Origin of the sequence: Williamsia sp. MIQD14 (genome assembly GCF_051025635.1) — a bacterium.
Lineage (GTDB): Bacteria > Actinomycetota > Actinomycetes > Mycobacteriales > Mycobacteriaceae > Williamsia_A.
Window position 1 is genome coordinate 1 of record NZ_JBPFDG010000005.1, and the last position, 57,671, is coordinate 57,671.

Consider the following 57,671-nt stretch of genomic DNA (forward strand, 5'->3'; position numbering starts at 1 on the left):
CAGAAAACCCCTGTGACCGCTGGTCACAGGGGTTTTCTTCTGTCTGGAGCTCAGCTGAGGTGGTGCACTTCCTGGAGCTTGTAGACAGGGGTCGGGATGTCCTCGTACCGCGCCTTCAACTGCAGCGCGAGGTACAGCGAGTAGTGCCGTGACTGGTGCAGGTTGCCGCCGTGGAACCACAGATTCTGCTGCTGGGTGGGCTTCCACATGTTGCGCTGTTCGCCCTCCCACGGGCCCGGATCCTTCGTGGTGTCCGAACCGAGACCCCACACCTTCCCGACCTTGTCGGCCACGTCCTGCCCGATGAGATCCGCAGCCCACCCGTTCATGGATCCGTATCCGGTGGCGTAGACGACGACATCAGCCGGCAGCTCGGTTCCGTCCGAGAGCACCACGCTGTGCTCCGTCAGGTGGTCGACGTTGCCGTGCGCGAGCTCGATCGTCCCGTCGGCGACGAGTTCCGCGGCACCGACGTCTATGTAGTACCCCGAGCCGCGGCGCAGGTACTTCATGAACAGGCCGGACCCGTCGTCACCCCAGTCATGGTCGAAGCCGGCAGCCTCGAGACGGTCGTAGAAGTCCTTGTCGCGTTCACGGATCGCGTCGTACACCGGGATCTGGAACTCGTGCATGATCCGGTACGGCAACGACGCGAAGGTGAGGTCGGCCTTCTCGGTCGTCATCCCCGACGCCACGGCGCGTTCGGAGTAGAGGTCCCCGAGGCCCAGATCCATCAACGACTCCGACTTCACGATGTGAGTCGAGGAGCGCTGGACCATCGTCACGTCCACGCCGTTCTCGACGAGCGCCTTGCAGATGTCGTGGGCGGAGTTGTTCGACCCGATGACGACAGCCTTCTTGCCGACGTAGGCGTCGGGGCCCGGATGTGCGCTCGAGTGATGCTGGTCGCCGGCGAACACGTCCTGACCCGGGAAATCCGGCACGTTCGGCTTCCCGGACATGCCGGTGGCCAGAACGAGGTGCGTGGGGTGCACCGTCACCTTCTCGCCGTCGCGATCGAGCTCGACGGTCCACCGGCCCTCACCCTCGTCGAATTCCGCTGAGAGGCAGGTGGTCGAGTTCCAGTAGGGGACCTCCATGACACGCGTGTAGAACTCGAGCCACTCGCCGATCTTGTCCTTCGGTGCGAAGACCGGCCAGTTCTCGGGGAACGGCAGGTAGGGGAGGTGGTCGTACCAGACCGGATCGTGCAGGCACAGCGACTTGTAGCGGTTGCGCCACTGGTCACCCGGGCGCTCGTGCTTGTCGACGACGATCGAGGGCACGCCCATCTGACGCATGCGTGCCCCGAGGGCGATACCACCCTGACCGCCGCCGATGATGAGTGTGTACGGCTGCACCGTGTACCCGAGCTGGCGCTCTTCGTCCGCACGACGCTCCGCCCATGAGCGGGTGTCCTCGGACTGTCCGTGGACAGCGCCCTTCACTCTGCGGGTGCCCTGGGGCTCCTCGAATCCCTTCAGCTCACGCAGCGTGGTGAGCAACGTCCAGCCCCGGTCGACGCCGTCGTCACCGCGGCGCAGGCGCAGATGGCCCTTCCCGCGACCCGTCGCGGTCTCGAACTCGATGAACGCCGAGACGACGTCGCCATCGGCGGTGGCCGGCTCCACGGTGACGAAACCGCTGGGGTCGGCCTCCGGCAACCGCGCCTCGAGCATGTCCGCGAGCTGGTCGTGGCCCTCCATCGTCGTCAGGTTCCACGTCATCGCGACCAGGTCCCGCCAGAAGCAGTCGGTCACGAACCCCGACACGACGCGTGCGACATCGCGCACCGCCAGTGCGGCCTCGAACTCGGCCAGCCATCGGTCCATCCGCTGCTGGGCATCGTCGATCCCGGGTCCGTCGGGGTCAGCGCTCGGTTCCGCGAGGTCGGTGGGTTCGATGGTCTGCGTCATGGGACTCCCTGTCGTCGATCGCCGGGTCTTCCTCATCGAAGACTCCGTGCTGTGACCCACAACACACGCTGCGAGGTCGCCGCGCCAGGGTTGCAGCGCGTTGCAACCCTGGCGGCCGTCATCCCCGGTCACATAGACAGGTCTGCATCGGTGGGCGACGAGGCCACGCCGGGACGAAAGCAGCCAGACATGCGAGCAGCCATCTACCACGGGCCGAACAAGGTCGCGATCGACGACGTATCGGTGCCCGATCCCGGGCCGGGCCAGGTCACCATCGCGGTGGCCTACAACGGCATCTGCGGCACCGACCTGCACGAGTACTACGCCGGTCCGATCTTCATCCCGACGTCACCGCATCCCCTGACCGGCGCCGAGCTGCCTCTGATCCTCGGCCACGAGTTCGCGGGCACCATCTCCGCGGTCGGTGCGGGTGTCACCGGCTACGCCGAGGGCGACCGGGTCGCCATCGAGCCGCTGTACCGCTGCGGCCACTGCGGACCGTGTTCGGCCGGCACCTACAACATCTGCGCGCAGATCGGGTTCCACGGGCTGATGTCCGACGGCGGCATGGCCGAGTACACCGTGGTCCCGACCGACATGCTGCATCGACTGCCCGACTCGGTGTCGTTCGAACTGGGAGCGCTCGTCGAACCGATGGCCGTGGCGTATCACGCCGCCACCCTCGGCGAGGTGGGCGACGGGGACACGGCGATGATCTACGGGGCCGGCCCCATCGGCATCGGTTTGTGGTTCGCGTTGCGGGGCAAAGGCGTCGAGGACATCCGCGTGGTCGAGCCGTCGGCCACACGACGTGCCGCGATCGAGGCGCTCGGCGCGACGACGCTCGACCCCACCGCGGTCGACGTCCCCGAACTCGTCGCCGACGCGACCGACGGGCGCGGTGTCGACGCCGTCTACGACGCCGCCGGGGTGGCGCCCGCGATCGAATCGGCGTTGGCGTGTGTCGGAGCCCGCAAGCCGATGGTGAGTGTCGCGATCTACGAGAAGCCGCTGACCACCCCGTTGATCGACCTGGTCATGAAGGAGGCCCGCATCCAGGGATCGCTCTGCTATACCGGCGCCGACTTCGAGGCCGTCATCGCGCTGATGGCGTCGGGTGGTTACGACACCACCGGGTGGGTCAGCTCCATCTCCATCGAGGACGTGGTCGATCAGGGCTTCGAGGCGCTGCATGCGGGGACGAAGATGAAGGTCCTCGTCGACCCGACGCGGTGACCACGTCGTTGCCGACCGGTGTGACGCGGGGCACACTGGTCACATCATGACCCGTTCCGACGTCCCGGAGCCCGCGCTCTACGCGGGCGACGACCCCCGCCGCTACGCGGAGCTCCTCACCGAGGTCTACGACGCGACGATGTCGGGGGACAAGGCGCCCGCACGGCCCCGCGAGGTCATCGACGACTCGTGGAACCGGCTCTTGTCCCAGGGCGCCGACCCCGACCGGATGAACCGGACGAGCCCGTCGGTGACGGTGGGGGATCTCGAACTGCGCAGGCAGGAGTCGGGCCTGGCCGACGTGGTCGACGACCTCTCCCGCGGTCTCGAGTCGGTGATCGCCGACGGCGACAACATCCTCGTCATCGCCGATCGCGGCGGGCGGGTGCTATGGCGCAGTGGCTCGAACCGCGTCCTGACCAATGCCGACCGACTGGGTTTCGTCGAGGGCGCAGATTGGGCCGAGGACTCGGTGGGTACGAACGCCATCGGCACCGCCCTCGCGTCGGGGCGAGCGCTGCAGGTGTTCTCCGCCGAACACTTCGTCCGGAGCCATCACACGTGGACGTGCGCCGGCGCACCGATACGCGACGCCCGCACGAACGAGGTGATCGGCGTCGTCGACGTGAGCGGTCCGGCGGCGACGATCCATCCGACGACCGTCGCCCTGGTCGACGCGGTCGCCCGACTGGCCGAGTCGCATCTGCGGGAACTCCACCGCCGCACGCTCGACCGGCTGCGGTCGGTCGCGGCCCCGATGTTGGCCCGCCTCGCCGGACGTGCGCTGGCGGTCGACGCCCACGGATGGGTGGCGGCGGTGGAGTCGGTGGCCGACCGGAACCGCATCCTGCTGCCCGACGACCTCCGGCCGGGACGCGTGTGGCTGCCGTCGCTGGGATCGTGCGACATGGAGCCGCTACCCGGCGGATGGCTCGTGCGCGTGGGAGCGGACACCGACACGGCCTCCGACGTCCCCACGACGGTGGTCGTCGACCTCCGCGACGGGAGCGCACCGTCGGTGCGTGTCGACACCGCCGTGGGCGGGTGGACGAACGCCCCCACACCGCGGCATGCCGAGATCCTCTACGTCCTCGCACGACACCGGGCCGGCCGCACCGCGGCGCAGATGGCGCAGGACCTGTTCGGCGACGAGTCGCGGGTGATCACCGTGCGTGCCGAGATGTCACGCCTGCGCCGACAGCTCGCCGGCGTCGTCGTCGGGAACCCCTACCGCTTCCTCGACGGCGCCGACGTGCAGCTGATGCTCCCCCTCGACACCGCGCGACTGCTACCGCACTCGGTCGCGCCCGCGGTCTGTCGCGCCCGGGTCGTCTGACGCCGGATCCCCGGACAGCGGGGCACGGCGCAGTGACCGGTGATTCCGGGTCGCGACGACGGCCGCCAACACCCAGATGAGCGCCACGACGATCCCGAGCCCCAGACCGTAGGGACGATCCAGGATGGTCGCGTTGACCGGCGTCTTGTCGTCCGGACGCGGGGCCAGGACCGGTAGCGACAGGAGCACCAGGATCAGGGTCGCCGCGCCCGCGACGAGCACCGGCGCCCAGACCGTCGACGGCAGCAGACGCCGGCCGGCGTGGCCGAACATCGTGTAGATCGGGGCGAGGATCGCGTCGTGCGCGATGAGCCCGGCAGCGAGCCAGATGAGCAGGGAGATCTGGTCGGCGGTCTGCACGTCCCACAGCAGCGAGATCCCGTAGGCGGCCATGCCGACGCCGGCGAGGACGAGGATCAGTCGGATCGCGGTGATCACAGGACCTCGATCCGCGACAGCCACTTCGTCTGCAGCACCCCGGGACGGTTCGGCGCGATGAGCCGGCACGGATACCCGTGGTCGAGACTCAGGACCTCGCCGTTGAGCTCGAGGGCGACGAGGGTGTCGTCGTCGTCCACGAAATTGGCGGGCAGTGCGGTCACCCCGTACAGACCACGGTCGAACGACACCATTCGGGCGTCGCGTCCGCGTCGGTCGTCGACCGTCGCGAGCAGGTCCCGCAGGCGCACGCCCCGCCAGGTCCCCGATGCACTCCAGCCCTCCACACACGCGATGGGCAGGTCGCGGGTTGTCTGCGGCATCGACCGCAACGCCTCGAGGGAGATCGGGGTCTCGCGACCGTCGACGGCCAGCACGAGCCGGTAGTCGGCGCCGCGGACGCGGTCGGTGATGCCCGCGGCGCTGGCGGTGCGGTTGATCGGCACGCCCTGCGGACCCTCGCCCGAGCGCGGCGCGAGGAACGCGGCCCAACGCAGGAACGGGACGGACTGTCCCGCGTAGGCCAGAGCGGTCAGGCCGGCGATCGCCCACGTGCCGCGCAACACGGTCCTGCGGGTGAGGGCGCCTTTGTGGCTGGGCGCGGTCGCGTCCGGCGGGGTGTCGGGTTCGGCGTCGAGGGGTTCGCCGAGTGCGGCTCGGATGATCGGCAGCTTCACCGCGATGTGCACGGCCAACGCGCCGATGGCCACCCACGCCATCGCGTAGTGGGTGGTGGTGAAGAAGAACTTCCACGGATACCACTGCGCGGTGTTCATCAGGCCGGTGAACAGCTGGAAGATCCCCGCCGCCACCAGGACCGCGATCGACAAGCGTTCGAGAAGACGCACCGGTGACCCGATGCGTGGGCGCGCGAACAACTTCGGGTACACCACCCCGAGTTTCACCAGCAGCAACGGGATCGCCACGACACCGCTGATCACGTGCAGCCCCTGCGTGACCCGGTACAGCCACGGCGGGTTGGCCGGCCAGTAGAACCACCCGGGCGGGTGCTGGATCCAGTGGCTGATGAGACCGGTGACGAAGCAGACGGTGAACGCGATGCCGAGAAGCAGACCGACACGCGCGGTCAGCCCGCGTCCGCGAACCGGCTTGTCGGTCCGGTCGTCGAGTCCGACAGCGGCGAGGGCGTCGTCGATGTGGTCGTCGACCGGGCGACCGCGGAACGTCGGCGTCGGGAACCTCACGGGCTGACCTGGCCGGCGTACCGGTCCCTGTGCCGAACGGGGTGCATGGGCAAGACGATATGCTCCCCAGACAAACTTCACAGCGTGGATCCGAAGGACAACAATGACCGATCGTGAACAGCGGGGCTCTCGAGCCACCGACCATCGTCGCCGTGACGACGGCCCACGCCGTGGCACCGGATCCGCGAACCGCCCGCCCGAGCCGTCGATCCCCGACGACGTGGTGCCGCAGGATCTCGACGGCGAGGTCCGCCGCGACCTGCTGACCCTCGATCGCACCAACGCCGACGCCGTCGCGCGCCACCTGGTGATGACCTCTCGTCTGCTCGACGAGGATCCCGCACTTGCTCTGGAACACGCACGTGCCGCGCGACGACGGGCCGGACGCATCGCGGTGGTCCGTGAGACCGCCGGCATCGCGGCCTACAACGCCAACGAGTGGACCGAGGCGCTCTCGGAGCTGCGCGCGGCGCGGCGGATGTCGGGCGGGACCACCCTGCTGCCGTTGATGGCCGATTGCGAACGGGGACTGGGTCGTCCGGACCGCGCCATCGACATCGCTCGCAGTGACGAGGGCCGTGCGTTGACCGGCGACGAGGCGACCGAGATGAAGATCGTCGAGTCCGGCGCCCGCATCGACCTCGGCGACTTCGACAAGGCCGTGGTCACGTTGCAGACCGCGGGTCTCGACCCGTCGCAGACCGGCACCGGACCGGCACGGCTGTTCTACGCCTACGCCACGGCGCTGCACGCCGCGGGACGCACCGACGACGCCGTGACGTGGTTCATGAACGCTGCGGCCGCCGACGTCGACGACGTCACCGACGCCGAGCTGCGCCTGATGGAGCTCACCGATCCCGAGGGGTACGCCGAGCACTTCGACGACGACCTGGACGAAGTGGACGGCGACGAGCTCTCGGAGCCCCTGGTCGTTCCCGAACCCGTCGCCCCGTCGCCCGCGACGACCGAACCGGTGGTCGCCGAGCTGGTGGTCACCGAGCCCGTCATCACCGAGCCCGTCGTGACAGAGCCCGTCGTGGCGGAGCCCGAGGCGACCCCGGCGGCGGCCATCGCTCCCGAGGTGACCGACACCGCGACCGCCGAGCCCGACCCCGTCCCGGTCGCCGCGCCGACACCCGTCGAGGAGCCCGACGTGACCGATGAACCCGCACGCGACACCCTCGCCCGCGGATACGACGCGATCCTCTGCGATCTCGACGGCACGCTGTTCGCCGGTGGCGAGGCGATCGACGGTGCGCAGGAGGCGTTGGCGCAGGTGACCGCGCCCGCGTACTTCGTGACCAACAACGCCAGCCGTCGTGCGCCCGAGGTCGCCGAACACCTGACATCGCTGGGGTTCACCGCGACCGCCGACGAGGTCGTCACCAGCGCGCAGAGCGCCGCGGCGCTCCTCGCCGAGCACCTCGAACCCGGATCGCGGGCACTGGTCGTCGGCACCGACGGGCTCGCCCAGGAGATTCGGGAGGTGGGCATCGGCGTGACGCGTAGTGCCGCCGACCGGCCGCAGGCCGTGGTCCAGGGGCACTCGCCCGACACCGGCTGGGCGCAACTCTCGGAGGCCGTGCTCGCCATCGCCGACGGCGCCCTGTGGATCGCCTGCAACGTCGACCCGACCCTGCCGTCGGAGCGGGGCTTCATGATCGGCAACGGTTCGATGGTGGCCGCGGTCGCCCATGCGACCGGCGCGACACCGCTCGTCGCCGGGAAGCCCGCCGAACCGTTGATGCGTGACGCGATCGCCCGCAGCGGGGCGAAGCACCCGCTGGTCGTCGGTGACCGCCTCGACACCGACATCGCCGGTGCCGTGGTCGTCGGTGCCGACAGCCTCCTCGTCCTCACCGGCGTCGCATCGCTGCGTGACGCCGTCTGCGCCGCTCCCGATGAGCGCCCCACCCACATCGGTGCCGATCTGTCCGCGTTGACGCGCCCGGCCGCGGCGAGTGCCGTGGGTCCCGTGGACGGATGGACCGTCACCGTCGACGGCTCGACGATTCGCGTCGCCGGCACCGACGGCGACCCCGACGCACTGCCGGCCGCGATCCTGCATGCGGCCTACGCCGCAACCACGCTCCCGGAGTCCCCGAAGGAGGTGTCGTTCGCGGCCGACGACGACACGGCGGCCGCGGCGCTGCGCCGGTGCGGCGTCGACTCCGATAGCGTCTCGAAGCGATGAGTCATCCGTCGCCCGCCCAGATGCCCGGTCGCTTCGGTGCCACCGCGGCGTCGGCCGAGGGTCCCGGTGTCGATCCCGACGTCGTCGTGCGCGAGGTGGGCGACCTCCTCGACCGTGTCGACGAGGTGCGTCGGTCGGCGGCGGATCACGACGCGCACGACGGCCCGGTCGACCTCACGCCGCTGTCCGCGCAAGCCGACCTCCTCGAACAGGCCCACGACGTGCTCACCACGGCGCTCGAGCAACTCGACCGTGTGTGATCGCTGATGGCGCCGCGGGCACGCCTCGACGCCGAACTGGTGCGGCGGGGACTGGCCCGTTCGCGCGAGGAGGCGCGTGACCTCATCGTCGCGGGTCACGTCGCGGTCAACGGTGTCGCGGCGGGCAAGCCTGCCACCAATGTCGGTCGTGACACACCGATCGTGGTGTCGGAGAACGACACCGAGAAGTGGGCGTCGCGTGGGGCACACAAACTGATCGGCGCGCTCGACGCGTTCGCCGCGGGCGGTCTCGTCGTCGAGGGTCGTCGCGCGCTCGACGCCGGCGCCTCCACGGGCGGGTTCACCGACGTCCTGTTGCGTCGCGGTGCGCGCGAGGTGGTCGCGGCCGACGTCGGCTACGGCCAACTCGTGTGGCGGTTGCAGACCGACGACCGTGTCGATGTGCGTGATCGGGTGAACGTCCGCCATCTCGACGCGGCGGCGGTCGGCGGGCCGGTCGACCTCGTGGTGGCCGATCTGTCGTTCATCTCCCTGCGGTTGGTGCTGCCGGCGTTCGCGGCCTGTGTGGCGCCGGGCGGCGATGTGGTCCCGATGGTCAAGCCGCAGTTCGAGGTGGGGCGTGAACGAGTGGGATCCGGTGGTGTGGTTCGGGATCCGGAGCTGCGTCGCGACGCGGTGTGCGGGGTCGCGGCCCGCGCGCTCGGACTCGGCCTGCGTACGGTGGGCGCGGTGGCCAGCCCGCTGCCGGGGCCGTCGGGAAATGTTGAATACTTCTTGTGGTTGCGGCGGGATGGAACCAACGACCCGGTCCCAGACGTCGATATGGCAGACGTCGATGTAGCGCACGGTGAGATCGATGACGACACATTCGCCGCCATCACGGCGGCGATCGAGGAAGGACCCCGGTGACACAGGTGGGGGCGCGAACCGTGGGGACCGATCGTGAGTTCCTCGTCGTCGCGCACACGGGCCGCGCGGTCGTGACCGAGACCATGGCCGCCATCGCCCGTCACTGCGCCGACGCCGGTGTCGGGATGCGCGTGGTCGAGCACGACATCAAGGGGATGCACCGGGGCGCGGAATCCATGTCGCGGTCGGTCCACCCGGTCGACCCGGTGGAGTTGCGCAGCTTCGGCGCCGACGTGGAGGTGACCCGCGGTGACGAGGAGTCGGCCGCGGGCTGCGAGATCGTCATCGTCCTCGGCGGCGACGGCACGTTCCTGCGCGCGGCGGAGCTGGCGTACCCGTCCTCGGTCCCGGTGCTGGGAATCAACCTCGGGCGCATAGGCTTCCTGGCGGAGGCCGAGGCCAACCGCGTCGACGCGGTGATGGACCAACTGATCCGCGGCGACTACCGGGTCGAACAGCGCATGACCCTCGACGTCTCGGTCACCAGCGAGGACGACGAGGTGATCGCCCGCACCTGGGCGCTCAACGAGGCCAGCATCCAGAACCCCGGCAACCAGGGTGTCCTCGAGGTGGTCACCGAGGTCGACGGCCGCCCCGTCGCCTCCTACGGCGCCGACGGCATCCTCGTCTCCACACCCACCGGCTCCACCGCGTACGCGTTCTCCGCGGGTGGTCCGGTCATGTGGCCCGATCTCGAGGCCATCCTCGTGGTCCCCAGCAACGCCCACGCACTGTTCACCCGGCCCCTGGTCACCAGCCCCAACTCGGTGATCGCCATCGAGGTCGAACGGTCGGGGCAGCATGCGATCGTGTCGTGCGACGGCCGCCGTGCCATCGACGTCCCCCCGGGGGCACGCATCGAGGTGGTGCGCGGCGCGCGGCCGTTGCAGTGGGTGCGGATCGACTCCGATCCGTTCGCCGACCGACTGGTCACCAAATTCGATCTTCCCGTCACCGGCTGGCGGGGCAGGCAGGTGTGACGTGCTCGAAGAACTAGCGATCAGCGGGCTCGGTGTCATCGCCGACGCCGCCGCGGAATTCCACGACGGCTTCACCGTCCTCACCGGCGAGACCGGTGCCGGCAAGACGATGGTCGTCACCAGCCTGCACCTGCTGTCCGGTGTGCGCGGCGACGGCGACCGGGTCCGCACCGGCACCGACCGGGCCACCGTCGAGGGCCGGTTCCGGGTCGACCCGTCGCTGACCGGTATCGACGAGATCCTCGAGTCCGCCGGCGCCGAACGCGACGAGGACGACACCGTCATCGCCGCGCGGTCGGTGAGCGCCGACGGCCGCTCCCGGGCGCACCTGGGCGGACGGTCGGTCCCCGTCGGGACCCTCGGAGCGTTCACCACCAGCCTGCTGACCATCCACGGACAGAACGACCAACTCCGGCTGCTCAAACCCGACCACCAGCGCGATGCCCTCGACCGGTTCGGCGGCAAGCCGGTCGCCAAGGCGCTGGCCGCCTATCGCTCGGCGCGTCAGACATGGATCGACGCCGTCGACCAGCTCGAGATGCGTCGTCGCAACTCCCGCGAGCTGGCCCAGGAGGCCGACCGGCTGCGCTACGCCCTCGACGAGATCGACGCCGTGGAGCCGACACCCGGCGAGGACCTCGAACTCGCCGCCCTGGTGACTCGTCTCGGCGATCTCGAGGAGGTCCGCTCGGTCGCCGCCGGCGCCCACGCCGCGGTGACCGGTCAGACCGATCTCGCGGGCGATGCCGCCGACGCCGACGCGGCCGCCGTCATCGACCTGCTCGGCCAGGTCCGCACCCAGCTCGGGTCGACGTCCGAACCCACCCTCCGTGAGCTGCTCCCGCGAGTGGAGGAGGCGCTGTCGGTGGTCGGCGACATCGGTGAGGAACTCGCCGGGTTCCTGCACGGGCTCCCCGCCGACGCCTCCGAACTCGAGAAGGTCCTCGTCCGGCAGTCGGAACTGAAGAACCTCATCCGCAAGTACGCCCCCGACATCGACGGCGTGCTGGCATGGCGTGATTCCGCGCGCAGCCGCCTCGCCGAGATCGACGACTCGTCGGTGTCGATCGAGGCGTTGGAGACCGCGGCGCAGGAGGCGACGACGGCCCTGCTCGGTGTCGCCGCGACCCTCACCGCCGCGCGGACGAAGGCGGCGGGTTCGCTGGGGACGAAGGTGAGCCGCGAGCTCGGCGGGCTGGCGATGAAGGACGCCACGCTCGAGGTCACCGTGTCTCCCGACGAGTCGGGGGAGAGCGACCCCCGCAGCCTGCTCGTCGACGGCACACGACTGCACGCCGGATCCGGCGGCGTCGACCGCGTCGAGTTCACCCTCGCCGCGCATTCGGGTGCGGTACCGCTCGCCATCGCGAAATCGGCGTCGGGCGGCGAACTCTCGCGCGTCATGCTGGCACTCGAGGTGGTGCTCGCCGGCCCCGACGGTGGGTCGACGATGGTGTTCGACGAGGTCGACGCCGGTGTCGGTGGACGCGCGGCGGTGGAGATCGGCAAGCGACTCGCCGCCCTGGCCCGCAGTCACCAGGTCATCGTCGTCACCCACCTCCCGCAGGTGGCGGCGTTCGCCGACAACCATCTGCTGATCGGCAAGACCACCGGCAAGAGTTCGGTCACCAGCTCGGTCGAGACCCTCGACCACTCCGGTCGCGTCGCGGAACTGGCGCGGATGCTGGCCGGACTCGGTGATTCGCACACCGGTCGGGCGCACGCCGAGGAACTGCTCGCCACCGCCGACCGGGAGAAGGCGCTCGCCTGATCCGCGGGCGGGCGCACCACGAACGCCTGTTACTGATGTGACAAAAGTGGCGAATGTTACGGCGCGCCTCCGTGCTCGTGTTCACCCTCGGGCCGATCATGGGCGACATGAAGATGCCAGCCCTGCTCTCCCGCACCGATGACACCCTGCCCGGAATCAGCGGGATCGCCAGGGTCGACAAGAACACCTCGCGCCTGCTCGAGCGCGTCGGTCACGGCGACATCGTCGTCCTCGACGAACTCGACCTCGACCGCGTGATCGCCGACCGACTCGTCGAGGCCGACGTGACCGCCGTGGTCAACGCGTCCCCGTCGATCTCCGGTCGCTACCCCAACCTCGGTCCGGAGGTGCTCGTCGCCTCGGGCATCACCCTCATCGACGATGTGGGCCCGGAGGTGTTCCGCCGCATCAAGGACGGATCGAAGATCCGCATCGACGACGGCAACGTCTACGTCGGCGGCAACCGCCTGGCTCGGGGCACCGAACTCGACGAGCGGGCGGTCGCCAAGCTGATGATCGAGGCCAAGTCGGGTCTCGTCGATCACCTGGAGGCGTTCTCCGGCAACACGATCGAGTTCATCCGCAGCGAGTCGCCGCTGCTCATCGACGGCGTCGGCGTGCCTGACGTCGAGATCGACCTGAAAAACCGCCACGTCGTGGTGGTCGCCGACGGCGCCGAGCACGAACTCGACCTGAAGAAGCTCAAGCCCTTCATCAAGGAGTACGCACCGGTCCTCATCGGTGTCGACGGCGGCGCCGACACCCTGATGCGCGCGGGCTACCGCCCCGACCTCATCGTCGGCGACCCGGAGACCATGCGCGCGGCGACCCTCAAATGCGGTGCGCAGGTGGTGCTCCCGGCCGATCCCGACGGTCACGCCGTCGGACTCGAGCGGATCCAGGACCTCGGCGTCGGCGCCATGACCTTCCCCGCGGCGGGTTCGGCCTCCGACCTCGCCCTGCTGCTCGCCGATTTCCACGGCGCGGCGCTCATCGTCACCGTCGGCACCTCGGCGTCGCTCGACGACTTCTTCGACCGCAGCCGTCGCGAATCGAACCCGTCGACGTTCCTCACCCGTCTCAAGGTGGGACCGAAGCTCGTCGACGCGAAAGCCGTTGCCACGCTGTACCGCAGCCGTGTCTCCGGTGCCGCGATCGCGCTGCTCGTGCTCGCCGCGCTGGCCGCGATCATCGTCGCGCTCGTGATGAGCAACACCGGCGGCGAGATCGCCGACTGGATCGTGGCCGAATGGGACCGTGGCTACGCCTGGGCCAGGGACGCCTGGAACCGATAGCTCGTGATCTCGCTGCGCCAGCATGCGATCTCGCTCGTCGCCGTCTTCCTCGCGCTCGCCGTCGGTGTGGTGCTCGGATCGGGCTTCGTCGCCGATCGCATCGATTCCGGAAACGACTCGTCGTCCTCCCTGCGGTCGGACAACGACACCCTGAGCGCCCAGGTGAACGCGGCCGACTCGTTCAACGACGCGATCTCCCCGCGCCTGCTGCGGGGGCTGCTCGCGAACCGATCGGTGCTCGTGGTCACCGCACCCGGTGCGGCCGAGGCCGACATCGCGGCGGTGAAGACCTCGCTCAACCAGTCGGGGGCGACCTTCGCCGGTCAGATCGGCCTCACCGACGAACTGGTGGGCGACGCCTCGGCGCAGAAGCTGACCAGCATCATCGACCAGGCGATCCCGTCCGGCGCGTCGCTGCGCACCGAGCTCACCGATTCCGGCGGTCGGGTCGGTGACCTGCTGGGTCTGCTGCTGCAACGCAAGGTCGATGCCTCCGGCGGCGCCTCCGACACCGACATCTCCGCCGGGCTGCAGGCCCTCCGCCAGGGCGGGTTCATCACCTACGTCGACAACGCCGTCACCCCGGCACAGCTCGCCGTCGTCGTGACCGGTGGTTCCCTCGGCGACAACGCCGGCGCCCGCGGCCAGCTCATCGCCCGTTTCGCGGCGTCGTTCGGCGCACGGGGATCGGGAACGGTGATGGCCGGACGCACCGGATCGGCCGACGGATCGTCGCCGATCGGGGTGCTGCGTGCCGACGCCTCGCTGTCGCGGGTCGTCGCCTCGGTCGACGACGTCGACCAGTCCACCGGACGCATCGTGACGGCCCTCGCGCTGGCCGACGCCCAGCGTGGACGCCCCGGCGCCTACGGTTCAGGCCCCGGCGCCTCGGCCATCGCCCCCTCGACCTGATCGGGGCACTCGACCTGATCGGGCACCGGCGCTGATCGACACACCCCGACGGTGGGCTCACCGGCGATACGTCGCGCCCCGGAGGTGTTACGGTAAAGCCCCGTAGGCGAGCAGGTTTTCCGATCTGCTCCGGCCAATCGGGAGAAGCGTTGCGACCACTGCGTCATGCACCATCAGGCACCAAGCACATCTTCGTCACCGGAGGTGTCGCATCCTCGCTGGGCAAAGGTCTGACCGCCTCCAGCCTCGGACAACTTCTCACCTCACGCGGGCTCCGCGTGACCATGCAGAAGCTCGATCCGTACCTCAACGTCGACCCCGGGACGATGAACCCGTTCCAGCACGGCGAGGTCTTCGTCACCGAGGACGGCGCCGAGACCGACCTCGACGTCGGACACTACGAACGCTTCCTCGACCGGAACCTGTCGCAGAGCGCGAATGTGACCACCGGACAGGTGTATTCGACCGTCATCGCCAAGGAGCGCCGCGGCGAATACCTCGGCGACACCGTGCAGGTGATCCCGCACATCACCGACGAGATCAAGAACCGCATCCTCGCGATGCGCCTGCCCGACGCCGACGGCAACGAACCCGACCTGGTGATCACCGAGATCGGTGGCACCGTCGGCGACATCGAGTCGCAGCCCTTCATCGAGGCGGCCCGACAGATCCGCCACGACGTGGGACGCGACAACGTCTTCTTCCTGCACGTGTCACTGGTGCCCTTCCTCGCCCCCTCGGGTGAGCTGAAGACCAAGCCCACCCAGCACTCGGTGGCCGCGCTGCGCAACATCGGCATCCAGCCCGACGCGCTGATCCTGCGCTGCGACCGCGACGTGCCCGAACCGCTCAAGAACAAGATCGCGCTGATGTGCGACGTCGACATCGAAGGCGTCATCTCCACCCCCGACGCGCCGTCGATCTACGACATCCCCAAGGTGCTACACCGCGAGCAGCTCGACGCCTACGTGGTCCGCAAGCTCGGCCTCCCGTTCCGCGACGTCGACTGGACCATCTGGGGCGAACTGCTCAAGCGCGTGCACGAGCCGCGTGAGTCGGTCACCGTCGCGCTCGTGGGCAAATACGTCGACCTGCCCGACGCCTACCTGTCGGTCACCGAGGCCATCCGCGCCGGCGGGTTCGCCGCCCGCGCCAAGGTCGAGATCCGCTGGGTGCAGTCCGACGAGTGCGCCACCGACGCCGGCGCCCAGCAGCACCTCGGTGACGTCGACGCCGTCCTCATCCCCGGTGGCTTCGGCATCCGCGGCATCGAGGGCAAGGTCGGCGCGATCCGCTTCGCGCGTCGCCGCGGCATCCCCCTCCTCGGGTTGTGCCTTGGCCTGCAGTGCATCGTCATCGAGGCCGCCCGCGAGGCGGGTCTCACCGACGCGAGCTCCGCGGAGTTCGACCCCGACACCACCCACCCGGTGATCTCGACGATGGCCGACCAGGAACAGGCCGTCGCCGGTGAGGCCGACCTCGGCGGCACCATGCGTCTCGGCGCGTATCCCGCTGTGCTCGAACGCGGTTCGGTGGTCGCAGGGGCCTACGGCACCACCGAGGTGTCCGAACGACATCGTCACCGCTACGAGGTGAACAACACCTACCGCGACCAGATCGCCACCACCGGACTGCGGTTCTCGGGTACCTCACCCGACGGTCGTCTCGTCGAGTTCGTCGAGTACCCCCGCGAGATCCACCCGTTCCTGGTCGCGACGCAGGCGCACCCAGAGCTCAAGAGCCGACCGACCCGCCCGCACCCGCTGTTCGCGGCGTTCGTCGTCGCGGCGCTGAAATACAAGGCGGCCGAACGCCTCCCGGTCAACGTGCACGGCGAGGACGACGACACCACCCGCGATCCCGAACCCGAGACCGGGGCCGCCGAGGTGAGCGCGTGACCCCAGCGTCGTCACCCGACGGTGACCCCTTCGACTTCACCGTCATCGGGTCGGAGACCGTCTACGACGGCGCGATCCTCGCGCTCCGCGTCGACGAGCTCACCATGCCCGGTGATCGGACCGCCAAGCGTGAGGTCGTCGAGCACCACGGTGCGGTCGCGATCGTGGCGGTCGACGCCGACGGCGCCATCGCCACAGTCACCCAGTACCGGCACCCGGTGCGTCGGCGCCTGCGCGAACTCCCGGCAGGACTGATGGACTCCGGCGCCGGAGAATCGCCCGTCGAGGCCGCACGCCGCGAGCTGATGGAGGAAGTCGGCGTCGAGGCCGACCGCTGGCACACCCTCGTCGACGTCGCCTCGTCGCCGGGGTTCACCGACGAGGCGCTGCGGGTATTCGTGGCCGAGGGCCTGCACACGGTCGACCGGCCCGACGCCCACGACGAAGAAGCCGACATGGACATCGAGTGGATCCCGCTCGACGACGCCGTGGCCATGGTGTTCAACGGCGAGATCGTCAACGTCACCAGCGTGTGCGGCATCCTCGCTCTGGCCCACGTACGGGCCACCGGGGCCGAGCTCCGCGACCCCGACTCCGCGTGGGTCGACCAACCCACCGCCCTCGACCGTCGCCACGCATCGCGGAAATGACCGTGGGCGCATGGAACCCGACGACACCCTGCTGAGCACCCAGATCCGGCGGTATCTCGATCACCTCGCCGTCGAACGCGGAGCCGCGGCGAACACGCTGAGTTCCTACGGTCGCGACCTGCTGCGGTACCAGCGGTACCTCGAATCCCGGCAGATCGGTGACCTCGGTGACGTCGCCGAGGAGGACGTCCGCGAATTCCTGGTGGCCCTGCGTCGCGGCGACCCCGACCGCGACGAGAAGCCGCTCGCCGACAGCTCCGTCGCCCGCACCCTGGTCGCGACCCGCGGCCTGCACAAGTTCGCCGTCGCCGAGTCGATGGCGGCCACCGACGTCGCGCACGCCATACGCCCACCGAAACCGGCGCGACGACTGCCGAAATCGCTCCCGGTCGAGGAGGTCATCGCCATCCTCGAGGCGGCGGGCGGCTCCGGCCCGTCGGAGACACCGCGCACGCTGCGCGACCGCGCCCTGATGGAACTGCTCTACAGCTGCGGCGCCCGCATCTCCGAGGCGGTGTCCCTCGACATCGAGGACGTCACCTCCGAGACCGGCGCGGTGCTCCTCCGTGGCAAGGGCGGCAAGGAACGACTCGTCCCCGTGGGCGGCCCGGCGCTCGAGGCTCTCGACGCCTACCTGGTGCGGGGACGCCCGGCACTGGTGTCGAAGTTCAACCCGGCGCTGTTCCTGAACTCCCGCGGCGGTCGCCTCTCCCGACAGAGCGCATGGCAGGTACTCGCCGACTCCGCGCAGCGCGCCGGTCTCGACAAGGCGGTGTCGCCGCACACGTTGCGGCACAGCTTCGCCACGCACCTGCTCGACGGCGGTGCCGATGTCCGTGTGGTGCAGGAACTGCTGGGGCACGCCTCGGTGACCACCACGCAGGTGTACACGCTGGTCACCGTGTCGGCCATGCGCGAGGTCTACGCCACCGCACACCCGCGGGCCCGGTGACGGCGATGCGTCGCCGCCGCACCGGCGTGACGCACTAGGCTGATCTGCGATCGACGACCCACGCCTGAGACAGGAGCATCGACAACGTGACCACGCCCCAGCCACCGGCCCAGGGTGCCCCGTCGCGCGATGTTCCGCTGGAGCAGTACAGCTTCACCATCGACACCCCGTCCCGAGGCCCGGCGCAGGCCGACGTCTCGGCGGAACCCGAGGGCGTCGGACCCACCGGACGCGCGACCCGCGAGGTCCCCGAACCGCAGCCCCTCGACCGGCACGGTCCCGCGATCGTCATCGCGGTGTGCAACCAGAAGGGCGGCGTCGGCAAGACCACGTCGACGATCAACCTCGGCGCGGCACTGGCCGAGTACGGTCGCCGCGTACTGCTCGTGGACCTCGACCCGCAGGGCGCGCTGTCGGCGGGGCTCGGTGTCCCGCACCACGATCTCGACCTCACCGTCCACAACCTGCTGGTGCCGCCGCAGGTGTCGGTCGACGACGTGCTGATGCGCACCCGTGTCGACGGACTCGACCTGCTGCCCAGCAACATCGACCTCTCCGCCGCCGAGATCCAGCTCGTCAACGAGGTCGGCCGCGAACACACCCTCGGCCGGGCGCTGCACCCGATCCTCGACCGCTACGACTACGTGCTCATCGACTGCCAGCCGTCGCTCGGACTGCTCACCGTGAACGCGCTGGCCTGCGCCGACACCGTTCTCATCCCGATGGAGTGCGAGTACTTCAGCCTGCGCGGACTCGCGCTGCTCACCGACACCATCGACAAGGTGCGAGACCGGTTGAACCCGCGGTTGAGCCTCGGCGGGATCCTCATGACCATGTTCGACGCGCGCACCCTGCACTCGCGAGAGGTGATGGCGCGGGTGGTCGAGGTGTTCGGTGAGCGCGTCTACGACACCGTCATCAGCCGCACCGTGCGGTTCCCCGAGACCAGCGTCGCCGGTGAGCCCATCACCTCGTGGGCACCGAAGTCCGGGGGAGCGAAGGCATACCGGGCGCTCGCACGAGAGGTGCTGCACCGCACCGGCCGATCGTGATGTCCGACAACGCCGTCGACGCGACACCCACGACAGACGTGGCCGCCGAGCCGGATCCGTCGGTGTTCAACGTGTCGCTGACGAACTTCTCCGGCCCGTTCGACCTGCTGCTCGACCTCATCAGCCGGCGACGACTCGACGTCACCGAGGTCGCGCTGCACGCGGTCACCGACGACTTCATCGCCTACACCAAGAAGATCGGGTCGATCGTCGACCTCGACCAGACCACACAGTTCCTCGTGGTCGCGGCGACCCTGCTCGATCTCAAGGCCGCGCGACTCCTGCCGCGCGGCGAGGTGGAGGATCCCGACGATCTCGCGTTGCTCGAGGCCCGGGACCTGCTGTTCGCCCGACTTCTGCAGTACCGCGCCTACAAACAGGTCGCCGCGCTGTTCGCCGAGCTGGAAGCGGCTGCACTGCAGCGCTATCCGCGAGCGGTGTCGTTGGAGGCCCGATACGAGAAATTGCTGCCCGAGGTGACCCTGGGCGTCGATGCACAACAGTTCGCCGAGGTCGCCGCGACGGCGATGGCACCCAAGCCGGTGCCGCGTGTCGGGCTGTCGCACCTGCACGACGTCGACGCGGTGTCGGTGCCCGAGCAGGTGTTGCGGGTGACGGAGATCCTGCGGGTCGCCGGCGCGAGGCAGTGGGTGAACTTCTCGACGCTGGTCTCCGAATGCGCCAACGGTCTCGAGGTCGTCGCGCGCTTCCTCGCGCTGCTGGAGCTGTTCCGGCAACGCGCGATCGACTTCGAGCAGAGTGAGGCGTTGGGCACACTGCACGTGTCGTGGACCGGCGAGCGCGACACCGAGGAGATCACCGTGACGAGCGCGGACGACTACGGATGAGAGACGACAGATGACCGAGGACATGCTGTTCGACGACCACGATGCCCTCGCCGACGACGAACTCCGGTCGGCGCTCGAGGCGATGCTCCTCGTCGTCGACTCGCCGGTGACCACCGAGTCGTTGGCGACCGCGGTGAACGAGCCCGAGGCGCGGGTCGCCGACGCGTTGCGCGCCTACGAGGCCGAACTCACCGAGCGGTCGAGTGGGATCGATCTGCGGTACGCCGGTGACGGCTGGCGGCTCTACACACGCACCGATTACGCCCCCTACGTGGAGAAACTCCTGCTCGACGGGGTGCGGTCGAAGCTGACGCGCGCCGCGCTGGAGACGCTCGCGGTCATCGCCTACCGGCAACCGGTCACCCGCACGCGGGTCAGTGCGGTGCGCGGCGTCAACGTCGACGGCGTGATGCGCACGCTGCTCGCACGGGGACTGATCCGCGAGGCAGGCACCGACCCCGAGACCAGCGCGACGATGTACTGCACGACGGAGTTGTTCCTCGAACGACTCGGGCTCGCGTCACTTGCGGAGCTGCCCGACTTGGCGCCGCTGCTGCCCGATGTCGACGTGATCGACGACATCGACGACGAGATCATCAACGATCCACGATTCGCCAAGATGGACTCCCGGCAGGCAGACTCGAGGATTGACCTCACCACCTCAGAACTGGATTAGACATGACACCCGCTAGCCGAGACGGCAGACCGGACCGAAGCAAGACCACCTCGAACGCCTCCCGCACGGGCAACTCCCTGGGCCGGCCGAAGAAGCCGCACCGCAAGGGAACGGCCCACGTCGCCAAGGGTGCGGCGCCCAGCGTTCGCCGCGGCCAGGAGCGCATCAACAACGCCAAGCCCGCGAAGATCCAGAACGTCACCCCCGAGGGTGACGGCGCGAACTACGTCGCCGACGGTGTGCGTCTGCAGAAGGTGCTGGCCCAGGCCGGTGTCGCCTCGCGTCGCGGCGCTGAGGAGCTGATCGCCGCCGGACGTGTCGACGTCGACGGCGAGATCGTCACCGAGCAGGGCATGCGCATCGACCCGACCACCGCGGTGGTCCGTGTCGACGGCGCCCGCGTGGTGATGGACGAGACCCTGCAGTACCTCGCGCTGAACAAACCGAAGGGCTGGCAGTCGACGATGTCCGACGACCAGAACCGGCCGTGCGTCGGCGACGTGGTCGCCGAGCGCGTGATGGCCGGACAGCGGCTGTTCCACGTCGGTCGTCTCGACGCCGACACCGAGGGACTGTTGCTGCTCACCAACGACGGCGAGCTGGCGCACCGCCTCATGCACCCCTCCTTCGAGGTGCCCAAGACCTATCTCGCGACGGTGAAGGGCATCCCGCCGCGCGGACTCGGCCGCACCCTGAAGGCCGGCGTCGAACTCGACGACGGCCCGGTGTCGGTCGACGGCTTCGCCGTGCTCGAGATCCTGGAGGGCCAGGCTCTGGTGAAACTCGTTCTGCACGAGGGGCGTAAGCGCATCGTCCGTCGCATGCTCGATCACGTCGGGTTCCCCGTGCTCAGCCTCGTCCGCACCGAGATCGGTGCCGTGCACCTCGGCAACCAGCGCCCGGGCAGCCTGCGGGTGCTCGGGCGCGACGAGGTCGGCGCGCTGTACAAGGCGGTGGGGATGTGAGCGCCCCGCACGCGATCATCACCATCGACGGGCCTGCGGGTACCGGCAAATCGAGTGTGTCGCGCCGTGTCGCCGATCGTCTCGGCGCGCGCTACCTCGACACCGGGGCCATGTACCGCGTCGCGACGCTGGCCGCCCTGCGTGCGGGCGCCGACCTCGAGAACCCCGACGCCATCACCGCTTCCGTCGCCGATATCGAGATGACGTTGTCGAACGATCCCGGTTCGCATGCGGTGACCCTGGCCGGTGAGGACGTCTCTGACGAGATCCGCACCGACGCGGTGACCAAGGCCGTCTCCGCGGTGTCGGCCGTCGCCGACGTACGGACGACGATGGTTGCGCTGCAACGGGACATCGTCGCCGGGGAGTACGCCGTCGTCGAGGGCCGCGACATCGGGACCGTCGTGTTCCCCGACGCCGAGCTGAAGATCTTCCTCACCGCCTCGGCGCAGGCCCGCGCCCAGCGGCGCCATGACCAGAACCTGTCGCAGGGTCGTCCCAGCGATTTCGACACGGTGCTCGCCGATGTCGAGCGCCGCGACCACCTCGACTCCACCCGCGCGGTGTCGCCGCTGCGTGCCGCCGACGACGCGGTCGTGGTCGACACCAGTGACATGACCATCGAGCAGGTGATCGACCACCTCGTGGAGTTGGCGACCGACCGAATCGGAGCACGCGCATGACCGACCAGCAGGATTTCGATCTCGGCGGTGTCGACGGTGTGTGGTCGGACGAAGCCGACTGGCAGATCGGCGAATTCGGCGACGACGGTGAGGGCGGCAACGCCGTCCCGATGCCGACGGTGGCCATCGTCGGGCGACCCAACGTCGGCAAGTCGACGCTCGTCAACCGCATCCTCGGTCGCCGTGAGGCGGTCGTGGAAGACATCCCCGGCGTGACGCGCGACCGCGTGTCGTACGCCGCGGTGTGGTCGGGGCGACGATTCCTCGTGCAGGACACCGGTGGCTGGGAGCCCGACGCGAAGGGTATGGGGCAGTCCATCGCTCGGCAGGCCGAGTTCGCGATGAACACCGCCGACGCCGTGGTGCTGGTGGTCGACGCGACCGTCGGTGCCACCGCCACCGACGAGGCCGTCGCGCGCGCGCTCCGTCGGTCGAAGACACCGGTGCTGTTGGCGGCCAACAAGGTCGACGACGAGCGTGTCGAATCGGAGGCCGCCGCTCTGTGGTCGCTCGGTCTCGGTGAGCCGCGGTCGGTGTCGGCGGCACACGGTCGGGGAGCGGGCGATCTGCTCGACGCCATCCTCGAGGTGCTGCCCGAGACGCCCCGTGACTTCGGTCAGCCCGCCGGGCCCCGACGCGTCGCGCTGGTCGGAAAGCCCAACGTGGGCAAGAGTTCTCTGCTGAACAAGCTGACCGACTCCGACCGCGCCGTGGTCGACAACGTCGCGGGCACCACCGTCGACCCCGTCGACGAGCTGGTGGAACTCGGTGGGCGGTTGTGGAACTTCGTCGACACCGCGGGTCTGCGCAAGCGGGTGAACACCGCCAGCGGTCACGAGTACTACGCGTCGCTGCGGACACGTGCGGCGATCGACGCCGCCGAAGTCGCCGTACTGCTGATCGACGCCTCGGAGCCGATCACCGAGCAAGACCAGCGGGTGCTGACGATGATCGTGGAGGCCGGAAGGTCGCTGGTGATCGCGTTCAACAAGTGGGACCTCGTCGACGAGGACCGGCGTCTGCAGCTCGACAAGGAGATCGACCGCGACCTCTCGCGCGTGCCATGGGCGCGCCGGGTGAACATCTCCGCCTCGACGGGTCGTTCGGTGCAGAAGCTGGTGCCCCAGCTCGACACCGCGCTGGAGTCGTGGGACAAGCGCATCTCCACCGGTCAGCTCAACGGCTGGCTCAAGGACGTCATCGCCGCCACGCCTCCGCCCGTACGTGGCGGCCGTCAGCCGCGGGTCATGTTCGCGACCCAGGCCGCGACCCGCCCGCCGACGTTCGTGCTGTTCACGACCGGTTTCCTCGAGGCCGGCTACCGCCGCTTCCTCGAGCGCAAGCTGCGCGAGCAGTTCGGTTTCGACGGCTCGCCGGTGCGCATCAACGTGCGTGTCCGCGAGAAGCGCGAGCGACGCAAGTAGGCGGCTGAGGCGATTGGCCCCCGCGTGGGCCGGTCGGCTAATCTGTACAACGCTGCTCCTCACGGAGCGGCGATGCTCCTCACGGGGCAGCCACGGGCTGTGGCGCAGCTTGGTAGCGCACTTGACTGGGGGTCAAGTGGTCGCAGGTTCAAATCCTGTCAGCCCGACATCTGAACGAGATACTCAGGGGCCATTTTCGGAAGATCCGAGAACGGTCCCTTACTTGTATTTCAGGGGCAGGCTGCCAAGAACCGGCCAGCAGGCAACCGAGGGAGACGCGTGACAGATGAGAGCTGGCGTCCGCTCGGCGTCGATGATGAGAATCAGATCGCTGCATACGACGCGTTACACGATGGCTTACCCGGATGGATGCAGGCCGCATTCTGGGCGTGGATACGAGTCTGCATCACTCAGCACCGCAGGTATCCAGGCAACCGAGGTAGCGAGGCCAATCTGAACGAGGACCTGATGGAAGAGATGTGTCAGGTTCTGCAGATCTCTATGCCCAACCTACGATCTACCGGAGTTGCGGGTGGGGGCCGCTATTTGGACTCTGCGATTGGAGTGCTCCGGCGGAAGGGCGATCCGCTGCAAGTGGCTGACTATCTGTTGGCCCATAGCGCTTCGTCAACCAGGGCGGAGGAGATAGAAGCACTCCTAGAGCGGAGCAAATCGGCGTGGCGCGTCGGCACGCGGGCTGGCAAACCTGGTCTGGTCCGCAGAGTGCCGCTCGGTGTTCAGGCCGGGGCCGATTCGGTGATGGCGCGCGCTGCGAAGGCCGGTGTTCGTTTGGCCTCGGCGTGGGAAGCTCTCTACTCGCCGGCGCCGAACGTGAGCGAGGCCTACCGCCTGGCGATTCTCGCAGTCGAAGATGCCGCGATCCCGGTTGTGTCGCCCACGAATAAGTCCGCAACCCTCGGGACGGTTCTGAGTCAAATGGAGAATCAAGGCGACTGGTCGCTCCAGATGACACGAGAACACCCGAAAGCGCCTCCGCGCGAGGTGGTCATCGGCATGATGCGGATGCTCTGGCACGGTCAGCACGACCGACACGGTGGTCAGCCGAGCGCGCCGGGAAATGTCAGCGATGATGAGGCGAAGGTGGCCGTCGGCCTCGCGACCACGCTCGTCGACTGGTTCAGCGCGGGTCTCGTCAGTCGTTTGACGCCGTGATCAGCGACTCAGTCCCTTGGAAGGAAGACCTCTACCGAGTCGCCGAGCGGCTTGATCGGCGTGGCAGTCAGGTGAGATGGACCGAGCGCACGGCGTTTCTCGTCGAGCGCGACGTGATGTTCGGGTGCTTCGCCATCCGCAAGTTGCTAGACACACCCGGCAAGATCAGCGACGAATGCCGTGGTGAGTCGATGTCGGTTCTATCGTTCCCGCTGTCGGACGTAGCTCCAGACTTCTGGGACGCGTACGACTTCGCCGACTTCTTTGGTCGCGAGGACGAGGGGCCGACGCGCGAGAGCATTGGTCTTCGTCAGCTGTGCGATCGCGTCATCCACAGCCTGATATTCGGCCTGGAGCACAGTGAGGATCCGCCCCACCAGTTCGGTGGTGTCTTTGTAGCATCGGACAAGAGCAGCAAGACCTCTTTGACGTTGATCTCACTCGCAGAGCTGGTGCGTGTGTTTCGGATCGTCGCGGGCGACGAAGTTGTCAGCCTGCACATGATTCGCGATGAAACCGGGCACAGGAAAGTTGTGCGAGCGTCACGGGTTTACGACGGTTAGCCTGTCATTAGGTTGCCGCCGAGCGCGCCGATGGCGATGGCGGATGCTGTTGTGCCGAGCCACGCTGCGGCCTGCCGGAACCGGCTGTGTTCCTCGTCGGGGCGAGAGACGCGTCGGCTGCGGTCTGCAGAGCGGCGATCAGACGCTCCAGTTGTGTTTCGGGTGACGGCCATTTCCCGGCGGCACGTAGAGCTGCGCTCGTCGGTGGGCCGACAATCAAAATCTGGCCACCGAACCAGCCTTCCGATTTCTCAAAGTATTGCTCTCGCACAAGCGCTCTCAATGCGCCGTGGGACACCGCGACGAGGTCTCTCGGTCCTGCGCGACTGGTGGCCCCCGGCTTCCAGAACTCGGCCGGGAAGCGCTGGGGGAGAAGCGTCGACGCGGTACCCGGTCCGGACGGATCCCTCTACGTCACCGACGACGTCGCCGGCCTGATCTACCGGCTGACGCCCGGACGCTGAGATCGGGCCCCACGGCCTCATCCGGCGTGGGACAGTACGTCGATGAGCGAGAGCGTCGCCGTCATCGGGGCAGGTCCCGGCGGGGTGATCGCCGCCCGCTGGCTGCTGGCCCAGGGATTCGACGTCACCGTCTTCGAGGCGGGACCGACACTGGGCGGCCAGTGGTCCGGGCGGCCCGGATCCAGCGGCGTGTGGCCGGCCATGCACACCAACACCAGCCGCGTCCTCACCGCGTTCAGCGACCTCGAGCCGGACGGCGACGCCGTCTTCCCGTCGAATCACGACGTCCTCGACTACCTGCACCGGTTCGCCGACACCTTCGACATCACCCCGCGGATCCGGTTGCACACCCGCGTCGATCTCGTCGATCGTGACGGTGACTCGTGGCGCGTCGAGCACTCGGGCACGGTGGAGGTCTTCGACCGGGTGGTCATCGCCACCGGGCGGTTCCGGGCGCCGGTCATCCCGCCGGTCCGCGGCCTGGACACCTTCGCCGGATCGGGCGGGGTGTCGTCGACCTTCCACTATCGCGGCGCCGACGACCACCGCGGCTCGCGCGTACTGGTGGCCGGATGTGCCGTCAGCGCACTGGAGATCGCCGCCGAACTGGCCCATTCCGGCGCCGACCGGGTGGTCGTCACCCAACGTCGTCAGCGTTATGTGCTGCTGAAGTTCGCCGCCGGGGTCCCGTCGGATCACCGGATCTTCACCCGGTTCGGTGCGCTGGCCGCCGCCGCACTGCCGCCTGCCGAGATCGACCGGCAGTTGCGTGAGATCGTGGTGGAGGCGGGCGGGAGCCCCGAGCAGTACGGCGCCCCGCCGGCGGACCCGTCGCTGTTCCGCGCGGGCGTCACGCTGAACCAGACCTACCTTCCCCTCGTGGCCGAGGGCCGTATCGGTGTGCGCCCGTGGATCGAATCCGTCGACGGGAGCGAGGTGACCTTCGTCGACGGAACCCGCGAGGAGTTCGACACCATCCTCTTCGGCACCGGTTTCGGGATCAGCATCCCGTGTCTGAGCGACGAGGTCCGGGCGATCCTCGACCTCGACGATGCGCACATCGACGCCGACCGGTACACCTTTCACCCCGACCTGCCCGGCCTGGCGCTCGTGGGTATGTGGGATCAATCCGGTGGCTACTTCGTGCCGCTGGAACTGCAGGCGCGGTGGATCGCCTACGCGTGGGGCGGTGCCGTCCCGATGCCCTCCGACGACGAGCTGCGGGATGCTGTGTCGGACTACCGCTCCCGACGCGGGCAGTCGCAGAAGACCCGGATGAACCTGGCCGCGATCACATTCGCGCGGGCTGCCGGCGTGGAACCCTCCGTCGACCGTTGGCCGGACCTCGAACGTGCACTGCTGTTCGGCCCTCTGGCGCCCAGTTGTTTTCGCCTCGAGGGACCCAACGCGTCACCCGATGCCGCCCAACGGTTCACCCGCGATGCCGCGGCGTTCGGCGCGATCGCCGACCGCGATCTCACGGAACGGGAACAGCGCTACCGGTCGATGCTCGAGTCGAGCTAGGGCGTTGCGGCCGAGGGCTCATCGGCCACCACCGAGCGGCGGAACGCGAGCATCGAGACGAGGTACGCCGCGCCGACGGCGATGAGACCCACCACGATGACGATCGGCGTGGGGGTCGACATGGGTGACACGAGGACCACCACCGCGAAGATGGTCCACACCAGGGCGGCGACCGCAATGGGGACGTCGAGGCGTCCGAGGCTGAACGCGCCCTCGGTGCGGCCCAGGCGGCGACGGACGGCGAGGTACAGGACGACGATCAGCCCGTAGGTGATGGCGGGGAACAGCGTTCCCGCGGTGATCAGCTCGATGAGGGCATCACCGGGCAACACGATCATGGTCAGGATGCCGATCACCAACGGCAGGACGGTGGCGCCGATCGGGGTCTGCGTCCGCGGGTTCACCTGGCGTAACAGGCGGTGGCCGGGGAACCGGGCGTCGCGCGACATCGCGAACACCGTTCGCGCACAGGAGGTCATGGTGACCATCCCGCCGCCGAAGAACGCGATACCGACGCACACCAGCAGGATGCGTTCCATCGGCGCGCCGAGCTGGGCGCGAAGGATGTCGGCGACGGGTGAGCCGGACTTGCTGACGGCGTCGACGTCGTCGATGGCGACGGTCAGCGCGATGAGGAACAGCATGCCCAGGACACCGGCTGCGATCACCGATCCCACGATCGCCCGCGGCACCGTGCGGTGCGGGTTCTTCGCCTCCTCGGCCATGTTCGCCGCGGAATCGAAGCCGACGAGGGTCGCGAGACCGACGATCATCGTCGCCATCAGACCGCCGCCGAACGCCCAGTACTCGCCCGATCCGGCCGTGACGCCGCGGGAGGTGAGGTTGTCGATCGACCCGTCGCCGGTCATCGCGACCGCCACCAGCAAGCCGACGACCAGCACCACGACAATGGCCACCTCGACGCCCACGGCGACGGAGTTGATCAGGCCCACCAGCCGAGTCGAGGCGATCGCCAACACCGCCTGCACCAGGAGGATCACGACGGTGATCACGCGCGCGGTGGTCTCGTCGGGTGCCATGCCGAACAGCGGCATCAGGCACTGGCTCGCCATCGCGTTGTCGATCGCGGTGAGACCGGTGATGAGGTAGCAGAAGGTGAGCCAGCCGAAGATCCAACCGATGCGGGGGTTCGCCAGTCGCGACGCCCACTGATACGACGATCCGCTGAGGGGGATCCGGGCGGCGAACTGTGCGATGACCAGCGCCACCAGTAGCTGTCCCGCCATCGCGAGTGGCCACGTCCAGATGCCCACGGGCCCACCGTTGGCCAGCAGGTCGTCGTAGGTCGCGAAGATCCCGACCGCGACCGAGATGAACGCGAACGACACCGCGAACACCTGGAACGAGTTGAGTGACCGCTTCAACTCAGGGCGGTAGCCGTAGGCGGAGGGGTCGTCGACAGCGGCCGACGGCAGATCTGGTGCGGTCATCGTGTGTCCTTCGCCCCGACGCGGATGGTGAGGTCAGTGTTCACCGCGGGGAACGGGCTCGTGGCGCGTTCGGCAGAACGTATCGTCGCGAAGTGTTGTGTCTCAGGCTAACTTTCGAGTGGGTGCTCGCCGGGTCACGCCCAGGCCGGGGTCATTCCTGTTCTTTCGAGCACCACCAGGTGGTGCGGCCGCCGACCGTGCCGCGTTTCATGGGCGCGCCGCAGCGCGGGCACGCGGAATCGGCGTTGCGGTAGGGGATGATCTCGCCGGTGTGGACGCCGCCCTTGCGGATCGCGGCGCGGGTGCAGCGGCGCAGGACACGACGGAGTTCGTCGGCCTCGTCCGTCGAAAGGGATTTCGCGCGTCGCGAGGGATTGATCGACGACTGCCACAGCACCTCGTCGGCGAGGAGGTTGCCGATGCCGGCGATCGCATGCTGGTCGAGCAGTCGCGCCTTCAGTGGGGCGGCGCTGCGGGCGATCATGTCGCGGAACTCGTCACGGGTGATCTCGGCGGCATCGGGGCCGAGTGCGTCGATGTCGGGTTCGAGGCGGACGCGACCCAGGCGTCGCTTGTCGAACAAACGCATCTGACCGCCGTCGTCGAACGACATCGAGAACCGCGTCCACTCTGGCTTGTCGGACTTCCGGACCCCGACCTTCGCGTTGCCGCCGCCGTAGTTCGAGGAGTCCTCACCCTCGGGAGCGGTGACGATGACGCGACCGCCCATGCCGAGATGGATTCCGAGTGTGGGACCCGCAGTGCCGTCGGCGGTCTCGGTCTCACACCACATCGCCTTGCCGCGGCGCAGGGCCTTCGTGAGACGCCCGCCGACGAGGGCGTCGGCGATCTCACCCGGCTTGTGCGGCCGACACTCGTACTGGTCGGTGTCGTCGATCTCGGTGATGACGCGGTCGAGCGCCTTCTCGACCACCTGGCGGGCGTTCTCGACTTCGGGAAGTTCGGGCACCCTACCGGTCTACAGGTTCGCGCTGCGGCGTGCTGTCCTCACGGACGTGCCGACGGCGTCGGACGATCAACACGACCACCGCGACGGCCAGAACCGTGTAGACGACGTAGTCGAAATACCCGAGGTAGTCCTGGAAGCGATCGTTCTGAGTGCCGAGGGCGACCCCCACACCGAGCAGCAGGCCGTTCCACAGCGCAGACCCGGCGATCGTCAACGCGCTGAAGACCGCGAGGTTCATCGCCCCGGCGCCGGCGGGGAGCGAGATGATCGAGCGGACGCCGGGGATCATCCGCCCGAGGAACACCGACCACGTGCCGAAGCGCGCGAACCACTGCGCTCCGCGTTCGGCGTCGCGGCGGCTCACGATGCGGGTCCACACCGCGAAGTCGACGGTGCGGTCGAGGCCGACCCAACGGCCCAGACCGTAGAGCACCAACGCGCCGAGCCACGCGCCGACGGTGCTCCAGAGGAGCAGGCCGACGAAGGACAGGTCGCCGCTGCGGCTGAGGTAGCCCGCGAACGGCAACACGACCTCGCTCGGGATGGGCGGGAAGATCGTCTCGACGAAGATCAACAGTCCGATGCCGATGTCGCCCATGCGCTCGAGGACATCGGCCGCGAGGCCCGTGAGGCCGGTGAAACCGTGCTGATCGGCTGCCGTTGCCGCCAGGGTGCTCACTCGACCGTCCTCCTCGGATGTGTGCGGCCGCCGCGCCGCGATTCCCACCATTGTCCAGAAATCGGGCGAAACGGCCGTTCCTCGTGGTGGAGACCACAGGGGCCGGGGGCACAATCGCGGGCATGACCGCGCTGAACAAGGACACGACCGTCTGCATCTCCCTGTCGGGACGTCCGTCGAACATCGGGACCCGGTTCCACAACTTCCTCTACCGGGAGCTCGATCTGGATTTCCTCTACAAGGCGTTCTCCACCGACGACATCGAGGGTGCGATCGCCGGGGTGCGTGCGCTCGGCATCCGCGGATGCTCGGTGTCGATGCCGTTCAAAGAGGCGGTGATCCCGCTTGTCGACGTGATGGAGACATCGGCCGCATCGATCGAGTCGGTGAACACCATCGTCAACGACAACGGCACGCTCACCGCGTCGAACACCGACATGGAAGCAGTCGCCGCACTCATCGACTCCCACGGCCTCGACAGCGCTGCGCCGGCGGTCGTCCGCGGCTCGGGCGGGATGGCGAAGGCGGTGGTCGCCGCGTTCCGTTCGGCCGGATTCGACGACCTGACCGTCGTCGCGCGCAACGAGGCGGCCGGGACGGCGCTCGCGGACAAGTACGGCTACCGCTGGGCCACCGAGACGCCCGCTCTCGACGGCCCGATCCTCGTCAACGTGACACCGCTGGGCATGGACGGCGCCGATGCCGACACCCTCGCGTTCGACACCGCGCAGATCGCCGGCGCCCGGACCGCGTTCGACGTGGTGGCGTTCCCCGCCGAGACGCCGTTCATCCGCGCCGCGCGACACGCCGATGTCCCCGTCGTCACCGGCGCCGAGGTCATCGCCCTGCAGGCCGCGCGGCAGTTCGAGCGCTACACCGGCGTGGCGGTGACACCCGACCAGGTGGCTCGGGCATCGGAGTTCTCTCGACAGGTAGTGTCCGGCGGGTGAATTCGACCCCCGCGCTGACCCCTGAGATCGCCTCTGTGAACGCCCGTCTCGCCGCCGAACTGGCGGTGGCCGAGCACCAGGTCGCCGCCGCGGTGGGGCTGCTCGACGAGGGATCGACGGTCCCGTTCATCGCCCGCTACCGCAAAGAGGCGACCGGGAGTCTGGACGACGCGCAGCTCCGACTGCTCGAAGAACGCCTGCGATACCTGCGCGAACTCGACGAGCGCCGCGCGGCGGTGATCGCGGCCATCGACGAGCAGGGAAAGCTCACCGACGATCTCCGCGCCGCGCTGCACGCCGCCGACACCAAGTCGCGCGTGGAGGACATCTACCTGCCGTACAAGACCAAGCGCCGCACCAAGGCGCAGATCGCCCGCGAGGCGGGCCTGGAGCCGCTGGCCGACCGCTTGCTCGCCGACCCGTCGCTGGACCCCGAGGCCGTCGCGGCCGACTACCTCGGCGATGCCGTCGCCGACGGTGCCGCCGCGCTCGACGGAGCGCGGTTCATCCTCATCGAACGCGCCGCCGAAGACGCCGACCTCGTGGGCGCCACCCGCGAGAAGTTCTGGACCGACGGTGTCCTGCGCACCGCCCCACGCACCGACGAGGTCGCGAAAACCCCGGCAGGACAGAAGTTCCGCGACTACTTCGACTACTCCGAGCCCCTCGACTCGATGCCGTCGCACCGCGTCCTCGCTGCTCTGCGCGGCGACAAGGAAGAGGTCCTGTCGCTCACGTTCGACGGTGGCGACGACGACGCCTACCAGGCGATGGTGGCGCAGGCACTCGGTGTCGACCTGTCGCACCCGGGGCCGGCGACCGCATGGCTGGCGACGACCGTCCGGTGGGCCTGGCGGGTGAAGCTGATGCTGACCGCCGAGAGCGACGCCCGCATGCGGTTGCGCAAACGTGCCGAGGACGACGCGGTCGCGGTGTTCGCCCGCAACCTCAACGATCTGCTGCTGGCCGCACCGGCCGGTGCGCGCACCACCCTCGGGCTCGACCCCGGTTTCCGGACCGGTGTGAAGGTCGCCGTCGTCGACGGAACCGGTAAGGTGATCGACAGCTGCGCGATTTTCCCGCATCAGCCCCAGAAGCAGTGGGACACAGCCAAGGCGACGCTCGCGGCCCTCGTGGCGCGCCACGGGGTCGACCTGATCGCGATCGGCAACGGGACGGCCTCCCGCGAAACCGACGCCTTGGCCACCGAACTCATCGCCGATATCGGCAAGGGCAATGGCCGCGCGCCCGCGAAGGCGATCGTCAGCGAGGCCGGTGCGTCGGTGTACTCGGCGTCGGAGTACGCGAGTCGCGAACTGCCGCAGCTCGATGTGACGATCCGCGGTGCGGTGTCGATCGCGCGCCGGCTGCAGGATCCCTTGGCCGAACTGGTGAAGATCGACCCGAAGTCGATCGGCGTCGGGCAGTACCAGCACGACGTCAACCCGGCGACCCTCGCCCGCAGCCTCGACGCCGTGGTGGAGGACGCCGTGAACGCCGTGGGCGTCGACCTCAACACCGCATCGGTGCCGTTGTTGTCGCGGGTGTCGGGTGTGACGACGACTCTCGCCGAATCCATCGTGGCCCATCGTGATGAGAAGGGGCCGTTCGCCACTCGGAAGGCGCTCCTCGACGTCCCGCGTCTGGGCCCCAAGGCGTTCGAGCAATGCGCGGGGTTCCTCCGCATCACCGACGGCGGCGACCCGCTCGACGCCTCGGGTGTGCACCCGGAGTCGTATCCGGTGGTCCGCAGGATCCTCGACCGCGCGGGTGTGCAGCTGGCCGAGCTCATCGGTGACACCCGAACGCTGCGCGCGCTGCGGCCCTCGGAGTTCGCCGACGACCGGTTCGGTGTCCCGACGATCAGCGACATCATCGCCGAACTCGAGAAGCCCGGTCGCGATCCGCGACCGGCGTTCGCCACCGCGACCTTCGCCGCGGGCGTCGAGAAGGTCGCCGACCTGACGCCGGGCATGGTGCTCGAGGGAGTGGTCACCAACGTCGCCGCCTTCGGTGCGTTCGTGGATGTGGGTGTCCACCAGGACGGGCTGGTGCACGTGTCGGCGATGTCGACGACGTTCGTCTCGGATCCGCACGAGGTGGTGAAATCCGGTCAGGTGGTGAAGGTGAAGGTGCTCGAGGTCGACACCGACCGTCAGCGCATCGGTCTCACGTTGCGACTCGACGACGAGGTGGGCGCTCCCACGAAGCAGAGGTCGCCCCGACCCGCACGCGACCGGGGACCGGGCAACGGCCCGAAGAAGCCGCAGGCGCGGAACGACAAGGGTGGCCGAGGTGGCGATCGACGCGCCGCACCTGCACCCACCGGATCGATGGCCGACGCTCTGCGCAACGCCGGCTTCGGTCGCTGACCGCGTTCCGCGGAACGCGGTCAGGTGGCGCGGGCCTCGTCGATGACGTCGGACGCCGAGCGACGACCCGCGTAGGCCTGTTCCACCGGTGACAGCCGATACCCCCACCGTTCGAGCCGGCCCAGGTAGGCGACGACACCGGCGTCGACCTCGTCCTCCCACGACTTCTGCGTCATGGTCCACTCGAACGCGGTGAGCACCATGGCCAGCGTGGCCGCGCGTGGATCGCCGAGCGCAGCAATGAGATCAGCGCCCCGAGCCTGGTATCTCGATTCCGCGGTCGTCACCTCGAACAGGTCTGCGGCCAGCGCCATGCTGGCGGGACACAACCGGTCATGGAGCAGATCGAGATGCGCGGCGACGAACTCGTCGACGTCGGGTAGTCGCGGGGTGTCGCGGACGGCGTCACGTATCCACGCGCGTCGCCAGGGTATGAGGTCGGCGTCAAGTTGCCGGAGTGAGCGCACTGTCCGCCAGCGGCGGTGTTCGGCGTCGGAATCGGCCACGCGAGTCCGACGGATCGTCCCCGACCGTGACGACCGCGCGGCGTGCAATTCCTCGATGGTCGCCGGCCGCTTCAACTCCCAGGTCAGATAGGTGACGTACACGTCGAGTCCCGTGGTGGCCGCCATCGTGGCGAGCAGGGTGTCGTGATCACGCACGCGGCAGGCGATGTCGTCGCCGTGCACGGGGCGGTAGATCATCCCGAGATGGCGTCGTCGCGCGTCGTCATGGGCGTTCGCATGGACGGTCCAGCCCGCATCACCGCTGATGGGCGGCACATACGACGTCGCGATGTCGACGAGCAGGTCGTCGAGCGTCGCCGACGAGCGGTACGTCCAGACCTCCTCATGGGTGCGGACGTCGTCGCCCATCGCGACTGATGCGCGGTCGATGTGCACGATCACGGTGTCATCCATCTCGCCTCCCGGTCGACATCGATCGCACCACGCGTGCGGTCCTCACGGTGCGTTCGTCGAATCAATGTCCCCGACTCCGCAGATAGGTGGCGAGGGCGGTGATGGTCGCCGGGTTGCGAGGACTCTCGACCAGTGAGGCATAGGGGAACGACACGATGTTGTCCTCGCGGACCGCGGTGGTCCCGGCCATCAGCGGTTGGGCTCGCAGCTGTGCGGTCTTCGCCGCGACCGTGTTCGCCTGTCCCGCGCCGTAGTCGACGATCACGATGACCTCCGGATCGTCCTGTGCCGCGGCCTCCCACGACACCGACGTCCACGAGTCGTTCAGTTGCGAGAACACGTTCGTGCCGCCCGCCTCGGCGATGATCTCATCGGGCGCGGCGTTGCGCCCGGAGGTGAACGGGGCGGGGTCGGCGCTGTCGAACAACAGCACCCGGGCACGGCGATCGGCCGCCGGTGCGGTGGCGGCGGACTGGGCGACCTCCCGCTTGTACCCGGCGATCAGGGCCGAGGCGCGATCCTCGACGCCGAAGATCCGGCCCAGGTTGGTGAGATCGTCATAGAGGGCGTCGAGCGGACGGGTGATCCCGCGCCGGGTCGATCCGGGTTGCCTGCACGCCTCGGTCAACTGGTACGGAGTCGCACCGATGGTGGTGAGCCAGGCGGGTGTCACGCCGGTCGACTCCTTGAAGCCGTAGTTCCATCCGGCGAACACGAAATCGGGCGCGGCTTTCTGGATCACCTCGCGGGTGAAGGCCGTGCCGAGTGAGGGCGTCGAGGCGAACTCCGACCGCCACGGCGACGACGCGATGTCACGCTCCTTGCCCTCGTAGGTGGTGTAGCCCACCATCCGGTCCGCCAGCCCCAACGCGAACATCATCTCGGTGATGCCGGTGTCGTTGGTGAGCACCTTCGTCGGACGCGACGGAACCGACAGCGGGGCGCCACAGTTGGTCACCGTGACGGCTGCACCGGACGACGTCGGTGAGGCGCGCTCGGACACCTCGGCGCCGCAGCCACTGATCACGAGTGTCGCGGTGAGTGCCAGGACGGCGCCGGCCAGGAAGGTGCGTGTCATCGGGTGGTCCCTTCGTCGAAGATGATCTGCGGAACGTGCAGGCGTGGATGGGTGACGATGTGGCACCCGATACCGAACCAGCGGGTGATGGTGCCGGCCGTCAGGACGTCGGCGGGCGTTCCGCGGCACACGATCCGCCCCTCGGACACGACGACGAGTTCGGTGCAGAACTGGGCGGCGATGTTCAGGTCGTGCAATGCGGCGATCACGGTGACGCCTCGCGCACGGGCCGCCTCGAGCACCGCGAACTGGTGATGCACGTCGAGGTGGTTGGTGGGTTCGTCGAGGACCAACACGCGGGTCTGCTGCGCGAAGGCGCGGGCGATGAGCACCCGCTGGGACTCTCCTCCGGAGAGTTCGGCGAACCGTCGGTGTCCGAAACCTCCCACCCCGGCGTCGATCATGGCGCGCTCGCAGATCTCGCGATCGGCGGCAGTGGCCGACCGGAGAAGGCGAATGTGGGGTAGTCGACCGGTCGCGACCACCTCGGCGACGGTGAAATCGAGGGACAGTGCCGAGGACTGGGTGAGTGCCGCGACCTGACGTGCGTTGTCGCGCAGCGAGGTGGCGGTGATGTCGGTGCCGTGCACGGTGACGTGGCCACTCGACGGGGACAGGGCACGGAACAGGCAACGCAGGATCGTCGACTTGCCGCTGCCGTTGGGGCCGATGACGCCGAGGAACCCGCCCTCGGACACCGACAACGACAGGTCGTGCACGATCTCGTTCTCGCCCAGGCGGATCGACACGTCGCGGTAGTCGACGGCCGGCTTCGGCGCGGGCTGCGGGTGGGGGGTCATGACGTCACCCGGTCGCGGCGGCGCATCAGTGTCACGAACACCGGCACCCCGACCGCGGCGGTGATAGCGCCGATCGGCAACTCGTACGGCGGCACCAGGGTGCGGGAGACGATGTCGGCGACGACCACGAACACGCCGCCCAGCACGGGGCTGAGCAGCAGTACCCGTCGGTGGTCGGCGCCCACGAGCAGCCGCGTGACGTGCGGCATGATCAGGCCGACGAATCCGATTGCGCCGCACACCGACACGATCACGCCGACGATGACGGCCGACACCACGAACAACGCCAGACGGAATCGGCCGGCATGGATGCCGACGCTGGCCGCGACATCCTCGCCCATCGACAGTGCGTTGAGGTGACGTGCGCACGCGCTCGCGAGCACGATGCCGACCATCGACACCGTGCCGACCAACCACACCGAGTGCCAGGTCGCCGCAGCAAGACTGCCCAGCAGCCAGAACATCACGCTGCGCGCGGCGTCGCCGGCAGGCGCGAGGAACACGAGAACTGTCGTGATGGCCGAGAACCCGTAGCCCAGTGCGGTTCCCATGAGAACCAGACGGGTCGGTTCGAGACCGCCTGCGCTGCGGGCCAGCACCAGCACGATGACCGTCGCGCCCAACGCGCCGAGGAACGCCGCCGACGGCAGCGCATAGAGTCCGAGGCCGCCGAGTGCGCCGAACAACACCACGGCGGTGGCGCCCACCGACGCGCCCGAGGAGATACCCAGAATGTACGGGTCGGCCAGGGCGTTACGGACCAGAGCCTGCACCACGACGCCGACGACGCTGAGACCGGCGCCCACGAAGATCGACGTGAGGACCCGGGGGAGTCGTGAATCGGTCACGATCCGGTAGCCCGGGACGTCCGGCGGGGCGATGGTGCCGCCGACGACATCGGCCCACAGATAGCGGACCGCGTCGGACGCGGGAATGTGCACGCTGCCGACGATCATCCCGACCACGGAGACGGCGAGCAGCACGAGCAGGGAGAGCGCGACGGCCATGCCGACACCGGGGCGGCCGCGTACCTGCATCCGATCCCTTTCCGTCTGTGCGGAAAGGGGTGCAGACAGCCACGACAGGTTCACGGGGCGCCGCACCGGCCATATCCCACGAGGCCGATGAGCGGTCGCATCGTCCGACGCGACCAACGGCGGCAGGTCTTCGGACTCTCGGGCACGGCATCTGTCTCGATGCCACCTACCGGCGACTGCTTCCCGGCCGGGGCCAGTGCATTGCTGTCGCGTCGTTCCCGATCACCGCTGCGGGGCAGTTCCGGACTCGCACCGGATTCCCTCTTGCGGTGCTCCCGGAGGAAAAAGACGACCGGGAGCACACCGACGTCGGGGCAGAACTTACCCGAGCCCGCGACCGTCCCGGGTCAGTGCCTCGGGTTGTCCTCGGTGAGCAGAGCCTTCATGTAGGTGAACAGCTCCTTGTCGGTGAGCGCCCGCCACTGTGGGGCCAGCAGCTTCATGTACTTCTCGACGTAGAGGAGCTGCTTGCCCACCAGGACCAGCTCGCGCGGCAGCCGCAGGTCGTAGGCCTTCGCCAGCGTGGCGAGCTGGGTACCGAGTGCGGTGTACGACATCCCCGCGAGGTCCTTGCCCGCGATCGGTGCGGTGAACCGGCGCATGTCCTTCGCACCCTCCCGGGTGCTGCCCGGGTTGCGCACCGCGCCGAGTGTGAACAGCGCGCGGCCGGCCGCCTCGTAATCGTTGCGCACCATCAGGTCACCGACGAGCCGCCGCATGATGCGACGGGTGCGCGGGGTGAAGCGGCCCACGATGCCGAAGTCGAGGAGCACCAACTTGCCGTCGGAGTCGACGAGGACGTTGCCCGCGTGCAGGTCGCCGTGGAACAGGCCGCCGTGGAAGGCCGACTCGAGGAAGACCAGCAGCAGATTGCGCACCAGCGCAGTGCCGTCGTGTCCGGCCTTGCGCACAGCACGCACGTCGTCGATCCGGACGGCGTCGATGTACTCCATCGTGAGCACCTCGCCGGTGGTGAACTCGTGGTGCACCGTCGGTACCCGCACACGGTCGGCGAACGGCGTGCCGGCCAGCCCCGCGACGAAGTCGTCCATGGCCTGCGCCTCGTTGCGGAAGTCGAGCTCGGCGTCGAGGCCGGTCGCGAAGTCGTCGACCACGTTCCGCGCGCTGAGCATCCGGCCGTACGGCGACAGCTCGAGCAGGTCGGCGAGCCGCTCGAGGATCGCGACATCGGCCGCAAGGCGCGTGGCGATGCCCGGACGCTGCACCTTCACCACGACCCGTTCGCCGCTGTGCAGCGTCGCGGTGTGCACCTGCGCGATCGACGCCGACGCGATCGGCTCGGCGTCGAACTGCGCGAACACCTGCGAGGGGGGCGCCCCGAACGCACCGGTCAACACCTTCTCGATGACGTGTATCGGTGCGGGGGCCACCCTGTCGAGGAGTGTCTCGAACTCGCGCGACAGCGCCGGGGTGAACACGCCCGGACTCGAGGCGATCAGCTGGCCGAGCTTCACATACGTGGGCCCCAGCCGCTCGAAGACGTCGCGGACCTCGCGGGCCGCGCGTTCGGGGAGAGGCTTGCGGGAGCGGAAACCGACCGCCACCTCACCGACACCGCGTGCGAGCTGGAACGCGGTGACGCCGACGCGTCGAGCCTCGGCGATCGGCGACACATGCGGCAGATGGACGTGGGTGTGCACAGCGCTGCCGGCCACGGGGGCCAGCTCGGTACCGGGTTCACGAGTCATGGTCTTCGCAGTATGCAGTGGTGAGGTCATATGTGGGTCGAGGTCGGGGACAGGTGCACGGCGAGACGACTCGCCGTCGGCGATGGTGCCGAAGTCCTGCGCAACAGTCAAAGCGAACCGACGCAGGCGCTCGGCGCGGTGACCGGGCACACTGGTTCCCCTGAACCGCGTGAGAACAGGGGAGCCGACATGCCGCGCGAGGGCACCGCACTGGACAAGCTCGGGTTCCTGACGATCGGTCGGTTCGACGAGTCGTCGCCGCGCGAGGGGCATCTGGAGACCATCGACACGATCCGTCTCGCCGAGGACCTCGGTTTCGACTCGGTGTGGCTGCGTGACCGGCACCTGCAGTACGGGATCTCCTCGCCGGTCGCGGTGATGGCGGCCGCGGCGATGGTGACCTCGCGGATCGAGCTCGGTACCGCGGTCATCCCGCTCGGACTCGAGAACCCGTTCCGGCTCGCCGAGGACCTCGCCACCGTCGACGTGCTGTCGCAGGGACGCATCAATCCCGGTGTGTCGGTGGGCACCCCGATGCGTTACGACGACTATCGACAGGCCCTCTACCCCGACACCCACGACGTCGAGGACTTCTCCAAGGAGCGCGTGCTGCGTCTGCTGCGCTGCCTGCGCGGCGATCCGGTGAGCGACTTCGAGGGCACCGTGGGCATCGAATTGTTCTCGCGGCGTGTGCAACCGCACTCGCCGGGCCTCGCCGGTCGTGTCTGGTACGGCGGGGGACTGGGTTCGGCGACCTGGGCCGGCGAGCAGCACCTGAACTACCTGACCTCGTCGGTGGTGTTCACCGAGGGCGGCCCGGCGCGGGACTTCGCGACGATTCAGGCCGAGCACATCGACGCCTATCGCGCGGCGCATCCCGACCCGTCGCGGGCACGGGTGTCGCAGGGACTCGTGGTGATCCCCACCGACACCGCGACTCCCGATCAGATCCGCCGCTACGAGGCCTACGCGGAGAGCCGTTTCGCCCGGACGCTCGAGCCGCAGGGTCCGCGCGGGATGGTGTTCGCGCCTGATCTGGTCGGGCCGTCCGACGACCTCGCGGCACGGCTGTTCTCGCACGCCGGCTTCCAGCGCGCCACCGAGGTCGCCTTCGCCCTGCCGTTCTCGTTCGAGAAGGACGACTACATCCAGATCATCACCGACATGGCGACACGACTGGGCCCGGCACTGCGATGGACCCCGCATGACTGAACCCCTCTCGCCGACCCGCACGGCCGACCTCGCGCGCCTGCGCCGGATCAGAGATCGCATCGACCGCGAGTTCGCGGCGCCGCTCGACGTGGAGGAACTCGCGCGCGGCGAACACATGTCGGCGGGCCACCTCAGTCGGCAGTTCCGCGCCGCCTACGGCGAATCGCCCTACAGCTACCTGATGACCCGCCGCGTCGAGCGGGCGATGGCGCTGCTGCGACGCGACGAACTCAGTGTCACCGAGGTGTGTTTCGCGGTCGGGTGTTCCTCACTGGGGACCTTCAGCACCCGATTCCGCGAACTGGTCGGGGTGTCGCCGAGTGCCTACCGACGCGACGCCGGGCCGTCGGTCGCGGGGCTGCCGGCCTGTGTCGCCAAACAGGTCACCAGACCGGTCAGGAATCGAGAAGCGCAGGCGGGCGGCGCCGTCCTAGCCTGAGCGCCATGACGGTCAGCATCCACTCGAGTTTCCTCCCGCACACCGATCACGAGGCCGCGATCGGCTTCTACCGCGACATCCTCGGCTTCGAGATCCGCAACGACGTCGGCTACAACGGGCTGCACTGGCTCACCGTCGGTCCGCCCGATCAGCCCGACACCTCGATCGTGCTGTACCCGCCCACCGCGGATCCGGGCGTCACCGAGGCCGAGCGGACGATGATCGCCGAGATGATGGCGAAGGGCACGTTCGCGCGTCTGCTGCTCGCCGCAACCGATCTCGCGGCCACCTTCGACTCGATCGTCGCGGCCGGCGGCGAGATCGTGCAGGAACCGACCGATCAGCCCTATGGTGTGCGCGACTGCGCGGTACGGGACCCGGCCGGCAACCTCATCCGCATCCAGCAGTCGTCCTGACCCGGTTCGTCCCGGCACTCTCGAGGTAGGAGCCCCCATGCCCCCCGCGTCCACCGCGCACGTCGCCGACACCCACGACCTGATCCGGGTGCAGGGGGCCCGGGAGAACAACCTGCGCGACGTCGATGTCGTGATCCCCAAACGTCGTCTCACGGTGTTCACCGGCGTGTCCGGGTCGGGGAAGAGTTCGCTGGTGTTCGCGACCATCGCCGCGGAATCGCAGCGGATGATCAACGAGACCTATAGTGCGTTCCTCCAGGGGTTCATGCCCACGCTGGCCCGACCCGATGTGGATCTGCTCGACGGGCTCACGACCGCGATCATCGTCGACCAGCAACGGATGGGCGCCGACCCGCGGTCGACGGTCGGGACCGCCACCGACGCCAACGCGATGCTCCGCATCCTGTTCAGTCGGCTCGGCAAGCCCTATGTCGGTTCGTCGCAGGCGTTCTCGTTCAACGTCGCGTCGGTGAGCGGCGCGGGTGCGGTCAGCGTCACCCGCGGTGGTCGCGACGTGAAGAAACGCGCCAGCTTCACCATCACCGGCGGCATGTGTACGCGCTGTGAGGGGCGCGGGTCGGTCAACGACATCGACCTCACCGCCCTCTACGACGACACGAAGTCGCTCAAGGACGGTGCGCTGACCATCCCCGGCTACACGATGGACGGCTGGTACGGCCGCATCTTCGCCGGCTGCGGCTTCTTCCCGTTCGACAAGCCGATCGCGACGTTCACCCAGCGACAACTCGACGACCTGCTCTACAAGGAGCCGACCAAGATCAAGGTCGAGGGCATCAACCTCACCTATGAGGGGATCATCCCGAAGATCCAGAAGTCGATGTTGTCCAAGGACGTCGACGCGATGCAGCCGCACATCCGCGCGTTCGTGGAACGTGCGGTCACGTTCGCCACGTGCCCGGATTGCGACGGCACCCGCCTCAATGAGGGCGCGCGGTCGTCGAAGATTTCCGGGAAGTCCATCGCCGACGCGTGCGCCATGCAGATCAGCGATCTGGCCGTGTGGGTGCGAGGCATCGATGACCCCGCGGTGGCACCGCTCATCGACTCCTTGGGGGAGACGCTCGACTCGTTCGTCGAGATCGGACTCGGCTACCTCAGCCTCGACCGCCCGGCCGGGACGCTGTCGGGCGGTGAAGCCCAGCGCACCAAGATGATCCGCCACCTCGGGTCGTCGCTGACCGATGTCACCTACGTGTTCGACGAGCCGACCACCGGCCTGCACCCGCACGACATCGCGAACATGAACGGCCTGTTGGTCCGCCTGCGCGACAAGGGCAACACCGTGCTCGTCGTGGAGCACAAGCCCGAGACCATCGCCATCGCCGACCACATCGTCGATCTCGGGCCGGGTGCCGGGTCCGACGGCGGGACCGTGTGTTTCGAGGGCACCGTCGACGGGTTGCGCTCGAGTGACACCGTCACCGGACGACACTTCGATGATCGTGCGTCGCTGAAGGACGCCGTGCGTGAGTACACCGAGGTGATCGAGATCCGGGGCGCCGACTCCCACAATCTGCAGTCGGTCGACGTCGATGTGCCGCTCGGTGTGCTGGTGGTGGTCACCGGTGTCGCCGGTTCGGGCAAGAGTTCGCTGATCCACGGGTCGCTGTCGGGACTCGACGATGTGGTGTCGGTCGACCAGAGTCCCATCCGCGGCTCGCGCCGTTCCAACCCCGCCACCTACACCGGCCTGCTCGACCCGATCCGCAAGGCCTTCGCGAAGGCCAACGGCGTGAAACCCGCTCTGTTCAGCGCGAATTCCGAGGGCGCCTGCCCCACCTGTAACGGCAACGGCGTGATCTACAGCGACCTCGCGATGATGGCGGGTGTCGCGACCACGTGCGAACTGTGCGAGGGCCGACGCTTCATGGCGTCGGTGCTCGACTACCACCTCGGTGACCGCGACATCAGCGAGGTGCTCGCGATGTCGGTGACCGAGGCAGGCGAGTTCTTCGGTTCGGGGGCCGCCGCGACACCCGCCGCGCACAAGATCCTCGAACGCCTCGCCGACGTCGGCCTCGGCTACATCAAGCTCGGTCAACCGCTCACCACGCTGTCGGGCGGCGAGCGGCAGCGCCTCAAGCTCGCCACGAACATGGCGGGCAAGGGTGGCATCTACGTCCTCGACGAGCCCACCACCGGACTGCATCTCGCCGACGTCGAACAGCTTCTCGGGCTGCTCGACCGTCTCGTCGAGTCGGGGAAGTCGGTCATCGTGATCGAGCACCACCAGGCGGTGATGGCCCACGCCGACTGGATCATCGACCTCGGCCCGGGCGCCGGGCACGACGGTGGCCGGATCGTGTTCGAGGGCACCCCGGCCGACCTCGTCGCCGACCGCTCGACGCTCACCGGCGAACACCTGGCCGCGTACGTGGGCGCCTGACCGTAGCGATCACAGACCAAGCGAGCGCTTGGTTTGTTAGCGTCGGCGGGTGGGATTCCTGACGCAGACCACTCCCGACGTCGACCTGGCCACGTGGAAGACGGGCACACGTGCGGAGAAGATCGTGCCGATGGCCCGGCACTGGGCCGAGGTGGGCTTCGGCACGCCGGTGGCGCTGCACCTGTTCTACGTGGTGAAGGTGCTCGCGTACGTGGTCGCCGCCTGGCTGCTGTCGGTCGGCACCTCCGACGTGGGCGGGCTGACCGACGTCCGTGGGTGGTACGACGAACCCGTCGTGTTCGCCAAGGTCGTGCTGTTCACGATGCTGTTCGAGGTGGTCGGGCTCGGCTGCGGGTTCGGGCCGCTGAACAACCGCTTCTACCCGCCGATCGGGTCGATCCTCTACTGGCTGCGCCCGGGCACCATCCGGCTACCGCCCTGGCCGGGCCGGATCCCGCTCACGCGAGGTGACGAGCGTCGCCCCGTCGATGTCGCGCTCTATGCGGCACTGCTGGTGTCGGTGGTGGCCGCGCTCGTCGTCACCGAACCGCCGCGCTGGCTGATCGCGGTGATCCTGGTGGTGCTCGGAACCGCCGCGCTGCGCGACAAGACGATCTTCCTCGCCGCGCGCGGGGAGGTGTATGCCGCGCTGACCGTCACGTTCCTGTTCGCGACGGTCGACGCCATCGTCGCGGCGAAGATCGTGTTGCTCATCATCTGGGTCGGGGCGGCGACGTCGAAACTCAACCGGCACTTCCCGTTCGTGGTGTCGACGATGATGTCGAACAACCCGATCCTGCGACCTCGGTTCATCAAGCGGAGGTTCTTCGAACACTTCCCCGACGACCTGCGGCCAGGTCGTCCGGCGCGGACCATCGCGCACCTGAGCACCGTGATCGAGATGGCCGTGCCCCTGGTGCTGTTCTTCTCCGGCGGCGGATGGCCCACGGCGGTGGCCGCGGTGGTGATGCTCGTGTTCCACTTCGGGATCCTCTCGGCGATCCCGATGGGGGTTCCCCTGGAGTGGAACGTCTTCATGATGTTCGGTGTGCTCGCGTTGTTCGTCGGCCACGCCGACGTCGGCCCGGGTGACCTCGGATCCCCGTGGTGGGTCATCGCGCTCGCGGTGGTCTCCGCGGGCACCGTGGTGATCGGCAACCTGTTCCCGCGCAAGGTGTCGTTCCTCCCCGGGATGCGGTACTACGCGGGGAACTGGGACACCGGCATGTGGTGCATGAAGCCCTCGGCGGCGGCGAAGATGGAGGCCAACCTCGTCGCCATCGCGGCGATGCCCGCCTCTCAGCTCGAGCGGGTCTACGGCGCCGGCGACGCCATGGCGATCCCGCTCTACATGGGATACGCGTTCCGCGCCTTCAACACCCACGGTCGCGCCCTGTTCACCCTCGCCCACCGCGCGATGGCGGGCTTCGACGAGAACGACTACGTGCTCACCGACGGTGAACGCATCTGCAGCACTGCCATCGGCTGGAACTTCGGCGACGGCCACATGCACAGCGAGCAGCTGATCGCCGCGCTGCAGGCCCGCTGCGGGTTCGAGCCGGGGGAGGTGCGCATCGTGTTGCTCGACGCCCAGCCCATCCACCGACAGCGCCAGGAGTACCGACTCGTCGATCCGGCGGTCGGCGAGTTCGAGCGCGGGTTCGTGCGCGTGGCCGACATGGCGACCGCCCAGCCGTGGGACGACACGATTCCCGTTCATCCGTATTCCGATCCTGAGGATCGCAAATCTCGACAGGTCAGCGGCCCGAGTCGACGCTGATGCCATGACCTCCACCATCCGCGCCAGCGTCGTCCCGTTCGTGATCGAGGCCGAGGGGACCGGCGTCGCCCAGACGCTCACCTCCCAGGGCGACAACCAGCATGTCTTCCAGACCGATGCCTACCCGGCGTTCGGCGGCAAGGACGAGGCCCCCAGCCCGCTGTTCTACGCGCTCGGCTCGCTCACCTCGTGCAACCAGGTGACCGCCGCTCTGGTCGCGAAGGACCTCGGCATCACCCTCGGCGCGTTCTCCTTCACCGTCCAGGGCGACCTCGACACCCTCGTCCTCGTCAAGGGCGAAGAGGGCAACGCGAACTTCGACAAGGTCACCGTGCGCGCCACCGTCGAGACCGACGCCACCGAGGAGCAGTTCTCGACCTTCGTCTCCGAGGTGGAGCGTCGGTGCCCCGTCACCCAGTTGTTCGTGCGCAGCGGCCTGGAGTTCGACAACCAGTGGACGCGTGTCCATCTGAGCTGAACGGCCGTACCCGGCGCCGAAATTGAGGTGCCGACCGTCGGTGGCGATGCGTAGCGTCTCTAAGGATGACTGCCACCACGACCCCGCAGCCCACCCGCGCCGCCTCGGCGCGGGTGAGTTCTGTCGTGGAGTCGGCGCGCCAGGTCTCGTGGCGTCGGCTGGCGCGGCCTGCCACCGGCGCCGCACTCGTGGCGCTGACCGTCGCCGCGATCCTGCAGGCTCTGGGCACCGTCGTCATCGGGCGCGTGGCCACCGATCCCGGGTCGGCGCTCCTCGGAGCACTGGCCGGATGCCTGCTCGGATACGCGCTGCTCGACACCGCGGGCCGCACGGTGTGGGCCGGCATCGCCGACCGCGCCGAGGGTGAGCTCCGCGGCGACCTCCTGAGCGCAGCGCTACGTCAGCCGCTCGATCGACTGTCCGAACAGGCGGTGGGCGAGGTCCTCGACCGCGTCGACGACGACACCCACGAGGTGGGAACGCTGGTGCGCCTGCAGGTGTGGGACGCGCTGCGCACCGTCGTAGGTACGGTCCCGATGCTGATCGTCGCCGGACTCACCTGGTGGCCGGCGTTCATCATCTTCCCGGTGATGGGGCCGCTGATCCTGTTCTCCATCCGTCCGCTGCTGACCGAGTTGCGGGCGCGCAAGGTGGCCGAGGAAGCGGCCTGGACCGACCACGCCGCGGCGATGGAGGAGGGCCTCGCCGCCGCCGACGACCTCCGCACGAGCGGTGGACAGGCGTACCTGGTGCGTCGCTGTGCCGAGCTGTCGGCCGAGATCGGACGCAGGTTCCGACGCGTCATCGTCGCCGAATCGCGCATCACCATCCGCGCGGGCGGACTGCTGTACCTGCTGCTCGGGGGCGTGGTCGTCGCCGGTGTCGCGCTCGTCGCGCACGGTGATCTCGACGTCGCCCGCCTCATCACGCTGTACCTCGTCAGCTCCGGACTCATCGGCCAGATCAACCAACTCGCACGGCATCTGCCCGAACTGCAGGCGGGGATGGGTGCGGTGGTGCGTCTGCGGCAGGTCCTCGACACCACACCCGAACCCGTGGGCGGGGCTCCTCTGCCGGCCGGTCCCCTCGACATTGCCGTGCGCGCACTGTCGTTCGCCTACGCCGACGGACCGACGGTGCTGTCCGCCGTTGACCTCACGGTGGACGCAGGGCAGACGTGCGCGCTCGTCGGTCGGACCGGGTCGGGCAAGTCGACGCTGGCGTCGCTGGTGTCGCGGGCGGTCGATCCGCCGCGGGGAACCCTGTTCGTCGGCGGCGTCGACGTGTGCGATCTCGACCTCCACGACCTCCGGTCGTCGGTCGGCGTCGTCACCCAGCGCACCGAGATCATCGCGGGCACCCTCGCCGAGAACATCGTGCTGTTCGCCGACACCTCACGCAGTCGCGTGCGCGACGCCCTGTCCGACCTCGAACTCGACGACTGGGTCGCCGGGCTGCCCGACGGGATCGACACGGTCCTCGGACCCGGCGGGACCCGGCTGTCCGCAGGCGAGGAACAGCTCGTCGCGTTCGCGCGGCTCCTCGTGCGCGATGTCCGGGTGGTGGTGCTCGACGAGGCCACCGCCCGGATGGACCCCGTCACCGAGGCCCGCGTCGTGCACGCCGCCGACAGGCTCCTCGCCGAGCGGACCGGCATCCTCATCGCCCACCGGCTCACCACCGTCGCCCGCGCCGACACCATCGCCGTCCTCGACGGAGGACGGGTCATCGAGTTCGGGACCCGCCGTCACCTGCAGGCCGGGACCGGACCGTTCCGCCGGCTCCTCGACGCCGCCGACCTCGATCCGCTTCGCGCAGGGGCGGTGTCGGCGGATGTCGATCCCGACGTCCACACGACCACCGACGAAGCAGCGCCCGGTGTGGGAGGCGTTCGCCGTACGGGCACGCCACCGACACCCCGACCGGTCGGCCCCGGGTCGACGCTGACGCGCGGGGTCCGGCGGATGCTGCTGACGCATCCGCGATGGGGTGTCGTCGGCACCGCACTCTTCGCCGTCGCCGCCATCATCGGCGCCGGCGGTGCGCTCACCGGGTTCGTGTGGGGCCACCTCGTCTCGGGGCTGCAGCGCGGGCACACCCCCATCGGGCTCACTGCGGTGATGCTCGGCGTGCTGCTGAGCGCCCCGTTCGTCCTCGCCGCCGCGCTGCGCGGGTTCCTGCCGTGGTGGAACGCGGTGTCGCTCCGGATCCGGATGACGGTGCTCGAGGCGCAGACACGTCCGCACCGGTTGCCGCGCACGCCGCCCGGCGAGGTGATGTCCCGTGTACTCGACTCCGATCGATTCCTCCGGTACGGCGACCGGTGGATCGACGTCATCAATGGTCTGTTCGTGGTCGTGGTGACAGGCGTCCTCGGTGGGAGTGTGCTCGCGGGCGGGATCCTGCTCGCGGTGATGCTCGCCGCCGCCGCGGCGTCGGTGATCGGTCGACCCATCGCCGGTCGGTCGGCTGCTGCGGCCTCGGCGACCCGCGCGGGTTTCGGCCGCGCGCTGGTGTCTTCGTTGGAGAGCGTCCGCACCGTCAAACTCGCCGCCGCCACCGAGGACGTCCACGCCCACCTGAGCCGTGTCGACGACGGTCGCGTGGATGCCGCGGTGCGCGAACACCGCGTCCAGTCGGTGCTCATCGGCGTGCCGGTGGTGATGGTGCAACTCGGTGTGGTGGCCGCGTGGACCATCTACCTCCTCGACGGGTGGGGGCTCGCCACAGCCCTTCTCGTCTCCGGCGCGGTCGCCGGCTTCGACTACTTCGGGCGGGTGGCCGGCGCGGTCATCACCGAGGCGCCGGGCACCCGCGCCTGGCAGCGCGCCACCGCCGGATTCGCGGGCGGCGCCGACCTCATGGACGTGCCGGACGGTGTCGACCTCATCGGCGGGACCGCACCCGCAGCGCCCGCCGAACCCCGCACCCCGTTGCACAGCCTCGAACTGCGCGGCCTCACCGCGGTGCACGACGACGGGACGCGGGGTGTGATCGGGGTCGATCTGACGGTGTCGGCGGGGGAGCTCGTCCTCCTGGTGGGTCAGGTCGGGTCGGGCAAATCCAGCCTGCTGTCGAGTCTGTGCGGTCTCGTCGCGCACACCGGCTCCATCCGGTGGAACGGCGCCGAGATCGATGACGCCGAGACGTTCCTGCGGCCGGGCCGCGTCGCACACATCGCCCAGGTGCCGCGGGTGCTCTCGGGAACCTTCGCCGACAACATCGCCCTCGACCACGACCGTCCCCTCGCCGACGCCGTGTCCGCCGCGCGACTCGAGCCCGACGTCGCTGCGGCCGGCGGCATCGACGCGGTGGTCGGGCACCGAGGTGTCCGGTTGTCCGGTGGGCAGGTGCAACGACTGGCGTTGGCGCGCGCGCTGGCCGTGCGCCCGGAACTGCTTCTCGCCGACGATGTGTCGAGTGCGCTCGATGCCACAACCGAGGTCGAGCTGTGGGCGGGGTTACGGGAACGCGGGATGACGATCCTCGGGGCGAGCTCGAAGCGGGCCGCATTGGCGCAGGCCGACCGGGTCGTCGTGCTCGTCGACGGGATCGCGGTCGCCACCGGCACGTGGACCGATCTCGAGTCCCGGTGGGGGCACCTCGCCGGCTAGCGCTCTGTGGGAGTCGGCGTTCGGCACACTGGACCGATGAGCGACGACACCCTGGTGATGACCGACAGCGGACCCGTGCGCGGGTCGGTCACGCACACCGAAGCGACCGGCACCATCCGGTCGTGGAAGGGCGTGCGCTACGCCGCGGCGCCCGTGGGTGATCTGCGGTGGCGCGCACCGCAGCCACCGACACCGTGGACCGAGCCCGCCGATGCGACGCGCTACGGCGCGGCGGCACCCCAACCGACCCTGCCGTTCTTCGATCTCGGCGACGGCGTCACCCTCGACGAGGACTGCCTGTTCCTCAACATCTGGGCCGCAGGGACCGGTCCGGACACCGGTGCGAAGCGGCCGGTGATGGTGTGGGTGCACGGTGGCGCCTATGTCCTGGGCTCGGCGAGCCAGCCGATGTACGACGGCACGTCGCTGGCCGCGAGCGGTGAGGTCGTCGTGGTGACCGTGAACTACCGGCTGGGGGCGCTCGGATTCCTCGATCTCACGTCGTTCGACCCGAACCCGTTCGACACTGCCGACCACCGGTTCGAGTCGAACCTGGCCCTGCGCGACGTGATCGCCGCGCTGCGCTGGGTCCGCGACAACATCGCCGCCTTCGGTGGCGACCCGAACCAGGTCACCCTGTTCGGTGAGTCCGCGGGCGGTGGAATGGTCACCACCCTCATGACCGTCCCCGCCGCCGAAGGACTCTTCCACCGGGCGATCGCCCAGAGCTCGCCGGCCACCTCGGTCTACGACAGCGCCCGCGCCCGCGGCATCGCCGAGAAGTTCCTCGACGCCATCGGGGTGTCGCCGGACGCCGTCACCGACCTGCTGACGATCCCCGCCGACCGGATCGCCGAGGTGGGCAACGCCCTGTTCGACGCGACACCCAAGAGTTCGCCCGGCACCCTCGCCTTCGCCCCGGTCGTCGACCGTGACCTCGTCCCCGACTACCCGGTGTCGGCGTTCCGGGACCACCGCGCGCATCCGGTGCCGTTGATGATCGGCACCAACAAGGACGAGGCCGCTCTCTTCCGGCTGATGCGCTCACCGCTGATCCCGATCACCCCGGACTCCATCCGGTCGATGTTCGCCCAGATCGCACGCGAGCGGCCCGATCTGCCGCTCCCCACCGAAGAGGTCGTGCTCGAGGCCTACGCCGACGTGCGCGAGAAGGGCCGCGGCGAGGCCGTCGCCCGCGACATCGGATTCCGGATGCCGACGGTGTGGCTCGCCGACGGCCACAGCCAGATCGCGCCGGTGTTCCTCTACCGCTTCGACTGGGCGACCACCATCCTGCGGCTGTTCCGCATCGGCGCCACCCACGCCACCGAACTGCCCTACGTGTTCGGCACCCTCACCAGCGGGTGGAAGGACATCACCTTCAAGCTCGGCGGACGGGCGACCGGCGAGGCGGTGTCGCGCCGGATGCAACACCGGTGGATCGCCTTCGCCGCCTCCGGCACGCCCGACGGTCTCGCCGGCGATCCGGCCTGGCCGCCCTACGGCGACGACCGCGCCACGCTGGTCATCGACCGCACCGACGACGTCGTGGTCGATCTCGACAAGGCGATCCGTTCGGCGTGGGGCGACGAGGTGCTGAGCTTTACCTGACCCGCGGGGTCGCCGTCACCCTGCGGCAGACTGGGATCGTGCGCGCAGCGATCTATCGCAGTTTCGGGGGACCGGTCTCGATCGAGGAGATCGAGGAGCCGACCTGTCCACCGCACGGCGTCGTCGTGGCTGTCGGCTCCACCGGCCTGTGTCGCAGCGACTGGCACGGTTGGCAGGGTCACGACCCCGACATCCCCCTGCCCAACGTCCCCGGCCACGAACTCGCCGGCACCGTGGTCGAGGTGGGCCCCGACGTGCAGCGATGGACCGTCGGTGCACGCGTCACCGTTCCGTTCGTGTGCGCGTGCGGTGACTGTGCGGCCTGCGCCCGGGGCGATCAGCAGGTGTGCGAGCGGCAGACCCAGCCCGGATTCACCCACCACGGCTCGTTCGCCGAACGGGTCGCCCTCGACCATGCCGACGTCAACCTCGTCGCCGTTCCCGATGCCGTCGACCTCGACACCGCGGCGTCGCTGGGATGTCGCTTCGCGACGGCCTATCGCGCCGTCGTCCAGGTGGCCGCCGTCCGCGCCGGCGAACGGGTCGCGGTCCACGGATGCGGGGGAGTGGGACTGTCGGCAGTGATGATCGCCGCCGCCCGCGGCGCCCACGTGGTGGCCGTCGACCCGTCGAGGCGCAGTCGTGACCGCGCCACCGAACTCGGTGCCGCGCAAAGTTGTCCGGACGCCACCGGGGTCACCGACATGGATGTGTCGATCGACGCGTTCGGCGCGCCGGCGACCATGCGCGCCTCGCTCGGATGCCTGCGGCCACGCGGCCGTCACGTGCAGGTCGGACTGCTCGGCGCCGAGGACACGCCGCCGGTGCCGATGGGTGCGGTGATCGCCCGTGAACTGCAGATCCTCGGCAGTCACGGCATGGCCGCCCACACCTACCCCGCGATGCTCGCCGAGATCGCCGACGGCACCCTACGACCGCAGGACCTGGTATCGGAGACCATCGGTCTCGACGACGCGCCGGCCCGCCTCATGGCGCTCGGGGAACCGTCCGCAGGCGTCGGTGGCGTGACCGTGGTGCGTGTGGCCGCCATAATCGGGTCATGATCCGCAACGTGGTGGTGGGCCGACTCCGGGAGGCCGAGGACGATCGGCAGGCGCAGGCCGACCGACGACAACTACGGGCGGGTCTCGACGGGATAGCGGCGCTGCGACTTCCCGGGGTACTGGCCAACCACTGCGGTCTCGACGTCGAACTACGCGCCGGTGGTTGGGATTTCGCCATCACCAACGACTGGATCGACGCTCCCGCGTACGAGGCCTACGACACCGACCCGGTGCACAACGTGTTCCGCGCCCAGATCGTCGAGGTGTGCGAGCAGGTCGCCCGTGTGCAGTTCGAGATCGCCCCCGGCCTGTGACCCTCACCGCCGACGTCGCCGTCCACACCGTCGCGCGCATCCCGCGCTCGCCGGACCCGATGCTGCCGCGCATCGACATCGTCGATCACCGGCCGGGACTCATCGACGTGGTCGGGACCACCATCCGCGACCGCGGCTGGTGGGTGATCGCGGGCGTCGTCATCGGCATCGTGATCGCCGTCCTCGCCTCGGGCGGGGTGGTGTCCGCGGCAGTCGCGGGCGCGGTCGGCGGATTCGCGGTGGCGTTCGCGGTCTCGCAGTTCCTCGGCCTGCGCCTCGGCCCGCATCGCACCGACACGCCGATCGTCGACGTGGTCCCCGAGACGCTGCGGGTGATGGAGTTCAACGTCCACGGCGGTATGGGCGGGCCCGGCAAGTTCTTCGCCACCCCGGCCACCCTCGACCGCCTCGCGGCCACGATCGCCGCGCACACCCCTGACGTCGTCCTCCTGCAAGAACTCGACGACTTCGCCGTGCGCTCCAACGGCACCGACACCCTCGCCCGGCTGGCCCGGCGGCTGAATCCCACCGGCGCGGTGATGGCCCCGGCCGCGGGCAAGATCTACGGGCGACGGGAGGGCACCGGGATCCTCACGTTCGGTGGGATCACCGTCGGCGACGCCCGCGGGCTACGCATCTCCGACCCGTTCGGCGATGGCACGACGCGGCGTCTGCGCTCGGCCGCCGACATGTGGATCGGCGTGATCGGCGGGTGGTTCGGCCGTCGCCCGCGCCCGTTCGGAGCCGTCACCGAGTACCAGCCGCGCGGGGCCTGCGATGCGATGATCCGTACCCCGGCGGGTAACGAGATCCGGCTTGTGTCCGGGCATTTCAGTTCCCCCCACGACGGCGTCGACGAACCCGCACGACAGGTCGCGCCGGTCGCCGAGATCCTCGGCCGGTGGCCGGGGCCCACCATCGTCGGGGCCGACTTCAACGTGCGCGACGGCTCACCGGAGTTCGCCGCCGAACACGAACGCTTCGCCGCCGCCGGACTGTCCGAGGCGACGGCCGGCGCCCCCGCGAACAGTGATCGCGTCTACGCGTCGGCGCATTTCGCCGCGACCGACGCCCGTAAACACGACACCCCGCCCGGGGAGACACCGGCGAGCGACCACTCGCCGGTCACCGTCGACCTGCACCTGCGCCAGAAGGAGAACTGATGGACTACGTCAACCTGGGGGCCAGCGGACTGCGCGTGTCGCGGATCAGTCTGGGCTGCATGACCTTCGGCGAACCCGGACGGGGAACCCACGAGTGGACCCTGACCGAGGAGCAGTCGCGACCCGTCATCGCGCACGCCCTGGAGGCGGGCATCAACTTCTTCGACACCGCGAACTCGTACTCGGCCGGGTCGAGCGAGGAGATCGTCGGACGCACGCTGCGCGACGTCGCCGACCGCGACGACGTCGTGATCGCCACCAAGGTGTTCCACAACGGACGCACCGCGCCGTACGAGCGTGGGCTGTCCCGCAAGGCGATCATGACCGAGATCGACGGCAGCTTGCGCCGCCTGGGCACCGACCACGTCGACCTCTACCAGATCCACCGGTGGGATCCGCTGACCCCGATCGAGGAGACCCTCGAGGCGCTCCACGATGTCGTGAAGGCGGGCAAGGCGCGCTACATCGGGGCGTCGTCGATGTACGCCTGGCAGTTCGCCAAGGCGCTGCACGTCTCCGAGCGCAACGGGTGGACGCGTTTCGTCTCGATGCAGGACCACTACAACCTGCTCCACCGCGAAGAGGAGCGCGAGATGCACCCGCTGTGCCTCGACGCCGGTGTCGGCGTGATCCCGTGGAGCCCGCTCGCCCGCGGCCGACTCACCCGCGACTGGGACACCTCCACCGAACGCAGCTCCACCGACGCCTTCGGCTCGACGCTCTACACCGACGACGACCGCACCATCGTCGACGCCGTCGCCCAGATCGCCGACCGCCGCGGCGTCCCTCGCGCGCAGGTGGCCCTCGCGTGGGTCCTGCACAAGTCAGCTGTCACCGCGCCGATCATCGGTGCGCGCACCGTCGCCCATCTCGACGACGCGATCGCCGCGACCACCGTGGACCTCGACGACGACGAGATCGCGGCCCTCGAAGCGCCCTATCGACCGCGACCCGTCGTCGGATTCGGCTAGGACCGAACAGGATTCAGCCCTGGGCCTCCAGCGCGACATCCTGCCACTGTTCCCAGTTCGCGATCCGGCTCTCGTAGTCGGCCTTCGCGATCCCCAGCGGCGCCTCACCGAAGAACACCCGCAGCGGCGGGGTCTCGGCGTCGATCACCTTGAGCAGAGCGCGCGCCGACGCCGCCGGATCGCCGGGGGTGCCGCTGCGCTTCGCCCGCGCCTGCTGCGCCTTCTCGTGGGCCTCGGCGTAGGCGTCGAGTTCGGTGGCGTGCTTCGCCGACGGACCGCTCCAATCGGTGGAGAAGCCGCCCGGCTCGATCAAGGTCACGTGGATGCCGAAGTCGGCGACCTCCTGCGCCAGTGACTGGGAGAACCCCTCCAGCGCCCACTTCGAGGCGTGGTACAGCCCGACCAGCGGGAAGGCGCTGATGCCACCGATCGACGACACCTGCAGGATGTGGCCACTGCCCTGCTCACGCATGTAGGGGAGTGCGGCCTGCGTGATCCACAGTGCGCCGAAGACATTCGTCTCGATCTGCGCGCGCGCCTCCGATTCGCTGACCTCCTCGACGAACCCGAAGAGGCCGTACCCGGCGTTGTTGATGACGATGTCGAGGCGCCCGAACGTGTCGTGGGCCTTCGCGACCGCCGCGAAGTCGGCGTCGCGGTCGGTGACGTCGAGCGCGATGGGCAGTATCGCGTCGCCGTATTTGCCGACCAGATCGTCGAGCGACGAGGTGTCCCGCGCGGTGGCCGCGACCTTGTCGCCCCGATCGAGTGCGGCGATCGCCCACTCCCGTCCGAATCCTCGTGATGTCCCGGTGATGAACCAGACCTTGCCGCTCATGACGTCCGCCTCTCGCTGTGTGGGTCCCGCCTCGCGACCGACCGATGCCGGTCGGTGCTTCGAAGGCAACGTCGTTACTCCTGCGCACCATTCCCGTCTCCGGTGGTTTGCGCGATCGACGTCCGCCTGACACACCGATCTGCTTAGTTCAGGCAATGAACAAAACTCGCGCGGCTGTCGTGTCCGCCCTCCTGCTGTTCTTCGCGATCATCGGCGACGGCGCCGTCGCGAACGCCACCCCGACCGAGCAGTACCCCGTCGACCCCGCCGCACAGGCCGCCTCGCAGGTCTACCCGGGTCCGCCGCTCAGCGCACAGACACGCTCGGCGCAGCGTGCCGCGTTCGTGAGCGTGCCCAGCAACTACATCTACAACGTGAACCTGGCGCCCGTCGCGCGGCACGACTACTGCACGTCGTCACCCGACAGCTACTTCAGCGCCGACTTCCGCGGACCCTGCGCCCGCCACGACCTCTGCTACGACGCGGCCGACCGCGCGGGAACCAACTATTCGGCGTGCAACTCGGCGCTGCGCACCGACCTGATCACCAACTGCGCCTACGCATACGGCGGCAGCGGGGCGTCGTACCAGACGTGCGTCGCCACCGCCGACGTCTACTACGCCGCGGTCACCGTCGCCCACCTGTAGCGGCGCCCACCACGAGAGTCGAACCCCTAGTCGAAGACGACCGTCCCGTCGTCGGTGACCCGCCATCCGGGGTTGTGCGCGATCTCCCAGATCAGCCCGTTCGGGTCGCGCACGTGGGCGTGGAAGATGCCTCCGAACGCGCCGTCCTGCGGTGGCACCAGCACCGTGGCGCCGGCCGCGACCATCTCGTCGACGACCGCGATGACCTCGTTGCGGTCGTCGACGTTGGAGGCGAGGGTGACGCCGTTGATGCCGGTGGTCGTCGTGGTCCCGCCGAGGTCGGCATCGTATTTCGCGGAGTCGAACAGTCCGAGGAGGAGTCCGGGAGCGACCTGGAAGAAAAGGATCTCGCCGGGCACGTCCATGAGGGCGTCCCATCCCAGACGCGCACAGTAGAAGTCGCGCGCGGCGTCGAGATCGTGGGTCGCGACGGTGATGAAGTGCGTCTGCATCCGCATCGACCCACGGTAGGACGAGCGCCGCCCTCGGCGCACGCAGACGCCGACGACCGCCCGCGGAGGTGTACAAGTCAGGTATGGGATTCACGAGGGCGCAGCTCGAGTCATATCGCGACGACGTCATCGAGGACCTGATCGGACCCGACTGCCGCATGCTCATCGTGGGCATCAACCCGGGACTGTGGACCGCCGCGACCGGCGCGCATTTCGCCCGCCCGGGCAACCGCTTCTATCCGGCGCTGCACTGCGCGGGCATCGTCGACCGCATCATCGACGCCTCCGACGGCTTCACCGACGCCGACCGCGCGACCCTCATCGATGCCGGCATCGGCATCACCAATCTGGTACCGCGGGCCACTGCCCGTGCCGACGACCTGACCACCGCGGAGCTGCGTGCGGGCGCACTCGTCCTCACCGAGACCGTGTCGCGGGTGCGGCCCGCGCTCGTCGCCTTCGCCGGGATCACGGCCTATCGCACCGCTTTTCAGCGACCCAAGGCAACCACCGGCCGACAGCCCGACGACGACATCGCCGGCTGCCCGGTGTGGGTGATGCCCAACCCCAGCGGTCTCAACGCCCACGACACCGTCGACTCCCTCGCCGCCGCCTACCGTGACGCCGCCACCGCGGCAGGGCTGATCGTCGGCGACACCGTGGCCGCAGCGGTTCCGCCTCCCCGTGAACCGGTCAAGAAGGTGCGTCGACGATGATGCGTGCCACCACCCGGCTGCCGCAGAAGGCGATCGAGGAGTTGCGCGCCGCGCCGTTCACCTATCCCGAGGTCGGCGCCACTGCCACCGATCCGCTGCCGCCGGGATACGGCCATCAGCGCCGTGAGGTCACCGTCGGCCACGGGAGTGCCCGGTTCGCCCGCTGCGCGCAGGCGGTGATGGGGTGGCAGGTCCAGCTGCGGTCGGGCATCGCGGTGGCCGCCTCCGACGACCCCATCGTCGACGGTGCCATCGCCCGGATCGCGATCGGTGTGGGTCCGCTGCGACTGCACGCCCC

General features: G+C 69.1%; 52 protein-coding genes, 1 tRNA gene and 1 riboswitch (1 of these 54 running past the window's edge). Of the genes, 40 read left to right on the forward strand and 13 right to left on the reverse strand.

The features are described 5' to 3' along the window. Positions 1 to 50: 50 nt before the first annotated feature. Positions 51 to 1,916: an NAD(P)/FAD-dependent oxidoreductase gene (locus tag ACQ7HM_RS17455; protein ID WP_434217520.1), complete on the reverse strand. Its 1,866-nt coding sequence runs from the start codon at positions 1,914 to 1,916 to the stop codon at positions 51 to 53. A gap of 189 nt (positions 1,917 to 2,105) precedes the next feature. Between ACQ7HM_RS17455 and ACQ7HM_RS17460 the strand changes: the two genes are divergently transcribed. Both ACQ7HM_RS17460 and ACQ7HM_RS17465 read left to right on the forward strand, forming a co-directional pair. Beyond that, positions 2,106 to 3,152: a 2,3-butanediol dehydrogenase gene (locus ACQ7HM_RS17460; protein ID WP_434217521.1), complete on the forward strand. Its 1,047-nt coding sequence runs from the start codon at positions 2,106 to 2,108 to the stop codon at positions 3,150 to 3,152. A gap of 46 nt (positions 3,153 to 3,198) precedes the next feature. Continuing rightward, entirely contained in the window at positions 3,199 to 4,488 is a 1,290-nt protein-coding gene (locus ACQ7HM_RS17465) for a GAF domain-containing protein (protein WP_434217522.1), read from the forward strand. Here ACQ7HM_RS17465 and ACQ7HM_RS17470 read toward each other — a convergent pair. Both ACQ7HM_RS17470 and ACQ7HM_RS17475 read right to left on the reverse strand, forming a co-directional pair. Beyond that, a complete protein-coding gene (locus tag ACQ7HM_RS17470) occupies positions 4,441 to 4,926 on the reverse strand; it encodes a hypothetical protein (protein WP_434217523.1) in 486 nt (161 codons plus the stop codon). The genes ACQ7HM_RS17465 and ACQ7HM_RS17470 overlap by 48 nt on opposite strands. After that, entirely contained in the window at positions 4,923 to 6,083 is a 1,161-nt protein-coding gene (locus ACQ7HM_RS17475; RefSeq protein WP_434217965.1) for a molybdopterin-dependent oxidoreductase, read from the reverse strand. The genes ACQ7HM_RS17470 and ACQ7HM_RS17475 overlap by 4 nt, the downstream gene beginning before the upstream one ends. A 151-nt stretch (positions 6,084 to 6,234) precedes the next feature. On the opposite strand from ACQ7HM_RS17475, the gene ACQ7HM_RS17480 reads away from it, so the two are divergent. The 21 genes from ACQ7HM_RS17480 to ACQ7HM_RS17580 all read left to right on the forward strand — a co-directional run bounded on the left by ACQ7HM_RS17480 (position 6,235) and on the right by ACQ7HM_RS17580 (position 27,285). Beyond that, positions 6,235 to 8,325, forward strand: a complete 2,091-nt coding sequence (locus ACQ7HM_RS17480; protein WP_434217524.1) for an HAD-IIA family hydrolase — start codon at positions 6,235 to 6,237, stop codon at positions 8,323 to 8,325. Next, on the forward strand, positions 8,322 to 8,585 hold the full coding sequence (locus ACQ7HM_RS17485) for a hypothetical protein (RefSeq protein ID WP_434217525.1): 264 nt from the start codon (positions 8,322 to 8,324) through the stop codon (positions 8,583 to 8,585). The genes ACQ7HM_RS17480 and ACQ7HM_RS17485 overlap by 4 nt, the downstream gene beginning before the upstream one ends. A 6-nt stretch (positions 8,586 to 8,591) precedes the next feature. Then, positions 8,592 to 9,455, forward strand: a complete 864-nt coding sequence (locus tag ACQ7HM_RS17490) for a TlyA family RNA methyltransferase (protein ID WP_434217526.1) — start codon at positions 8,592 to 8,594, stop codon at positions 9,453 to 9,455. Between the two features lie 83 nt (positions 9,456 to 9,538). Continuing rightward, on the forward strand, positions 9,539 to 10,435 hold the full coding sequence (locus tag ACQ7HM_RS17495; protein WP_434217966.1) for an NAD kinase: 897 nt from the start codon (positions 9,539 to 9,541) through the stop codon (positions 10,433 to 10,435). 1 nt (position 10,436) lies between these two features. After that, a complete protein-coding gene (gene recN / locus ACQ7HM_RS17500; RefSeq protein WP_434217527.1) occupies positions 10,437 to 12,206 on the forward strand; it encodes a DNA repair protein RecN in 1,770 nt (589 codons plus the stop codon). A 113-nt stretch (positions 12,207 to 12,319) separates the two neighbouring features. Continuing rightward, positions 12,320 to 13,501, forward strand: a complete 1,182-nt coding sequence (gene steA / locus ACQ7HM_RS17505) for a putative cytokinetic ring protein SteA (protein WP_434217967.1) — start codon at positions 12,320 to 12,322, stop codon at positions 13,499 to 13,501. A gap of 3 nt (positions 13,502 to 13,504) precedes the next feature. After that, the gene (locus tag ACQ7HM_RS17510) at positions 13,505 to 14,413 is read left to right on the forward strand and encodes a copper transporter (RefSeq protein WP_434217528.1); all 909 of its coding nucleotides are present in this window, start codon (positions 13,505 to 13,507) and stop codon (positions 14,411 to 14,413) included. 149 nt (positions 14,414 to 14,562) lie between these two features. Beyond that, the gene (locus ACQ7HM_RS17515) at positions 14,563 to 16,311 is read left to right on the forward strand and encodes a CTP synthase (protein WP_434217529.1); all 1,749 of its coding nucleotides are present in this window, start codon (positions 14,563 to 14,565) and stop codon (positions 16,309 to 16,311) included. After that, entirely contained in the window at positions 16,308 to 16,961 is a 654-nt protein-coding gene (locus tag ACQ7HM_RS17520) for an NUDIX domain-containing protein (RefSeq protein ID WP_434217530.1), read from the forward strand. Before ACQ7HM_RS17515 ends, ACQ7HM_RS17520 begins: the two co-directional genes overlap by 4 nt. Positions 16,962 to 16,971: 10 nt before the next feature. Further along, complete coding sequence (gene xerD, locus ACQ7HM_RS17525; RefSeq protein ID WP_434217531.1) at positions 16,972 to 17,913, forward strand: site-specific tyrosine recombinase XerD; 942 nt, start codon at positions 16,972 to 16,974, stop codon at positions 17,911 to 17,913. Between the two features lie 158 nt (positions 17,914 to 18,071). Next, positions 18,072 to 18,965, forward strand: coding sequence for a ParA family protein (locus ACQ7HM_RS17530; protein WP_235456600.1), 894 nt, complete (start codon positions 18,072 to 18,074; stop codon positions 18,963 to 18,965). Continuing rightward, positions 18,965 to 19,813, forward strand: a complete 849-nt coding sequence (locus ACQ7HM_RS17535) for a segregation and condensation protein A (RefSeq protein ID WP_434217532.1) — start codon at positions 18,965 to 18,967, stop codon at positions 19,811 to 19,813. Before ACQ7HM_RS17530 ends, ACQ7HM_RS17535 begins: the two co-directional genes overlap by 1 nt. Positions 19,814 to 19,823: 10 nt before the next feature. After that, positions 19,824 to 20,489, forward strand: coding sequence for an SMC-Scp complex subunit ScpB (scpB, locus tag ACQ7HM_RS17540; protein ID WP_434217533.1), 666 nt, complete (start codon positions 19,824 to 19,826; stop codon positions 20,487 to 20,489). A 2-nt stretch (positions 20,490 to 20,491) separates the two neighbouring features. Further along, on the forward strand, positions 20,492 to 21,454 hold the full coding sequence (locus tag ACQ7HM_RS17545; RefSeq protein WP_434217534.1) for a pseudouridine synthase: 963 nt from the start codon (positions 20,492 to 20,494) through the stop codon (positions 21,452 to 21,454). After that, on the forward strand, positions 21,451 to 22,137 hold the full coding sequence (cmk, locus tag ACQ7HM_RS17550) for a (d)CMP kinase (RefSeq protein WP_434217535.1): 687 nt from the start codon (positions 21,451 to 21,453) through the stop codon (positions 22,135 to 22,137). Before ACQ7HM_RS17545 ends, cmk begins: the two co-directional genes overlap by 4 nt. After that, complete coding sequence (gene der, locus ACQ7HM_RS17555) at positions 22,134 to 23,561, forward strand: ribosome biogenesis GTPase Der (RefSeq protein ID WP_434217536.1); 1,428 nt, start codon at positions 22,134 to 22,136, stop codon at positions 23,559 to 23,561. The genes cmk and der overlap by 4 nt, the downstream gene beginning before the upstream one ends. A 93-nt stretch (positions 23,562 to 23,654) precedes the next feature. After that, positions 23,655 to 23,728 (forward strand) — tRNA-Pro (locus tag ACQ7HM_RS17560). Between the two features lie 112 nt (positions 23,729 to 23,840). Further along, positions 23,841 to 24,734 (forward strand): hypothetical protein, encoded by an 894-nt coding sequence (locus ACQ7HM_RS17565; protein WP_434217537.1) that lies wholly within the window; start codon positions 23,841 to 23,843, stop codon positions 24,732 to 24,734. Then, the gene (locus ACQ7HM_RS17570; protein ID WP_434217538.1) at positions 24,731 to 25,297 is read left to right on the forward strand and encodes a hypothetical protein; all 567 of its coding nucleotides are present in this window, start codon (positions 24,731 to 24,733) and stop codon (positions 25,295 to 25,297) included. The genes ACQ7HM_RS17565 and ACQ7HM_RS17570 overlap by 4 nt, the downstream gene beginning before the upstream one ends. A gap of 329 nt (positions 25,298 to 25,626) precedes the next feature. After that, entirely contained in the window at positions 25,627 to 25,761 is a 135-nt protein-coding gene (locus ACQ7HM_RS17575) for a hypothetical protein (protein WP_434217539.1), read from the forward strand. Between the two features lie 42 nt (positions 25,762 to 25,803). Then, positions 25,804 to 27,285, forward strand: a complete 1,482-nt coding sequence (locus ACQ7HM_RS17580) for a flavin-containing monooxygenase (protein ID WP_434217540.1) — start codon at positions 25,804 to 25,806, stop codon at positions 27,283 to 27,285. On the opposite strand, the gene ACQ7HM_RS17585 is transcribed toward ACQ7HM_RS17580, so the two are convergent. From ACQ7HM_RS17585 to ACQ7HM_RS17595, 3 genes are all read right to left on the reverse strand, one after another. Continuing rightward, on the reverse strand, positions 27,282 to 28,736 hold the full coding sequence (locus ACQ7HM_RS17585) for an amino acid permease (RefSeq protein WP_434217541.1): 1,455 nt from the start codon (positions 28,734 to 28,736) through the stop codon (positions 27,282 to 27,284). The two genes, ACQ7HM_RS17580 and ACQ7HM_RS17585, sit on opposite strands and share 4 nt — an antisense overlap. Positions 28,737 to 28,887: 151 nt before the next feature. Further along, complete coding sequence (locus tag ACQ7HM_RS17590; protein ID WP_434217542.1) at positions 28,888 to 29,706, reverse strand: Fpg/Nei family DNA glycosylase; 819 nt, start codon at positions 29,704 to 29,706, stop codon at positions 28,888 to 28,890. Position 29,707: 1 nt separating this feature from the next. Beyond that, a complete protein-coding gene (locus ACQ7HM_RS17595; RefSeq protein WP_434217543.1) occupies positions 29,708 to 30,385 on the reverse strand; it encodes a DedA family protein in 678 nt (225 codons plus the stop codon). Between the two features lie 122 nt (positions 30,386 to 30,507). On the opposite strand from ACQ7HM_RS17595, the gene ACQ7HM_RS17600 reads away from it, so the two are divergent. Both ACQ7HM_RS17600 and ACQ7HM_RS17605 read left to right on the forward strand, forming a co-directional pair. After that, positions 30,508 to 31,335 (forward strand): shikimate 5-dehydrogenase, encoded by an 828-nt coding sequence (locus tag ACQ7HM_RS17600; protein WP_434217544.1) that lies wholly within the window; start codon positions 30,508 to 30,510, stop codon positions 31,333 to 31,335. Next, positions 31,332 to 33,707, forward strand: a complete 2,376-nt coding sequence (locus tag ACQ7HM_RS17605) for a Tex family protein (RefSeq protein WP_434217545.1) — start codon at positions 31,332 to 31,334, stop codon at positions 33,705 to 33,707. Before ACQ7HM_RS17600 ends, ACQ7HM_RS17605 begins: the two co-directional genes overlap by 4 nt. Before the next feature lie 20 nt (positions 33,708 to 33,727). Here the strand turns inward: ACQ7HM_RS17605 and ACQ7HM_RS17610 are convergent, their stop codons facing one another. From ACQ7HM_RS17610 to ACQ7HM_RS17630, 5 genes are all read right to left on the reverse strand, one after another. Continuing rightward, a complete protein-coding gene (locus ACQ7HM_RS17610; RefSeq protein ID WP_434217546.1) occupies positions 33,728 to 34,627 on the reverse strand; it encodes a hypothetical protein in 900 nt (299 codons plus the stop codon). 61 nt (positions 34,628 to 34,688) lie between these two features. Beyond that, entirely contained in the window at positions 34,689 to 35,705 is a 1,017-nt protein-coding gene (locus tag ACQ7HM_RS17615) for an ABC transporter substrate-binding protein (protein ID WP_434217547.1), read from the reverse strand. Beyond that, positions 35,702 to 36,505, reverse strand: coding sequence for an ABC transporter ATP-binding protein (locus tag ACQ7HM_RS17620; protein ID WP_434217548.1), 804 nt, complete (start codon positions 36,503 to 36,505; stop codon positions 35,702 to 35,704). The genes ACQ7HM_RS17615 and ACQ7HM_RS17620 overlap by 4 nt, the downstream gene beginning before the upstream one ends. Further along, positions 36,502 to 37,542, reverse strand: a complete 1,041-nt coding sequence (locus tag ACQ7HM_RS17625; RefSeq protein WP_434217549.1) for a FecCD family ABC transporter permease — start codon at positions 37,540 to 37,542, stop codon at positions 36,502 to 36,504. The genes ACQ7HM_RS17620 and ACQ7HM_RS17625 overlap by 4 nt, the downstream gene beginning before the upstream one ends. Positions 37,543 to 37,646: 104 nt before the next feature. Next, a riboswitch (cobalamin riboswitch) is annotated at positions 37,647 to 37,865 on the reverse strand. A gap of 24 nt (positions 37,866 to 37,889) precedes the next feature. Beyond that, positions 37,890 to 39,251, reverse strand: a complete 1,362-nt coding sequence (locus ACQ7HM_RS17630; protein WP_434217550.1) for an ABC1 kinase family protein — start codon at positions 39,249 to 39,251, stop codon at positions 37,890 to 37,892. 189 nt (positions 39,252 to 39,440) lie between these two features. Between ACQ7HM_RS17630 and ACQ7HM_RS17635 the strand changes: the two genes are divergently transcribed. From ACQ7HM_RS17635 to ACQ7HM_RS17690, 12 genes are all read left to right on the forward strand, one after another. Then, positions 39,441 to 40,463: an LLM class flavin-dependent oxidoreductase gene (locus tag ACQ7HM_RS17635; protein ID WP_434217551.1), complete on the forward strand. Its 1,023-nt coding sequence runs from the start codon at positions 39,441 to 39,443 to the stop codon at positions 40,461 to 40,463. Beyond that, on the forward strand, positions 40,456 to 40,902 hold the full coding sequence (locus ACQ7HM_RS17640; protein WP_434217552.1) for a helix-turn-helix transcriptional regulator: 447 nt from the start codon (positions 40,456 to 40,458) through the stop codon (positions 40,900 to 40,902). Before ACQ7HM_RS17635 ends, ACQ7HM_RS17640 begins: the two co-directional genes overlap by 8 nt. A 5-nt stretch (positions 40,903 to 40,907) precedes the next feature. Beyond that, positions 40,908 to 41,318, forward strand: coding sequence for a VOC family protein (locus ACQ7HM_RS17645; protein ID WP_434217553.1), 411 nt, complete (start codon positions 40,908 to 40,910; stop codon positions 41,316 to 41,318). Positions 41,319 to 41,355: 37 nt separating this feature from the next. Then, positions 41,356 to 43,725 carry an ATP-binding cassette domain-containing protein gene (locus ACQ7HM_RS17650; protein WP_434217554.1) on the forward strand — a complete coding sequence of 790 codons (2,370 nt, stop codon included), beginning with the start codon at positions 41,356 to 41,358 and terminating at the stop codon, positions 43,723 to 43,725. A gap of 49 nt (positions 43,726 to 43,774) precedes the next feature. Beyond that, the gene (locus tag ACQ7HM_RS17655; protein WP_434217555.1) at positions 43,775 to 45,505 is read left to right on the forward strand and encodes a DUF3556 domain-containing protein; all 1,731 of its coding nucleotides are present in this window, start codon (positions 43,775 to 43,777) and stop codon (positions 45,503 to 45,505) included. A gap of 4 nt (positions 45,506 to 45,509) precedes the next feature. Then, a complete protein-coding gene (locus ACQ7HM_RS17660) occupies positions 45,510 to 45,983 on the forward strand; it encodes an OsmC family protein (protein WP_434217556.1) in 474 nt (157 codons plus the stop codon). 65 nt (positions 45,984 to 46,048) lie between these two features. Continuing rightward, the gene (locus tag ACQ7HM_RS17665) at positions 46,049 to 49,597 is read left to right on the forward strand and encodes an ATP-binding cassette domain-containing protein (protein ID WP_434217557.1); all 3,549 of its coding nucleotides are present in this window, start codon (positions 46,049 to 46,051) and stop codon (positions 49,595 to 49,597) included. Positions 49,598 to 49,633: 36 nt separating this feature from the next. Continuing rightward, a complete protein-coding gene (locus ACQ7HM_RS17670; RefSeq protein ID WP_434217558.1) occupies positions 49,634 to 51,208 on the forward strand; it encodes a carboxylesterase/lipase family protein in 1,575 nt (524 codons plus the stop codon). Positions 51,209 to 51,246: 38 nt separating this feature from the next. Next, positions 51,247 to 52,272: an alcohol dehydrogenase catalytic domain-containing protein gene (locus tag ACQ7HM_RS17675; RefSeq protein ID WP_434217559.1), complete on the forward strand. Its 1,026-nt coding sequence runs from the start codon at positions 51,247 to 51,249 to the stop codon at positions 52,270 to 52,272. Next, complete coding sequence (locus ACQ7HM_RS17680; RefSeq protein WP_434217560.1) at positions 52,269 to 52,586, forward strand: Dabb family protein; 318 nt, start codon at positions 52,269 to 52,271, stop codon at positions 52,584 to 52,586. The genes ACQ7HM_RS17675 and ACQ7HM_RS17680 overlap by 4 nt, the downstream gene beginning before the upstream one ends. Continuing rightward, positions 52,583 to 53,749 (forward strand): endonuclease/exonuclease/phosphatase family protein, encoded by a 1,167-nt coding sequence (locus ACQ7HM_RS17685; RefSeq protein ID WP_434217561.1) that lies wholly within the window; start codon positions 52,583 to 52,585, stop codon positions 53,747 to 53,749. Before ACQ7HM_RS17680 ends, ACQ7HM_RS17685 begins: the two co-directional genes overlap by 4 nt. Continuing rightward, positions 53,749 to 54,720 (forward strand): aldo/keto reductase, encoded by a 972-nt coding sequence (locus ACQ7HM_RS17690; protein ID WP_434217562.1) that lies wholly within the window; start codon positions 53,749 to 53,751, stop codon positions 54,718 to 54,720. Before ACQ7HM_RS17685 ends, ACQ7HM_RS17690 begins: the two co-directional genes overlap by 1 nt. Before the next feature lie 13 nt (positions 54,721 to 54,733). On the opposite strand, the gene ACQ7HM_RS17695 is transcribed toward ACQ7HM_RS17690, so the two are convergent. Beyond that, positions 54,734 to 55,558, reverse strand: coding sequence for an SDR family oxidoreductase (locus tag ACQ7HM_RS17695; RefSeq protein ID WP_434217563.1), 825 nt, complete (start codon positions 55,556 to 55,558; stop codon positions 54,734 to 54,736). Between the two features lie 179 nt (positions 55,559 to 55,737). On the opposite strand from ACQ7HM_RS17695, the gene ACQ7HM_RS17700 reads away from it, so the two are divergent. Then, complete coding sequence (locus tag ACQ7HM_RS17700) at positions 55,738 to 56,205, forward strand: phospholipase A2 (RefSeq protein WP_434217564.1); 468 nt, start codon at positions 55,738 to 55,740, stop codon at positions 56,203 to 56,205. 26 nt (positions 56,206 to 56,231) lie between these two features. Here the strand turns inward: ACQ7HM_RS17700 and ACQ7HM_RS17705 are convergent, their stop codons facing one another. Further along, complete coding sequence (locus tag ACQ7HM_RS17705) at positions 56,232 to 56,663, reverse strand: VOC family protein (RefSeq protein WP_434217565.1); 432 nt, start codon at positions 56,661 to 56,663, stop codon at positions 56,232 to 56,234. Between the two features lie 77 nt (positions 56,664 to 56,740). On the opposite strand from ACQ7HM_RS17705, the gene ACQ7HM_RS17710 reads away from it, so the two are divergent. Beyond that, on the forward strand, positions 56,741 to 57,373 hold the full coding sequence (locus tag ACQ7HM_RS17710) for a mismatch-specific DNA-glycosylase (protein WP_434217566.1): 633 nt from the start codon (positions 56,741 to 56,743) through the stop codon (positions 57,371 to 57,373). Further along, positions 57,373 to 57,671: the 5' portion of a DUF1990 family protein gene (locus ACQ7HM_RS17715; protein WP_434217968.1), read on the forward strand. The gene runs 253 nt beyond the window's last position; 299 of the gene's 552 nt are visible here — the first part of the coding sequence; the start codon lies at positions 57,373 to 57,375; its stop codon lies beyond the right edge, outside the window. Before ACQ7HM_RS17710 ends, ACQ7HM_RS17715 begins: the two co-directional genes overlap by 1 nt.

Bases quoted from the DNA above. Each gene is read 5' to 3' on its own strand.
- ACQ7HM_RS17585 (WP_434217541.1), bottom strand. From the start codon at position 28,736: ATGACCGCACCAGATCTGCCGTCGGCCGCTGTCGACGACCCCTCCGCC.
- ACQ7HM_RS17640 (WP_434217552.1), top strand. From the start codon at position 40,456: ATGACTGAACCCCTCTCGCCGACCCGCACGGCCGACCTCGCGCGCCTG.
- ACQ7HM_RS17690 (WP_434217562.1), top strand. From the start codon at position 53,749: ATGGACTACGTCAACCTGGGGGCCAGCGGACTGCGCGTGTCGCGGATC.
- ACQ7HM_RS17580 (WP_434217540.1), top strand. From the start codon at position 25,804: ATGAGCGAGAGCGTCGCCGTCATCGGGGCAGGTCCCGGCGGGGTGATC.
- scpB (WP_434217533.1), top strand. From the start codon at position 19,824: ATGACCGAGGACATGCTGTTCGACGACCACGATGCCCTCGCCGACGAC.
- ACQ7HM_RS17695 (WP_434217563.1), bottom strand. From the start codon at position 55,558: ATGAGCGGCAAGGTCTGGTTCATCACCGGGACATCACGAGGATTCGGA.
- ACQ7HM_RS17610 (WP_434217546.1), bottom strand. From the start codon at position 34,627: ATGGATGACACCGTGATCGTGCACATCGACCGCGCATCAGTCGCGATG.
- ACQ7HM_RS17665 (WP_434217557.1), top strand. From the start codon at position 46,049: ATGACTGCCACCACGACCCCGCAGCCCACCCGCGCCGCCTCGGCGCGG.
- ACQ7HM_RS17545 (WP_434217534.1), top strand. From the start codon at position 20,492: ATGACACCCGCTAGCCGAGACGGCAGACCGGACCGAAGCAAGACCACC.
- ACQ7HM_RS17650 (WP_434217554.1), top strand. From the start codon at position 41,356: ATGCCCCCCGCGTCCACCGCGCACGTCGCCGACACCCACGACCTGATC.
- ACQ7HM_RS17600 (WP_434217544.1), top strand. From the start codon at position 30,508: ATGACCGCGCTGAACAAGGACACGACCGTCTGCATCTCCCTGTCGGGA.
- ACQ7HM_RS17490 (WP_434217526.1), top strand. From the start codon at position 8,592: ATGGCGCCGCGGGCACGCCTCGACGCCGAACTGGTGCGGCGGGGACTG.
- ACQ7HM_RS17680 (WP_434217560.1), top strand. From the start codon at position 52,269: ATGATCCGCAACGTGGTGGTGGGCCGACTCCGGGAGGCCGAGGACGAT.
- ACQ7HM_RS17670 (WP_434217558.1), top strand. From the start codon at position 49,634: ATGAGCGACGACACCCTGGTGATGACCGACAGCGGACCCGTGCGCGGG.
- ACQ7HM_RS17635 (WP_434217551.1), top strand. From the start codon at position 39,441: ATGCCGCGCGAGGGCACCGCACTGGACAAGCTCGGGTTCCTGACGATC.
- ACQ7HM_RS17615 (WP_434217547.1), bottom strand. From the start codon at position 35,705: ATGACACGCACCTTCCTGGCCGGCGCCGTCCTGGCACTCACCGCGACA.
- ACQ7HM_RS17495 (WP_434217966.1), top strand. From the start codon at position 9,539: ATGGCCGCCATCGCCCGTCACTGCGCCGACGCCGGTGTCGGGATGCGC.
- ACQ7HM_RS17630 (WP_434217550.1), bottom strand. From the start codon at position 39,251: ATGACTCGTGAACCCGGTACCGAGCTGGCCCCCGTGGCCGGCAGCGCT.
- ACQ7HM_RS17455 (WP_434217520.1), bottom strand. From the start codon at position 1,916: ATGACGCAGACCATCGAACCCACCGACCTCGCGGAACCGAGCGCTGAC.
- der (WP_434217536.1), top strand. From the start codon at position 22,134: ATGACCGACCAGCAGGATTTCGATCTCGGCGGTGTCGACGGTGTGTGG.
- ACQ7HM_RS17625 (WP_434217549.1), bottom strand. From the start codon at position 37,542: ATGCAGGTACGCGGCCGCCCCGGTGTCGGCATGGCCGTCGCGCTCTCC.
- ACQ7HM_RS17485 (WP_434217525.1), top strand. From the start codon at position 8,322: ATGAGTCATCCGTCGCCCGCCCAGATGCCCGGTCGCTTCGGTGCCACC.
- ACQ7HM_RS17460 (WP_434217521.1), top strand. From the start codon at position 2,106: ATGCGAGCAGCCATCTACCACGGGCCGAACAAGGTCGCGATCGACGAC.
- ACQ7HM_RS17535 (WP_434217532.1), top strand. From the start codon at position 18,965: ATGTCCGACAACGCCGTCGACGCGACACCCACGACAGACGTGGCCGCC.
- ACQ7HM_RS17705 (WP_434217565.1), bottom strand. From the start codon at position 56,663: ATGCGGATGCAGACGCACTTCATCACCGTCGCGACCCACGATCTCGAC.
- ACQ7HM_RS17620 (WP_434217548.1), bottom strand. From the start codon at position 36,505: ATGACCCCCCACCCGCAGCCCGCGCCGAAGCCGGCCGTCGACTACCGC.
- ACQ7HM_RS17710 (WP_434217566.1), top strand. From the start codon at position 56,741: ATGGGATTCACGAGGGCGCAGCTCGAGTCATATCGCGACGACGTCATC.
- xerD (WP_434217531.1), top strand. From the start codon at position 16,972: ATGGAACCCGACGACACCCTGCTGAGCACCCAGATCCGGCGGTATCTC.
- ACQ7HM_RS17480 (WP_434217524.1), top strand. From the start codon at position 6,235: ATGACCGATCGTGAACAGCGGGGCTCTCGAGCCACCGACCATCGTCGC.
- ACQ7HM_RS17465 (WP_434217522.1), top strand. From the start codon at position 3,199: ATGACCCGTTCCGACGTCCCGGAGCCCGCGCTCTACGCGGGCGACGAC.
- ACQ7HM_RS17645 (WP_434217553.1), top strand. From the start codon at position 40,908: ATGACGGTCAGCATCCACTCGAGTTTCCTCCCGCACACCGATCACGAG.
- steA (WP_434217967.1), top strand. From the start codon at position 12,320: ATGCCAGCCCTGCTCTCCCGCACCGATGACACCCTGCCCGGAATCAGC.
- ACQ7HM_RS17660 (WP_434217556.1), top strand. From the start codon at position 45,510: ATGACCTCCACCATCCGCGCCAGCGTCGTCCCGTTCGTGATCGAGGCC.